This is a genomic window from Acinetobacter bereziniae, assembly GCF_016576965.1.
Taxonomy (GTDB): domain Bacteria; phylum Pseudomonadota; class Gammaproteobacteria; order Pseudomonadales; family Moraxellaceae; genus Acinetobacter; species Acinetobacter bereziniae.
Genome location: NZ_CP066119.1, coordinates 4,613,355 through 4,671,025 on the forward strand (window position 1 = coordinate 4,613,355; position 57,671 = coordinate 4,671,025).

The 57,671-nt window shown below is 39.3% G+C and carries 42 protein-coding genes, 2 tRNA genes and 3 rRNA genes (2 of these 47 cut by a window edge); 18 read left to right on the top strand and 29 right to left on the bottom strand.

Annotated features, from left to right (window positions below; translation table 11 throughout):
• The 3 genes from ilvD to I9192_RS21675 form a co-directional block, all read right to left on the bottom strand.
• Window positions 1-214: the 5' end (the start) of a dihydroxy-acid dehydratase gene (gene ilvD / locus I9192_RS21665; protein WP_005034938.1), read on the bottom strand. The gene continues 1,616 nt to the left of window position 1, outside the view; only the first 214 of its 1,830 coding nucleotides appear in the window; it begins with the start codon at window positions 212-214; its stop codon lies beyond the left edge, outside the window.
• A gap of 595 nt (window positions 215-809) precedes the next feature.
• Entirely contained in the window at window positions 810-1,604 is a 795-nt protein-coding gene (gene tpgA, locus I9192_RS21670) for a trimeric autotransporter adhesin/peptidogylcan-associated protein TpgA (RefSeq protein ID WP_005034935.1), read from the bottom strand.
• A gap of 64 nt (window positions 1,605-1,668) precedes the next feature.
• Window positions 1,669-12,405 carry an ESPR-type extended signal peptide-containing protein gene (locus I9192_RS21675; RefSeq protein ID WP_200150029.1) on the bottom strand — a complete coding sequence of 3,579 codons (10,737 nt, stop codon included), beginning with the start codon at window positions 12,403-12,405 and terminating at the stop codon, window positions 1,669-1,671.
• 789 nt (window positions 12,406-13,194) lie between these two features.
• Here I9192_RS21675 and fmt point away from each other — a divergent pair.
• Both fmt and rsmB read left to right on the top strand, forming a co-directional pair.
• Window positions 13,195-14,154, top strand: a complete 960-nt coding sequence (gene fmt / locus I9192_RS21680; RefSeq protein ID WP_005034927.1) for a methionyl-tRNA formyltransferase — start codon at window positions 13,195-13,197, stop codon at window positions 14,152-14,154.
• On the top strand, window positions 14,151-15,458 hold the full coding sequence (rsmB, locus tag I9192_RS21685) for a 16S rRNA (cytosine(967)-C(5))-methyltransferase RsmB (protein ID WP_005034925.1): 1,308 nt from the start codon (window positions 14,151-14,153) through the stop codon (window positions 15,456-15,458). Before fmt ends, rsmB begins: the two co-directional genes overlap by 4 nt.
• Before the next feature lie 57 nt (window positions 15,459-15,515).
• Here rsmB and I9192_RS21690 read toward each other — a convergent pair whose 3' ends face one another.
• From I9192_RS21690 to I9192_RS21705, 4 genes are all read right to left on the bottom strand, one after another.
• Complete coding sequence (locus tag I9192_RS21690; protein ID WP_004823942.1) at window positions 15,516-15,659, bottom strand: methionine/alanine import family NSS transporter small subunit; 144 nt, start codon at window positions 15,657-15,659, stop codon at window positions 15,516-15,518.
• Between the two features lie 10 nt (window positions 15,660-15,669).
• Entirely contained in the window at window positions 15,670-17,148 is a 1,479-nt protein-coding gene (locus I9192_RS21695; protein WP_004823944.1) for a sodium-dependent transporter, read from the bottom strand.
• A gap of 719 nt (window positions 17,149-17,867) precedes the next feature.
• Window positions 17,868-18,458, bottom strand: a complete 591-nt coding sequence (locus tag I9192_RS21700) for a DUF1287 domain-containing protein (protein WP_005034921.1) — start codon at window positions 18,456-18,458, stop codon at window positions 17,868-17,870.
• A gap of 57 nt (window positions 18,459-18,515) precedes the next feature.
• Window positions 18,516-19,964 carry an aldehyde dehydrogenase family protein gene (locus I9192_RS21705; protein WP_005034917.1) on the bottom strand — a complete coding sequence of 483 codons (1,449 nt, stop codon included), beginning with the start codon at window positions 19,962-19,964 and terminating at the stop codon, window positions 18,516-18,518.
• Window positions 19,965-20,102: 138 nt separating this feature from the next.
• Between I9192_RS21705 and I9192_RS21710 the strand changes: the two genes are divergently transcribed.
• A complete protein-coding gene (locus tag I9192_RS21710) occupies window positions 20,103-20,846 on the top strand; it encodes a TIGR04219 family outer membrane beta-barrel protein (protein ID WP_005034914.1) in 744 nt (247 codons plus the stop codon).
• Between the two features lie 173 nt (window positions 20,847-21,019).
• On the opposite strand, the gene I9192_RS21715 is transcribed toward I9192_RS21710, so the two are convergent.
• The 12 genes from I9192_RS21715 to tauA form a co-directional block, all read right to left on the bottom strand.
• Window positions 21,020-21,352 (bottom strand): hypothetical protein, encoded by a 333-nt coding sequence (locus tag I9192_RS21715; RefSeq protein WP_005034910.1) that lies wholly within the window; start codon window positions 21,350-21,352, stop codon window positions 21,020-21,022.
• A 233-nt stretch (window positions 21,353-21,585) separates the two neighbouring features.
• Window positions 21,586-21,700 (bottom strand): 5S ribosomal RNA (gene rrf / locus I9192_RS21720).
• A 170-nt stretch (window positions 21,701-21,870) separates the two neighbouring features.
• Window positions 21,871-24,761: ribosomal RNA gene (locus I9192_RS21725) — 23S ribosomal RNA — on the bottom strand.
• A gap of 357 nt (window positions 24,762-25,118) precedes the next feature.
• A tRNA-Ala gene (locus I9192_RS21730) sits at window positions 25,119-25,194 on the bottom strand.
• 44 nt (window positions 25,195-25,238) lie between these two features.
• Window positions 25,239-25,315: transfer RNA gene (locus I9192_RS21735), tRNA-Ile, on the bottom strand.
• Window positions 25,316-25,374: 59 nt separating this feature from the next.
• Window positions 25,375-26,913: ribosomal RNA gene (locus I9192_RS21740) — 16S ribosomal RNA — on the bottom strand.
• The 16S, 23S and 5S rRNA genes sit together here with 2 tRNA genes alongside, the layout of an rRNA operon.
• Window positions 26,914-27,474: 561 nt before the next feature.
• The gene (locus tag I9192_RS21745; protein WP_200150030.1) at window positions 27,475-29,598 is read right to left on the bottom strand and encodes an AAA family ATPase; all 2,124 of its coding nucleotides are present in this window, start codon (window positions 29,596-29,598) and stop codon (window positions 27,475-27,477) included.
• A gap of 613 nt (window positions 29,599-30,211) precedes the next feature.
• Window positions 30,212-32,113, bottom strand: a complete 1,902-nt coding sequence (locus tag I9192_RS21750) for a 5'-nucleotidase C-terminal domain-containing protein (RefSeq protein ID WP_200150031.1) — start codon at window positions 32,111-32,113, stop codon at window positions 30,212-30,214.
• Between the two features lie 305 nt (window positions 32,114-32,418).
• A complete protein-coding gene (tauD, locus tag I9192_RS21755) occupies window positions 32,419-33,282 on the bottom strand; it encodes a taurine dioxygenase (RefSeq protein ID WP_005034900.1) in 864 nt (287 codons plus the stop codon).
• Window positions 33,283-33,416: 134 nt separating this feature from the next.
• Window positions 33,417-34,256 (bottom strand): taurine ABC transporter permease TauC, encoded by an 840-nt coding sequence (gene tauC / locus I9192_RS21760; protein WP_005034898.1) that lies wholly within the window; start codon window positions 34,254-34,256, stop codon window positions 33,417-33,419.
• 2 nt (window positions 34,257-34,258) lie between these two features.
• Entirely contained in the window at window positions 34,259-35,080 is an 822-nt protein-coding gene (gene tauB / locus I9192_RS21765; RefSeq protein ID WP_005034895.1) for a taurine ABC transporter ATP-binding subunit, read from the bottom strand.
• An 18-nt stretch (window positions 35,081-35,098) separates the two neighbouring features.
• Window positions 35,099-36,088: a taurine ABC transporter substrate-binding protein gene (tauA, locus tag I9192_RS21770; protein WP_010590986.1), complete on the bottom strand. Its 990-nt coding sequence runs from the start codon at window positions 36,086-36,088 to the stop codon at window positions 35,099-35,101.
• 358 nt (window positions 36,089-36,446) lie between these two features.
• Here tauA and I9192_RS21775 point away from each other — a divergent pair, with 358 nt between their 5' ends.
• The gene (locus tag I9192_RS21775) at window positions 36,447-37,454 is read left to right on the top strand and encodes a putative solute-binding protein (RefSeq protein ID WP_005034890.1); all 1,008 of its coding nucleotides are present in this window, start codon (window positions 36,447-36,449) and stop codon (window positions 37,452-37,454) included.
• Window positions 37,455-37,534: 80 nt separating this feature from the next.
• Here the strand turns inward: I9192_RS21775 and I9192_RS21780 are convergent, their stop codons facing one another.
• Window positions 37,535-37,801, bottom strand: a complete 267-nt coding sequence (locus tag I9192_RS21780; RefSeq protein WP_005034888.1) for a hypothetical protein — start codon at window positions 37,799-37,801, stop codon at window positions 37,535-37,537.
• An 825-nt stretch (window positions 37,802-38,626) separates the two neighbouring features.
• Between I9192_RS21780 and grpE the strand changes: the two genes are divergently transcribed.
• From grpE to I9192_RS21810, 6 genes are all read left to right on the top strand, one after another.
• Entirely contained in the window at window positions 38,627-39,166 is a 540-nt protein-coding gene (gene grpE, locus I9192_RS21785; protein WP_005034886.1) for a nucleotide exchange factor GrpE, read from the top strand.
• A 166-nt stretch (window positions 39,167-39,332) separates the two neighbouring features.
• Complete coding sequence (gene dnaK, locus I9192_RS21790; RefSeq protein WP_005034883.1) at window positions 39,333-41,276, top strand: molecular chaperone DnaK; 1,944 nt, start codon at window positions 39,333-39,335, stop codon at window positions 41,274-41,276.
• A 209-nt stretch (window positions 41,277-41,485) separates the two neighbouring features.
• Complete coding sequence (locus I9192_RS21795) at window positions 41,486-41,857, top strand: MerR family transcriptional regulator (protein WP_228153649.1); 372 nt, start codon at window positions 41,486-41,488, stop codon at window positions 41,855-41,857.
• Window positions 41,858-41,907: 50 nt separating this feature from the next.
• Window positions 41,908-42,204 carry a putative quinol monooxygenase gene (locus I9192_RS21800; protein WP_100886222.1) on the top strand — a complete coding sequence of 99 codons (297 nt, stop codon included), beginning with the start codon at window positions 41,908-41,910 and terminating at the stop codon, window positions 42,202-42,204.
• Between the two features lie 103 nt (window positions 42,205-42,307).
• Window positions 42,308-42,724: a hypothetical protein gene (locus I9192_RS21805; RefSeq protein ID WP_009584741.1), complete on the top strand. Its 417-nt coding sequence runs from the start codon at window positions 42,308-42,310 to the stop codon at window positions 42,722-42,724.
• 2 nt (window positions 42,725-42,726) lie between these two features.
• Entirely contained in the window at window positions 42,727-43,239 is a 513-nt protein-coding gene (locus I9192_RS21810) for a hypothetical protein (RefSeq protein WP_100886223.1), read from the top strand.
• A gap of 10 nt (window positions 43,240-43,249) precedes the next feature.
• Here I9192_RS21810 and I9192_RS21815 read toward each other — a convergent pair whose 3' ends face one another.
• Entirely contained in the window at window positions 43,250-43,837 is a 588-nt protein-coding gene (locus I9192_RS21815; RefSeq protein ID WP_227567278.1) for a hypothetical protein, read from the bottom strand.
• Between the two features lie 75 nt (window positions 43,838-43,912).
• On the opposite strand from I9192_RS21815, the gene I9192_RS21820 reads away from it, so the two are divergent.
• Entirely contained in the window at window positions 43,913-44,833 is a 921-nt protein-coding gene (locus I9192_RS21820) for a matrixin family metalloprotease (protein ID WP_200150033.1), read from the top strand.
• Between the two features lie 111 nt (window positions 44,834-44,944).
• Complete coding sequence (locus I9192_RS21825; RefSeq protein WP_010590990.1) at window positions 44,945-45,328, top strand: hypothetical protein; 384 nt, start codon at window positions 44,945-44,947, stop codon at window positions 45,326-45,328.
• A 71-nt stretch (window positions 45,329-45,399) separates the two neighbouring features.
• Here the strand turns inward: I9192_RS21825 and I9192_RS21830 are convergent, their stop codons facing one another.
• The 5 genes from I9192_RS21830 to I9192_RS21850 form a co-directional block, all read right to left on the bottom strand.
• The gene (locus I9192_RS21830; RefSeq protein ID WP_200150034.1) at window positions 45,400-46,689 is read right to left on the bottom strand and encodes a lytic murein transglycosylase; all 1,290 of its coding nucleotides are present in this window, start codon (window positions 46,687-46,689) and stop codon (window positions 45,400-45,402) included.
• Between the two features lie 627 nt (window positions 46,690-47,316).
• On the bottom strand, window positions 47,317-48,438 hold the full coding sequence (locus I9192_RS21835) for a 5-(carboxyamino)imidazole ribonucleotide synthase (RefSeq protein WP_009584727.1): 1,122 nt from the start codon (window positions 48,436-48,438) through the stop codon (window positions 47,317-47,319).
• Window positions 48,439-48,453: 15 nt separating this feature from the next.
• On the bottom strand, window positions 48,454-48,966 hold the full coding sequence (gene purE, locus I9192_RS21840; protein WP_004718991.1) for a 5-(carboxyamino)imidazole ribonucleotide mutase: 513 nt from the start codon (window positions 48,964-48,966) through the stop codon (window positions 48,454-48,456).
• A gap of 293 nt (window positions 48,967-49,259) precedes the next feature.
• Window positions 49,260-49,604 (bottom strand): DMT family protein, encoded by a 345-nt coding sequence (locus tag I9192_RS21845; protein ID WP_004824031.1) that lies wholly within the window; start codon window positions 49,602-49,604, stop codon window positions 49,260-49,262.
• 65 nt (window positions 49,605-49,669) lie between these two features.
• Window positions 49,670-50,146, bottom strand: a complete 477-nt coding sequence (locus I9192_RS21850) for a hypothetical protein (protein WP_228289330.1) — start codon at window positions 50,144-50,146, stop codon at window positions 49,670-49,672.
• A 298-nt stretch (window positions 50,147-50,444) separates the two neighbouring features.
• Between I9192_RS21850 and mpl the strand changes: the two genes are divergently transcribed.
• The 3 genes from mpl (at window position 50,445) to I9192_RS21865 (ending at window position 53,241) form a co-directional block, all read left to right on the top strand.
• The gene (mpl, locus tag I9192_RS21855) at window positions 50,445-51,812 is read left to right on the top strand and encodes a UDP-N-acetylmuramate:L-alanyl-gamma-D-glutamyl-meso-diaminopimelate ligase (RefSeq protein ID WP_200150036.1); all 1,368 of its coding nucleotides are present in this window, start codon (window positions 50,445-50,447) and stop codon (window positions 51,810-51,812) included.
• Window positions 51,813-51,886: 74 nt separating this feature from the next.
• Window positions 51,887-52,399, top strand: a complete 513-nt coding sequence (locus tag I9192_RS21860) for a helix-turn-helix domain-containing protein (RefSeq protein ID WP_005029281.1) — start codon at window positions 51,887-51,889, stop codon at window positions 52,397-52,399.
• Window positions 52,396-53,241 (top strand): IS3 family transposase, encoded by an 846-nt coding sequence (locus I9192_RS21865; protein ID WP_010591792.1) that lies wholly within the window; start codon window positions 52,396-52,398, stop codon window positions 53,239-53,241. Before I9192_RS21860 ends, I9192_RS21865 begins: the two co-directional genes overlap by 4 nt.
• 44 nt (window positions 53,242-53,285) lie before the next feature.
• Here I9192_RS21865 and I9192_RS21870 read toward each other — a convergent pair whose 3' ends face one another.
• The 3 genes from I9192_RS21870 to I9192_RS21880 form a co-directional block, all read right to left on the bottom strand.
• Window positions 53,286-53,660 carry a hypothetical protein gene (locus tag I9192_RS21870; RefSeq protein WP_058971384.1) on the bottom strand — a complete coding sequence of 125 codons (375 nt, stop codon included), beginning with the start codon at window positions 53,658-53,660 and terminating at the stop codon, window positions 53,286-53,288.
• A gap of 66 nt (window positions 53,661-53,726) precedes the next feature.
• Window positions 53,727-54,011 (bottom strand): GNAT family N-acetyltransferase, encoded by a 285-nt coding sequence (locus I9192_RS21875; protein ID WP_004824026.1) that lies wholly within the window; start codon window positions 54,009-54,011, stop codon window positions 53,727-53,729.
• 53 nt (window positions 54,012-54,064) lie between these two features.
• On the bottom strand, window positions 54,065-54,352 hold the full coding sequence (locus tag I9192_RS21880; RefSeq protein ID WP_004824024.1) for a GNAT family N-acetyltransferase: 288 nt from the start codon (window positions 54,350-54,352) through the stop codon (window positions 54,065-54,067).
• 174 nt (window positions 54,353-54,526) lie between these two features.
• Between I9192_RS21880 and I9192_RS21885 the strand changes: the two genes are divergently transcribed.
• The 3 genes from I9192_RS21885 to I9192_RS21895 form a co-directional block, all read left to right on the top strand.
• Window positions 54,527-55,735, top strand: coding sequence for a sugar transporter (locus tag I9192_RS21885; protein ID WP_005034857.1), 1,209 nt, complete (start codon window positions 54,527-54,529; stop codon window positions 55,733-55,735).
• 230 nt (window positions 55,736-55,965) lie between these two features.
• A complete protein-coding gene (locus I9192_RS21890) occupies window positions 55,966-56,505 on the top strand; it encodes a cysteine hydrolase family protein (RefSeq protein WP_005034855.1) in 540 nt (179 codons plus the stop codon).
• Window positions 56,506-56,794: 289 nt separating this feature from the next.
• On the top strand, window positions 56,795-57,671 hold the 5' portion of the coding sequence (locus tag I9192_RS21895) for a TerC family protein (protein WP_004824018.1). Its footprint extends 89 nt past the window's final position; the window shows 877 of its 966 coding nt (coding positions 1-877); its start codon is at window positions 56,795-56,797; its stop codon lies beyond the right edge, outside the window.

Here is a 57,671-nt window from a genome sequence, read left to right on the forward strand (position 1 = left end):
TTGCCACACCACCAGCTGCTTGGATTTGTTCCGCAACCAGTTGACCTAAATCTTTAAGGTGGACATGACCAGGCACAAACTGGGTAAATGAGTTGACTACCGCAATAATCGGCTTACCGAAATCTTCATCTTTCATTCCTGTTGCACGCCATAAGCCACGTGCACCAGCCATATTTCTTCCATGTGTCGATGTTTTTGAACGATAGTCAGGCATTTGTATTTCCAACATTGTTTGAGCTTGAAATGAATCAGATTCACTCTGGCTAAATAAAACTGATATAGCAATAAATCAGTCGAAATATGTACACATCATACTATAAGTTAACGTAGAACCAATGACCTTGAGTATGATCTTTTTTTAAACAAGACATGTTTACTTATATTTCAACAGGGTTTAGAGATAAATGAATATTGATATTTAATATAACGCTAACACGCCAGATTAGACACAAAACTTCTATGAATAATTTTTTATTTTTTAATAAATAATATTTATCATTTAACAATAATCACTAAATTTAATTTTATAAAAGGTCTCTATTCATAGAAGCTCAAATATTGATAATCGAAATATCATTACTTTTTTATCAAATGCTTGTGCCAGAAAGGTAAACCCCAAGCCAATCATTAACACAACTGTTTTTTCATCATTTGCGTACTTTATTGTTTTAAATCAATTGGAAATTTTTGCAATCTCATCAGCTTCTTGATTTTTTAATCAACACCTGCTCAAAAAACAAAAAACGATAATGTGGAACACATATCGTTTCTTGCTTTCGTTACCGAAATTTATAGTGGAGCAGTACGACTTACCAAGTGATATTCACACGACGGTTAGGTGCTAGACATTCAACCAGCTGGATCTTTTTATTAATCCCTGTGCACTTTTGGTACACATCTGTTTTATTTTCTGCACTGTACTGAATTTGCTCGCCACGAATGCCTTGTTGTTTCAAGAGTTCAACGACTGTATTCGCTCTTTGGGCAGATAAACGTTGGTTATACTGAAATGATCCTAAACGATCAGTATATCCAGCCACAAAAACAGGGCTATTCGCACCAGATTGTTTAATCTGATCTGCGATTTTACGAATCACTTCAGCGTTCTTTACACCATTTTTATCCGCATGATCAAAATAAAACAAAACACTTGCAGACTGCCCACCAGGGGCTAGAGTCGTTTGCTCCGTCTCAGACTGATTGTTAATCCCCCAAGCCATTAAGCCTTGGCATTGTTCACCTTTCCAATATAGATTGTCTGAACGGTATTGCTTATCAAAATCTATGCGTAATTGGCAACGCTTATATTGGTTTGAGTTAGGCTCACGAATATCCAATACATAATTCCATGTCTTAACCGCAAAAAGACCTTCAGAGAATTGAGGATTTCCCAAAATATGGCGAATCTGATCTTTGGTTAATCCCTTGTCTAAACGTGCGACATCGTCATATTCATAACGGTTCACTTGTTTTAAATAGCTGTCTTTGATTTCAGGAAAATGGATTTCTTGCGTATTTGCACTTTCGACTTCAGCAGCATGGCTCAATGACATCACAAGACCGCTGAATACACCAAACATAATTTTTTTGTTAAATGCTTTCATTTTTTCTCTCTTAAAAAATTTTCGAAGAAAAAGGAAGACCCGAAGATCTTCCCTGTCGAGTGAATTAGTCAATCACACCACTGATACCGATACGCACACTTGCATCGCCTTGAGACGCTGCAGCTACACCGCCTGTAATCGACCAACGACCATTGTCTGCAGTTTTACGTAAAGTCACACCTACCGCATTTTCACCACCGTGGTAAGCTGCGCCTGCTGCATAGGTATATTTACCTGGTACATATGGTGCTGATTCCAGAGCCATCGCAGCGGCAATACCAGCATTGGCTTTTTTCTCTACATCATCAATACGGTTGTTGGTAATACGGAATGCGTTATCCAACTTGTTACTGACATTGTCAATTTTGCTATTCAATGCTTGATCTGCTTGGTTTAATGCATCAATTGCGCCACCAACATTGTTGTATTTCGAGTCACCTACCGTATAGCTTGGAGCTGTGAAGCTACCTGTAATGTTGTCATAACCTGCCCCACCACCAAGATAATTGACTACCGCTTGGTTGGTTGTATTCAATTGACTACCATTGACAGCATCTTTAGATGTTGCATTCACTGCACCTTCTTTAACACCTGTTACTACTCGGTTGCCATCTGTGCCAGCGACGTTCACCGTTGTACCGCCAGTATCTTTTGCAACCGTCACTGGTGCATCTTTACCTGCTTGTTGAACCAAACCAACAGTACCGTTGTTAATATCATTTTTGATATTGCTAATATCAGTTGTGTTCTGATCTACTTGTTGTTGAACATTCCACAATTGACCGCCATTCACAGCATCTTTAGAACCTTGCGCAACCGTACCATCTTTCACATTGGTGATCGTTGTACCAGTTGTCCCACCACCAAGTGTGATTTTATCTTTTGATGCATCGTCATATTTAACAGCGTTGTTGGCAAGCTCATTAACATTGTTATTCACATTGTTAATTGCGCTGTCCAATTGTCCTTTGTTGACTGCATCTGTTGCATTTACTGCATTCGCAACATTTTGAATGGTTTTATTACCTGCATTGATGCCTGCCAAAGTAACACTTGGTCCACCACTAATGGTTAATCCAGTGTTGTTCAATACAACTGCGTTATTGCCAATTGTAATACCTGCATTATTCAGAACCGTATCACCCGCTTTGACAGAATCAACTGTCAAGTCTTTTGCTGTTGATACTTCATAGTTGTCTGAACCATCTGCATTTTTGCTCTTGCTGACAACAATATTCTGACCATTAGAAACAGTCGATTTAGATGTTGTTGCCGCAGTATTAATTGCGTTATCAAGCGCAGTTAATGCATCACCAACATTGGTCTGATTACCTTGAGCAACATTATAAGTTGGTCCTGTAATCGTACCGTCTGCATTTACTTTAGCGTTACCACCCAAACTGTTCACCAATGTAGTTTGAGTCGTTACAACTTGGTTACCCACCGCTTTTAACTGTGCAACGTTCACAGCATCTGAATCTACGCTACCCGCAGCAACACCGGTAATTTGACGATAAATACCGCTCGACGCATCACCAACTGCAACAGCACCAGTGCTTGACGTAGTTTTATTGATCGCGGCTTTATCTGCATTTGTTGCTACAGATAAGGCATAGCCTGCCTCACCAGCACCTGTCGTTGCAGCTGAACCGTTACCCAATACTACTGAACCAGCAACAGTTTTGGTGACATTGTTTCCAAGTACGAAAGTGTCATCTGTAAGTACTTGGTTGTTATTACCCACAGAGTAGCTGTTTGCACCATTTACAATAGTTGGATCACCAATCGCACCCGAATGATCACCAGTGACTTTGTTACCTGTACCAATACTGATCGATTGATTGCCTAAAGCTTCTGCACCAGAACCAATTGCAATTGATTGTTTACCATTGACTTTGGTGTTATGACCTAAAGCAACTGAACTATCTGCACCATTCGCAACAATCGCATTTACACCAATTGCTGTAGAGTTTAAACCACCTGCACTTGAGTCATTTGTTGTACCCAAATCACCTTTTGATGTATCGGCATTGGTATGGAAGAATTTAATACCATCAGTATTCATCTTCTGTACCGTTTGACCAATCGTTAGGCGATCTGTGGTTTCTTGACCTTGTTTGTCATACGTTAAGAACAATGAATCTTGGTTCTTATTGTCAGGTTTAGTATTTACAACTTGGTCAATAATATTCACCTTGTTGCCATTACCATCCACGACTTCCGTGATATTACTGGTAATCACTGCTTTCAACTGTTCTTCAGTCGCAGCTCTACCTTTGGTCGCAAAATCACTTGAATTTAGATCTTTATTGCTCAAACCTTGGATCGTGTCATTTGCCTTATCAACAACAACATTACCCACAGTTACTTTGTCAAAGTTAACGTCTTTCGCTGTCGCAACTTCATAGTTTGTTGAGCCATCTGCATTGGTACCCGATGTAACGACAACATTATCCCCAGCACTTATCGTGGTTTTCGCTTTAGTCGCTGAATCTTTAATACTGCTGATTGCACCATCAATCGTGTTTGAACCTGTACCACCAATATTGGTCGTTGTGATTGCACCAGTCGTTACATCTCTGGTAGTTGAACCACCAATTGCATTCTTCACGCTGTTTGCAATATCGTATAATTGGCTACCATTGATGGCATCAGTAGATGTTGAGGTCACAGCACCCGCTTTAACATTTCTGATTATTGTGCCATTTGTACCTGCTAAAGTGACATTGTTATAGTTCACACTGCCATCAGCATTTTTATCGTACTTCACTGCAAACTTATCAGTTTCACCTTGCGCTGCATTTAACGTGTTGATCGCTTGGTTAATGCTGGTTTCTGTGTTGCCACTGCTATCTTTAACTGTCAACGCTGTGTTATCTACACCTGCAATGGTATTGCCTGAACCATCTTTAACCGAAATACCATCTTTACCAATCACAGTTGAACCATTGGTGCCATTGGTTCCATCGTTCACGGTAATGCCAGTTAAGTTGTTGAGGTTTTTATTTAACTCAATTGCAACCTGACCACCTGCAACTTTCGTGGTGATGTTACTGTCTGCACCAACAACTTCAACTGCTTCGCCTAGGTTCTTCTGAACTTTAGCGCCATCTGCTGCTTGTAATGCAAAGCCTTTGCTGGTTGCTGCATTGGTTGCATCAACAACTGCATTGTTTAAGTCACCTGCGTTTACACCTTTGCTTGCATTGGCAACATCTTTGTAGTCACCTGCACTTGCAACGTTGTTCAAGCTTGTTCCACCTGTTGTGGTGATCTTGCCTGTTGTTGCATCTTGCGTGCTACTTGCAGTCGTACCTGCCAATGTGATGTTGTTGTAGTTCGCACTGCCATCAGCATTTTTATCGTACTTCACTGCAAACTTATCAGTTTCACCTTGCGCTGCATTTAACGTGTTGATCGCTTGGTTAATGCTGGTTTCTGTGTTGCCACTGCTATCTTTAACTGTCAACGCTGTGTTATCTACACCTGCAATGGTATTGCCTGAACCATCTTTAACCGAAATACCATCTTTACCAATCACAGTTGAACCATTGGTGCCATTGGTTCCATCGTTCACGGTAATGCCAGTTAAGTTGTTGAGGTTTTTATTTAACTCAATCGCAACTTGTCCACCCACTACTTTTGTAGTGATGTTACTGTCTGCACCAACAACTTCAACTGCTTCGCCTAGGTTCTTCTGAACTTTAGCGCCATCTGCTGCTTGTAATGCAAAGCCTTTGCTGGTCGCTGCATTGGTTGCATCAACAACTGCATTGTTTAAGTCACCTGCGTTTACACCTTTGCTTGCATTGGCAACATCTTTGTAGTCACCTGCACTTGCAACATTGTTCAAGCTTGTTCCACCTGTTGTGGTGATCTTGCCTGTTGTTGCATCTTGTGTACTGCTTGCAGTCGTACCTGCCAATGTGATGTTGTTATAGTTCACACTGCCATCAGCATTTTTGTCGTACTTCACTGCAAACTTGTCAGTTTCACCTTGCGCTGCATTTAACGTGTTGATCGCTTGGTTAATGCTGGTTTCTGTGTTGCCACTGCTATCTTTAACTGTCAACGCTGTGTTATCTACACCTGCAATGGTATTGCCTGAACCATCTTTAACCGAAATACCATCTTTACCAATCACAGTTGAACCATTGGTGCCATTGGTTCCATCGTTCACGGTAATGCCAGTTAAGTTGTTGAGGTTTTTATTTAACTCAATCGCAACTTGTCCACCCACTACTTTTGTAGTGATGTTACTGTCTGCACCAACAACTTCAACTGCTTCGCCTAGGTTCTTCTGAACTTTAGCGCCATCTGCTGCTTGTAATGCAAAGCCTTTGCTGGTCGCTGCATTGGTTGCATCAACAACTGCATTGTTCAAGTCACCTGCGTTTACACCTTTGCTTGCATTGGCAACATCTTTGTAGTCACCTGCACTTGCAACATTGTTCAAGCTTGTTCCACCTGTTGTGGTGATCTTGCCTGTTGTTGCATCTTGTGTACTGCTTGCAGTCGTACCTGCCAATGTGATGTTGTTATAGTTCACACTGCCATCAGCATTTTTGTCGTACTTCACTGCAAACTTGTCAGTTTCACCTTGCGCTGCATTTAACGTGTTGATCGCTTGGTTAATGCTGGTTTCTGTGTTGCCACTGCTATCTTTAACTGTCAACGCTGTGTTATCTACACCTGCAATGGTATTGCCTGAACCATCTTTAACCGAAATACCATCTTTACCAATCACAGTTGAACCATTGGTGCCATTGGTTCCATCGTTCACGGTAATGCCAGTTAAGTTGTTGAGGTTTTTATTTAACTCAATCGCAACTTGTCCACCCACTACTTTTGTAGTGATGTTACTGTCTGCACCAACAACTTCAACTGCTTCGCCTAGGTTCTTCTGAACTTTAGCGCCATCTGCTGCTTGTAATGCAAAGCCTTTGCTGGTCGCTGCATTGGTTGCATCAACAACTGCATTGTTCAAGTCACCTGCGTTTACACCTTTGCTTGCATTGGCAACATCTTTGTAGTCACCTGCACTTGCAACATTGTTCAAGCTTGTTCCACCTGTTGTGGTGATCTTGCCTGTTGTTGCATCTTGTGTACTGCTTGCAGTCGTACCTGCCAATGTGATGTTGTTGTAGTTCGCACTGCCATCAGCATTTTTGTCGTACTTCACTGCAAACTTGTCAGTTTCACCTTGCGCTGCATTTAACGTGTTGATCGCTTGGTTAATGCTGGTTTCTGTGTTGCCACTGCTATCTTTAACTGTCAACGCTGTGTTATCTACACCTGCAATGGTATTGCCTGAACCATCTTTAACCGAAATACCATCTTTACCAATCACAGTTGAACCATTGGTGCCATTGGTTCCATCGTTCACGGTAATGCCAGTTAAGTTGTTGAGGTTTTTATTTAACTCAATCGCAACTTGTCCACCCACTACTTTTGTAGTGATGTTACTGTCTGCACCAACAACTTCAACTGCTTCGCCTAGGTTCTTCTGAACTTTAGCGCCATCTGCTGCTTGTAATGCAAAGCCTTTGCTGGTCGCTGCATTGGTTGCATCAACAACTGCATTGTTCAAGTCACCTGCGTTTACACCTTTGCTTGCATTGGCAACATCTTTGTAGTCACCTGCACTTGCAACATTGTTCAAGCTTGTTCCACCTGTTGTGGTGATCTTGCCTGTTGTTGCATCTTGTGTACTGCTTGCAGTCGTACCTGCCAATGTGATGTTGTTGTAGTTCGCACTGCCATCAGCATTTTTGTCGTACTTCACTGCAAACTTATCAGTTTCACCTTGCGCATCGCTGACCGTTTTTAACTGGTCTTCTGTCGCCGCTTGACCTGATACTGCTGTTCCGTTCCAAGTAGTATTACTTAAACCTTTGATTGTATTGCTTGATTTATCTACAACAACACTACCTACAGTCACTTTGTCAAAGTTAACGTCTTTCGCTGTCGCAACTTCATAGTTTGTTGAGCCATCTGCATTGGTACCCGATGTAACGACAACATTATCCCCAGCACTTACCGTGGTTTTCGCTTTAGTCGCTGAATCTTTAATACTGCTGATTGCACCATCAATCGTATTTGAACCTGTACCACCAATATTGGTCGTCGTGATTGCACCAGTCGTTGCATCAATTGTGGTTGAACCACCGATTGCATTCTTCACGCTGTTTGCAACACCATATAATTGGCTACCATTGATCGCATCAGTAGATGTTGAGGTCACAGCACCCGCTTTAACATTGCTGATTGTTGTGCCATTTGTACCTGCTAAAGTGACATTGTTATAGTTCACACTACCATCAGCATTTTTATCGTACTTCACTGCAAACTTATCAGTTTCACCTTGCGCTGCATTTAACGTGTTGATCGCTTGGTTAATGCTGGTTTCTGTGTTGCCACTGCCATCTTTAACTGTCAACGCTGTGTTATCTACACCTGCAATGGTATTGCCTGAACCGTCTTTAACTGAAATACCATCTTTACCAATCACAGTTGAACCATTGGTGCCATTGGTTCCATCGTTCACGGTAATGCCAGTTAAGTTGTTGAGGTTTTTATTTAACTCAATTGCAACCTGACCACCTGCAACTTTCGTGGTGATGTTGCTGTCAGCACCGACAACTTCAACTGCTTCGCCTAATTTCTTGTTCACAGTCGTACCATCTTGTGCTTTTAATCCAAAGCCCAAATTGGTTAATGCTGTACCTGCGTCATCTACATACTTCTTGTTAGCAGCATCTGTGTTATTTGTTGGTGCTGCTACATTGGTAATCGCTTTACCACCAGCATTAATACCTGATGTGTTGTTAATAACAACACCACCAACCGTAACTTGGTCAGCTGTTACACCTGCATTGTTAATCGTGGTATTACCCGTTTTAACGCTACCAGTTGCTCCTAAATCTAAGTTTGGATTTAACTTAACCTGTACACCATCTGTTGTCGCAACTGTACTAATGTTCGTATCACCCGTAATCGAAACGGTGTCACCTAATTTCTTGGTATTGCTTGTGGTTGCTGTATCACCTTTAAATTTTAGACCTGTGGTATCTACAGCTGTCTTCGCATCTACACCTTTTTGAATATCGGTTTTTGTAGTCGCTGATAAGTCTACTTTATAGTCAGTGACATTATTTGCATCTTTCGTGCCTGGTGTTACGGTAACTGCTGAAGAACCTGCTGAGGCTGTCGTACCATTGGCATTTACTGTATAAACGTCTTGACCGTTTGCACCTGTCGTTTTTACTACACCAGATACATTGCTTCCAGCTGCTACTTCTGTTCTTGATGCCGCTGCTTTTGAGTCTACATAAGTCTTGTTAGTCGCATCTGTACCTGCTGTTGGTGCATTGTTTATTGTGACTTTGTTTGCGGTAACACCAGCATTGTTAATTACAGTTGAACCCGTAGTAATGCTACCTGTAGTACCTAAGTCCAATGTATTGGATAGTGCAACTTCTACTTTACCTGCATTTACTTTTGTACTGATGTTGCTGTTTGAACCAACAATATCAACTGCTTCACCTAATTTCTTGTTCACAGTCGTACCGTCTTGTGCTTTTAATCCAAAGCCCAAATTGGTTAATGCTGCACCTGCATCATCTACATACTTCTTGTTAGCAGCATCTGTGTTATTTGTTGGTGCTGCTACATTGGTAATCGCTTTACCACCAGCATTAATACCTGATGTGTTGTTAATAACAACACCACCAACCGTAACTTGGTCAGCTGTTACACCTGCATTGTTAATCGTGGTATTACCCGTTTTAACGCTACCAGTTGCTCCTAAATCTAAGTTTGGATTTAACTTAACCTGTACACCATCTGTTGTCGCAACTGTACTAATGTTCGTATCACCCGTAATCGAAACGGTGTCACCTAATTTCTTGGTATTGCTTGTGGTTGCTGTATCACCTTTAAATTTTAGACCTGTGGTATCTACAGCTGTCTTCGCATCTACACCTTTTTGAATATCGGTTTTTGTAGTCGCTGATAAGTCTACTTTATAGTCAGTGACATTATTTGCATCTTTCGTGCCTGGTGTTACGGTAACTGCTGAAGAACCTGCTGAGGCTGTCGTACCATTGGCATTTACTGTATAAACGTCTTGACCGTTTGCACCTGTCGTTTTTACTACACCAGATACATTGCTTCCAGCTGCTACTTCTGTTCTTGATGCCGCTGCTTTTGAGTCTACATAAGTCTTGTTAGTCGCATCTGTACCTGCTGTTGGTGCAGCAACATTTGTGATCGCTAACCCGCCTGCATTAATACCTGTTGTTTTATTAATAACAACACCACCAACCGTAACTTGATCAGCTGTTACACCTGCATTGTTAATCGTGGTGTTACCCGTTTTAACGCTACCAGCTGTACCTAAGTCTAAGTTTGGATTTAACTTAACCTGTACACCATCAGTTGTCGCAACTGTGCTGATATTCGTGTCACCCGTGATCGAAACTGTATCGCCTAATTTCTTAGTCGCACTTGTCGTTGCGGTATCACCTTTGAATTTTAAACCTGTGCTATCTACAGCGGTCTTCGCATCTACACCCTTTTGAATATCTGTTTTTGTAGTCGCTGACAAGTCTACTTTATAGTCAGTGACATTATTTGCATCTTTCGTGCCTGGTGTTACGGTAACTGCTGAAGAACCTGCTGAGGCTGTCGTACCATTGGCATTTACTGTATAAACGTCTTGACCGTTTGCACCTGTCGTTTTTACTACACCAGATACATTGCTTCCAGCTGCGACTTCTGTTCTTGATGCCGCTGCTTTTGAGTCTACATAAGTCTTGTTAGTCGCATCTGTACCTGCTGTTGGTGCATTGTTTATTGTGACTTTGTTTGCCGTAATACCAGCATTATTAATCACAGTCGCACCTGTAGTCACACTACCTGTTGTACCTAGGTTTAAGTTTGGATTTAATTTAACCTGCACACCATCAGTCGTCGCAACTGTACTAATGTTCGTGTCACCCGTAATCGAAACTGTATCGCCTAATTTCTTAGTCGCACTTGTCGCTGTCGTATCACCTTTAAAGGTTAAACCTGTACTATCTACAGCTGTCTTTGCATCGACACCTTTTTGAATATCTGTTTTTGTAGCAGTTGATAAATCCACCTTATAGTCAGTGACATTACTTGCATTTTTGGTGCCTGCAGTGACTGTAACTGCTGATGAGCCTGCTGAGGCTGTCGTACCATTAGCATTAACTGTGTAAACATCTTGACCATTTGCGCCTGTCGTTTTTGCGACACCTGATACATTGGTTCCAGCTGTGACTTCTGTTTTTGATGCTGCAGCTTTTGAGTCTACATAAGTCTTGTTGGTCGCATCTGTACCTGCTGTTGGTGCATTGTTTACAGTTACACTTGTAAACGTCGGTGTTGCGCTTGTAGCAACCGAATACGATATTGAACCATCAGCAGCTGTCGTCGGGGTAATGACAATATTTGATCCAGCGACTACACTTCGTTGAGTTGCTTTAATCGCATCATCAATCGTAGTTTTACCTGTTCCCCCAATATTCGTTGGAGCGGTATATGTATTGTTTGTAGCATTATAGGCAGCACCACTACCTGCACCTAAAACAGTAGCTAAACGACCATTTGTATCATCATAAGCTTTGTCTAGTTGAGCAACTGTCACAGCATCTGAAGCTGCTGAACCATCTGCAACGTTTTGAATACGGCGGTTACCAGCCGCTGTACCATTACCAACTGACACAGCTCCAACAGTAGGAGCAGCTTGTGATGTTAGAAATCCTGTACCAGTAATAGCTGATGTTGTTGAGTTTGAACCTAATGCTACACTATTATCAATAGAAGCAACTGCATTTGAACCTATTGCAGTACCAGCAACAGTTGAGCCTGTTACTTTAGAATTTACACCAATAGCTGTACCTTTTGTGGTTCCAGCAGCTGTAACGGATTGAGCACCAACAGCAACACCACTATCATTTACATCAAATGTGAGTGAATCGGCTGAAGCACCTGTCCCTAATGCAAAACTTTGCCCCCAACTTTGTGCACCTTTACCAATTGCAATAGAATTAATATCAGTTGTACCACCAGTAGCCGTAGCTCCATCACCTATTGCAATACTACCACTAGCCGATGTTTGAGCATTTCGACCAATAGCAATTGAACCCTCGGCAGCAGCCCCAGTTGATGAGGTTTGACCAATTGCGATAGAGGAAATGGCATTCGCTTTAGAACCAGCCATCAAAGCTAAAGCTCCACTACCTGAAGCTCCTGAATCTGTGCCTATTGCAATAGATGATGTATTAGATGCGGCAGCTCCTGCACCTAAAGCAATACTAGACTCTCCAGTTGCCTTACTATCAACTCCTGCAGCTAGTGCCCATTGGGCAGCTTCATTATTATGACCAACAGCTGTTCCTCCCTTACCTGTAACCTTGGAATGGCTACCGTAGACAGTTGCAGCGAGAACACCACCACCAGAAGCATTACATCCAGCTACTGTAGAATATGTACCAGAGCCATCTGTTATTGGAGCAGTTGTTCCATTTGTTTGGGCTTTATAAACAGTTGTATTTCCAGCTGATACGCAATCTGTATCATTTCTAGTCCCCTGAGGTTGCATATCTATGGTATTTGCAATCACATCAGGACTAAACGTTACCATCAAGCTAACTGTCGCAGCGCCAATAATTCCCGTTACTTTAGAAGATTTGGTTTTCCCTTTTGCCAATTCAGATACTGCAACCCATGCCAACAAAGTCGCATTCCAAATCACTTTGTAGATTTTATTCATATCGCTTTTCCTTAGGAGATGCATTTTTGGCAGTAGGTTCTGCTTTAAAAATGCATATAAAATGTACAATTTTTTTTATTTAACAATTTACATACAATGAAAGCAATCAAAAAAATGAGATATATTTCACTTTTTTTAACTTTTAAACCAATTGGTTTAATTTTTTTGAAATTAAGCTATATTATTTTACATTTTTAATATTTTACATTTAAAAAACATATAGTTATATTTATCTTCGACATTGTAAAGTTTTACTAAAATCACATTATCTTTAATTAATTATGTGACAAATTTTGTCACATTTGTTAAAAATAAATGTGACTTATTTCTCAAAATGATATTTTATTAAGTTTACATTCTTTGTGTTTACAATTTTTCTTAATAGCTTTTTATTTTTATCTTTCACTATTTTGTGTTTTTCTGAGTAATACTTATTAATTTTGTTTAGAAAAACTTTACAAAACACAAAAAAACAGATCATTATTTCAATATGTAAGAAACCATACTCTGAAAAATGATTCTAATTTTTATAAAACACAGTCTATTAAATGTGACTTAAATCACATTATTTTTTAATATCACCCATACTGCGATCAAAATCGCATCAGATTCATTAATCAAAAGAAACATACAGATCTATAGATAGGTCAAAATCATAAATAAATAGCTTTGTGTCAAAATAATATAATTAATTTTCACATTTGGAGAAAATCAAATTTTCATTTGAAAATCCCACCATAGAACCATGTTTGCTATAATTGACTTTAAAATTTAATCTGAGCACAACCTTTGAAGATCATTTTTGCAGGCACACCCGAATTTGCAGCTTCAGCATTAGCAGCACTGATTCAAACTGACCACGAAATCGTCGCTGTGTATACTCAACCGGACCGTAAGTCAGGTCGTGGACAAAAATTGACAGCTTCAGCAGTAAAACAACTTGCGTTAACGCATGATTTACCTGTTTATCAACCCCTGCATTTCAAGGCATCCACTGAAGAAGGTTTAGCGGCTCAACAGGAGCTTGCAGCTTTAGGTGCTGATGTGATGGTGGTTGCTGCTTATGGTTTAATCTTGCCCCAAAGTATTTTAGACACACCTAAATACGGTTGTTTAAATATTCATGGCTCATTATTACCTCGTTGGCGTGGTGCTGCGCCCATTCAGCGTGCAATTGCCACAGGTGATACTGAAACTGGGGTGACAATTATGAAAATGGCAGCTGGATTAGATACAGGGGATATGTTGTATAAAACCCTTTGCCCAATTACAACAATGGATACTTCCGCAAGCTTGTATGAAAAACTTGCAACTCAAGGTGCTCAAGCAATCTGCACAGTGCTTGAATCAGAGCAAAAATTACTACAATACTTAGAAGCACGTGAAGTTCAAGACGAACAATTCACCGTTTACGCCCACAAACTGACTAAGGCAGAAGCCCAGATTGATTGGCGCAAATCTGCTATTGAAATTGACCGCACTATCCGCGCATTTAACCCTTGGCCTGTTGCCTTTACTCCAATTGATGAAAGCAATAATCTAAGAATCTGGAATGCAACAATTTCTAATGTAATTGCAAACGGCGAAGACGTCGGAACGATTATTGAAATGGACAAGCAAGGCGTACATGTGGTCTGTGGTAAAGGCGTAGTTTGTCTCACCAGTTTACAGTGGCCTGGAGGCAAAGCCGTTAATCCCGTTCAAATCATCCAAGGTCATAAACTATCTGTAGGACATCAATTCGCATGAGTCAAATTCAATCCTCTGCAAAAAATTTGAATTTGCGTGCCCAAGTGATTAAAACCCTTGTTGCTGTTCAAAATGGTCAATCTTTAGCATCTGTGTTGAACCAACATATCAACACCGTTTCTGAACGTGATCGTGGTTTATACCATGAACTAACATTGGGCTGCTTACGTCAATGGTATTCCTTAAAAGCCGTTACGCTTCCGCTATTAACAAAACCATTGGACAATGAAGCGCTTGAAAGTTGCTTATATCTTGGGCTCTACCAACTCTTATGTACGCGTATTCCTGCACATGCAGCGATTTCAGAAACAGTCAATGCAGCTAAACAACTAGGATTTGAGCCAATGAGTGGCTTGGTTAATGCTATCCTTCGTCGTGTTTCACGTGAAACATCAGAATTTGAAACTGTATTGAACCAAACTCATGGCTTACCGAGTTGGCTTTTCAAACGACTAAAAAAAGATTGGACAAACCAAGTTGATGAAATCTGTCAAAACTTAAAACAAGTTGCACCACTGACTTTGCGTATCAATGAACGTCAGATTAGTCGTGATGAATATCTAGATATCTTAGAGGAAGAACAGATTGATGCTCGACTTTGTATGCTTTCTGATGTTGGTATTGTACTTGAGCAAACTGGAAATATTACCCATTTGCCGGGCTTTGAAGAAGGCGGATTTTCCGTTCAAGATGAACACGCTCAACTCTGTGCCACGTTATTACCAAATTTAGATGATAAAATTATTATCGATGCATGTGCAGCGCCTGGTGGAAAGACAGCACATATTTTAGAGCGCTTTAATCCACAAAAATTAATTGCGCTTGATCATGATGCTAAACGCCTCTTACGTGTTTCTGAAAATTTGGAACGTCTAGAATTAAATGCCTATGCTGACGTAGAAATCATCACAGCTGATGCTACAACATGGACTTATACGCAACCTGTAGATTGCATTATCCTAGATGCGCCTTGTTCTGCAATCGGTGTAATGCGTCGTCATCCAGATATTCGCTTACTCAGACAGTCTACAGATATTCAACAAGTGGTCGATTTGCAAAAGCAAATTTTGAATCATATGTGGCAACAACTTAAAGTCGGTGGAACCCTGCTTTATATCACCTGTTCAATTCTTAAAGCTGAAAATGAACAACAAATGGTGGAATTCTTTGCAGAACATACAGATGCCGAAGAAATAAAAATTGATGCTGATTGGGGAATTGAACAAATTCATGGTCGTCAATTACTTCCGCAAACTGATCATGGTGATGGTTTTTATTATTGTCGAATCAAAAAACTCGCTTAACAGACTAAAAAAGCAGGCAATATAGCCTGCTTTTTTGACTTTAGATGAATAGTTAAATCAAAGTGTATGTTGATCTTTAACTTCTTCAAGAACCTCGTCTAATTCTTCAGGATTTTTCATGAGGTGTAAGATCGAGAGAATTAATCCTCCCCATAAAAACACCATTGAAATAATCATCATAATAATAGCTGATGTATTCATTTTGCTGCTCCTATCGATCTTTCATTTTGCTGAGTACTAAAGCCACCACAGCACAGAAAATCACACTGCCCCAACCAAAGAACATCAACATACTTGCACTATATGTATCGTATCCATTTTTAATCAAACTAAAAATGGTCATACATAAAGTTACCAGCAAAATCAAAGAAGTGATGACGGTTAATGTGAAATCCCAACCTTTACCTAATTGAACAGTTGAAATACGGTTCACATGATCACGCAACTCGATCAATGCAGAACGTTTAAACCATGCCACTGCAATAATTGACAATAGTGCACCACCAATAATACCAATATTGTTGATAAAATGATCGACAATATCAACCAGTTTAATTGCATTCACACTTGAAAATAAGAAGATCGAAACAATCGCACTACCACCACCAATGATAGTCACGGCTTTTTTACGTCCCCACTTTAACTTGTCTTGCATTGCCGCAATGGGTACTTCAAGGATACTCACCATTGAAGAAATACCAGCCACAAATAAAGAAGAGAAGAACAATAAACCAAATAAATCAGCACCAGCTCCTAAACTCGAAATGATTTTAGGGAACGCAATGAATGCCAAACCGATACCACCACTCACGACTTGATCAACAGGCTTCCCTGCTGCAAATGCCATAAAACCAAGCGCAGCAAAAATACCAATACCTGCCAAGATTTCAGTTGAAGCATTGGCAAAACCAACAATCAGACCAGAACCAGTCAAGTTGGTTTTCGGTTTAAGATAAGATGCATAGGTCACCATGATCCCGAAACCAACTGAAAGAGAAAAGAAAGTATGACCAAATGCCGCGAGCCAAACTTTATAGTCCCACATCGCTGCCCAGTTTGGGGTAAAGAATGCATTCAAACCTTGCACTGCACCTGGTAAGCGTAATGCCTGAATCACAAGAATAGTGAATAGAATAAACAACAATGGCATGAAAATTTTGTTCGAGAATTCAACACCTTTCTTGACACCACCAAATAAAATGATCAGAGTAAGTGCCCAAATTCCAACGATAGGCCAAAATAAATGACCTACAAATTGGAAATCAAAACCAGTTGCTTTAGATGTTTGTAGATAGGTATTAAAGAAGAAATTTTCAGGATCATTTCCCCATAACTGACCAATAGAGAAGTACACATAGCTGCCTGCCCAAGTCAGCACACTGGCATAATATAAACCAATAATGATACAGACACAGACTTGCCACCAACCTAAAGTTTCACCCCCTTTGAATAAAGCACGATACGCTTTAGGTGGTGAGTTATTGCTTTTATGCCCTGTTGCATAATCCAAAAATAATAGAGGTAAACCAGCAGTAATTAATGCTATTAAATAAGGAATTAAAAATGCACCACCACCATTTTCATAAGCAACATAAGGAAAACGCCAAATGTTGCCTAAACCCACAGCCGATCCAACAGCTGCAATAATAAAACCCGATCGTGATGTCCAGTTTTCACGAGATTCTGTCATAAAACACCTAATTCTGTAGATGTCCTCCAATGCCGCTTTTTGTCATTGTCATCTGCGAGCAAAAGAAGTACCAATTTTAAAATTTTGTTGTTCGAATAAAACAGCACCTTTTGAGCACTTTGTTGTTATTCCAAACCAGTCATTGCGTTGATTGCTTGGTTAAAGCGCTTCAATAGAAAACGACTGTTTAATGGACTAACAATACCTGTTTTATATCGATTTATCTGTAAATTGTGACAATTTTCTTGGTTTTTTTATACCATTTATCTCTTATGGCTATTTTTTATCTCACCCTGTCGAAATAATGATCTGATTTACTGTTAATTTTAGCTTTCTAGACGTGTTAATTAAAAAGATAAGCAATATATACGGATCTCTATGCTTTTATTTTTGATTGATCGAGCATAAATGAACTTTTAATCATGAGCTGAGACGATCACCAATTGCTTATCAACACTTGGAAAGATACACCTCATATTCCCTAGGGAGAATATTTTTAACAACTTTTTATTTGAGTAAAAAAAACTATTTTGCATGCCCTACAACAAAAAGAAATAAGTTAAGGCATTACAAAAAAGAGTCTATTTAAACCATAAAAGCCGTCTGCTCTAACAAACTTAAAAGCATAGATTTTTTTCTAAAGCATCCTAAGAATTTCAAGATGAATCGCTTTGCTTGATTTAAAAGTTGTCCAAAATCTTTTTATGATCAATGGTCTATTAGGGACTTGAGTTTTTAGGTAAACGATAATGCCCTATAATTTTATAGCTCAATAAAATATCGTTTTCACGTGTTCCATAACCAATGTTATGAATCACCAAAGGGGTTTTGGATAAAAGTGTTGTCTTATCTGAAATAATGCCAATGTGGGTGAGTCCTTTGCCTAAATCCCAAGTGACAATATCACCCGCTTGATATTTCTGATCATTGACTTGATAACCTTGTCGTTGAAAATAAGTCATGATGTTGGGTACCCGTCGATGATCAATATTTTTATCAGTCGATTTTAAACCCCACTTTTGCGGATATTTTTTAAAATTTCGTTGCATATCCTCATGAATCAACTTTTGTAAATCAATGTTTTGATGACGTAAAGCACGAATCACCACATCAGTACATACACCTTTGACCAAAGGTACATCGCCCATTGGATACTTGAGTTGGGTATAGCTCGGATCATAATAAAGTGTTTTCCAGATTTGTGATCGCGCGTCATTGACTAGTTTTTCAGCCTGAAATGCCCAAATTTGCACACTAACTAAGGACAGGAAAACCAATGAAATCCACTGAGGTAAAGTTTTTATTATCATTTTTCACTCTATTCAAAAAATTAACAAAACAAGGAGCCGAGGCTCCTTTAATATGGCTTATTGTTTAATCACAAGCAAGCGCTCTTCTTGCATGTCACGAATAGCGAATTGAATACCTTCACGTCCCAGCCCTGAATCTTTGACACCTCCATAAGGCATATTATCCACTCTAAAAGTCGGTATATCATTGATAATTACCCCACCCACTTCTAAATGATCCCATGCATAGAGCATTTTATTGAGATTTTGTGTATAGATCCCTGCCTGTAGACCAAAACGACTTGTGTTAATCATCTCAATCCCTTTTTCAAAGTTTTTATACTTTTCTAAAATTGCCACTGGACCAAACGCTTCATTTTGATAAATCTCAAGTGACTCGTCTACATTTTCTAGCAACGTTGGCTCAAATAAAACACCTGATAAAGCACCACCCAATAAAATTTTAGTGCCTTTTTTCTCTGCTTTATCGAGCCATTTTTTTAATCGGAGTGCTTCAGATGCTTTAATCATTGGACCAACAATTGTGGTTTCTAAACTTGGATCTGCTGCACGTATCTTTTTCAGTTTCGCTACCAACTTCTTCTTAAACTCTGTATAAATATCGGCATGAACAAGAATTCGTTGCACACTGATACAGACTTGACCAGCATGACTATATGCACCACTTATCACTCGATCAAACAGTGCATCATTGAGCTCTGTATCTGGCTCAATCAACACAGCAGCATTACCCCCTAACTCTAAGGTAACTTTTTTACGTCCTGCTCGCGCTTTCATATCCCAACCAACTTGATCCGAGCCAGTAAAACTTAATAATTTAAAACGATCATCAGTCACCAACACATCCGCATGTTCACGCGGACAGGGTAAAACTGAAAATGCACCTTTAGGCAAATCTGTTTCCGCTAAAATTTCTGCGATTTTTAATGCAGAAATGGGTGTCAAACTGGCTGGTTTGAGTACAAATGGACAACCTGCTGCTATCGCAGGTGCTATTTTATGTGCAGTTAAATTCAGCGGAAAATTAAAAGGACTAATTAAGGAAATTGCGCCAATTGGTACATGCTGCACCATTCCTCGGTACGCAGATGCAGCAGCTGTCACTGCTAAAGGCATCAAATGACCATTACTCATCGTGGATACGGCATCTGCGGCAATTTGAAAAGTATTAATCAATCTCTCAACTTCTGCTGCGGCAGCAAGTTTTGGCTTTCCACCTTCCACAATCAAAAGCTGAGTTAATTCTTCACGCAATTCTTTAAAACGACCAACACAGTGTAAAAGTATTTTTTGCTTTTGAAAGGGTTTCAGTGCTGCCATTTCCTTTTCAGCGTTTACTGCTGCACTGATCGATTTTTCTAAGGTTTTTGCATCAGCTAAAGCGACTTTTGCATATAGCTGACCAGAAAACTTGTCATAGACCTCGAGCCATTTCCCTGTTTTTACTGCCTTATTTGCGACATAAAGTGGTAGTTCAAACACTGTATCGTCAATAGTCTCACTCATGTTATATCCTCGATTTCATCTTTTTTAATAATGCAAAATTTAATAAACCTCTATATCATGCCCACAGTTTATGTTGTATTGAATCCTATTTAAGTAACAAAAATATCAGATGAAAAATTATTTCATCAAGAAGGAAGTATGAAAGCTATTCAATTACTATTATTTATTGCAGTGCTAGGTTTAAGCTCATTTGCCCAAGCTGATTTTATTGGTTTAAAAGGAGATATTAGTTATTGGAGTATTGATGGTACATCTCAAATCAATCACAAAACATCCAGTCTATCTAACCAAACAGGTTCAGATAATTTATTATTAGATCCTTATATTGACTTAAACTCAAAATATGATTTAGATCAGAAAGGTACAGTTCAAGCTTCACTTGCTTTTGAACACCCTATTCCAATTATTCCAAATGTAAAATTAAAGTATACAAAGTTAAATACTGAAACTGACACTAAGACTGAATTAGCCAAAACTAAAATTGATTTAGACCATACCGATTTAATTCTTTACTATGAAATCCTAGACAACATTGTAAAAGCAGATATTGGCTTAGGTGCAACTAAGCTCAACGGCTCAGTCAAACAATTCTCAGAAAATGTCAACGTAGATGAATATGCACCTATTATTTATGCAGAAGCTGGCGCAAAATTACCCTTTACTGGTCTAAGTGCTAAAGCTGAAGCAACTTATACCAATATTAATGATGTAAAAATCACAGATGCCCAAGCGGAAGTTCAATATGATTTTATCAAATCTATTGTTTTAGATCTTGGCGCTAAAGTAGGCTATCGCTATCTGAATATTGATGCTGATAAAGATGATCTAAAGTACAAATTAGATTTTAAAGGTCCATATATTGGCTTAAATGCACACTTTTAATGATTAAAACCGTTATCTTGAATGTCGATGATCTCAGCATTTTCTTAGATACGCTGAGGATTTTTTTAGATATCTAGTATATTACCAATATATAACCCTCAGGCAAGGATATCTGAGGGTTTTTATTTTTCTAGTTAAAACAATTGAACGAAATCGAATTACCCGTTAAAAATCTACCACTTCATGAAAGTCATGCCTTCAATTTCATCAAGTTGAATGTACTCTGTCTGTTTCTGTACAATCTTAATCGCTTCTTCTAAGCTTAACCTTTTTGTATAAGAGCCTTTTTGATCAGGTATAGGTATATCTGCATCTAATGAATGATCAGAGTTCACAATAAACTGTAAGGTTCGATCATTTTTATCAACAATTCCTAAAAAATTTTCTGGTCGAATTAAAACCGATTGCATAAGTTCTATGATTTCATCTATAGATGCATATTGAGTTTGAGCGGGTAAAACTTCATCACCATCATAATCGGTGAAGAAAAATTGGAAAATGAGCATATTGATTATTTTCTCATCATTAGTGATTCTTTTTTAACACAATGTACAGCGTGCCTCAATGGCGTAAAATGTATGTATTACATCCATTTCAATAAATACGACCCTATAATAATTATGCCATATAGCTTTTTTCTTCCTTTTCCACTTTGTATTCTTTTATGGGACTTTTTCACTTTTCTTCACGCATAAAAAAACACCCTCAACAGTTAGTTGAGGGTGTTTTAAGAATTAAAAGCTGGCGATGACTTACTCTCACATGGGTAACCCCACACTACCATCAGCGCTAAGAGGTTTCACTTCTGAGTTCGGGAAGGGATCAGGTGGTTCACTCTTGCTATTGTCGCCAGCAAACTGTTATGGACTTTTTCGGGTCTTATGGGTATGCCTTACTTTGTTCCAAATGAGTTTAACAGAAGAACATTTGAGTTGGTTATTGTAACTAGCTTTACAACTAAATCAAGTTTCTTTGATCTTTTATGAATCAAATGATGCTTCACATACAACTGCTTGGGTGTTGTATAGTCAAGCCTCACGAGCAATTAGTATTGGTCAGCTTCATGCGTCACCGCACTTCCACATCCAACCTATCAACGTCGTAGTCTTCAACGGCTCTTTAGAGGACATAAAGTCCTAGGGAAATCTTATCTTGAGGTAGGCTTCCCGCTTAGATGCTTTCAGCGGTTATCCCTTCCGAACATAGCTACCCGGCGATGCGACTGGCGTCACAACCGGTACACCAGAGGTTCGTCCACTCTGGTCCTCTCGTACTAGGAGCAGATCCTCTCAAATTTCCAACGCCCACGGTAGATAGGGACCGAACTGTCTCACGACGTTCTAAACCCAGCTCGCGTACCTCTTTAAATGGCGAACAGCCATACCCTTGGGACCTGCTTCAGCCCCAGGATGAGATGAGCCGACATCGAGGTGCCAAACACCGCCGTCGATATGAACTCTTGGGCGGTATCAGCCTGTTATCCCCAGAGTACCTTTTATCCGTTGAGCGATGGCCCTTCCATACAGAACCACCGGATCACTAAGACCTACTTTCGTACCTGCTCGACTTGTGGGTCTCGCAGTTAAGCGCGCTTTTGCCTTTATACTCTACGCGTGATTTCCGACCACGCTGAGCGCACCTTCGTACTCCTCCGTTACTCTTTAGGAGGAGACCGCCCCAGTCAAACTACCCACCAGACATGGTCCTCGTCCCGGATAACGGGACAGAGTTAGAACCTCAATATTACCAGGGTGGTATTTCAAGGATGGCTCCATAGCAACTGGCGTCGCTACTTCTAAGCCTCCCACCTATCCTACACAAGTAAGATCAAAGTTCAATGTCAAGCTGCAGTAAAGGTTCACGGGGTCTTTCCGTCTAGCCGCGGGTACACCGCATCTTCACGGCGATTTCGATTTCACTGAGCCTCTGCTGGAGACAGCGCCCCCATCATTATGCCATTCGTGCAGGTCGGAACTTACCCGACAAGGAATTTCGCTACCTTAGGACCGTTATAGTTACGGCCGCCGTTTACTGGGGCTTCGATCAAGAGCTTCGCTTACGCTAACCCCATCAATTAACCTTCCAGCACCGGGCAGGCATCACACCCTATACGTCCACTTTCGTGTTTGCAGAGTGCTATGTTTTTAATAAACAGTTGCAGGGGCCTGGTTTCTGTGGCTGCCAATAGCTCAAGGAGCAAGTCCTATCACCGTCAGCAGCGTACCTTCTCCCGAAGTTACGGTACCATTTTGCCTAGTTCCTTCAGCAGAGTTCTCTCAAGCGCTTTGGTCTACTCGACCTGACCACCTGTGTCGGTTTCGGGTACGATTCCTGTGTAACTGAAGCTTAGAGACTTTTCCTGGAAGCATAGTATCAGCCACTTCACGAGTAAACTCGCTTGCTATCAGTTCTCAGCATAGAGCACCCCGGATTTGCCTAAGATGCATGCCTACAACCTTCCACCTGGACAACCAACGCCAGGCTGACTTAACTTTCTCCGTCCTCTCATCGCATTACACAGAAGTATTGGAATATTAACCAATTTCCCATCGACTACGCCTCTCGGCCTCGCCTTAGGGGTCGACTCACCCAGCCCCGATTAACGTTGGACTGGAACCCTTGGTCTTTCAGCGAACGGGTTTTTCACCCGTTTTGTCGTTACTCACGTCAGCATTCGCACTTCTGATACCTCCAGCATGCTTCTCAACACACCTTCATCGGCTTACAGAACGCTCCCCTACCACGTATACAATGTATACATCCGCAGCTTCGGCATATAGTTTTAGCCCCGTTACATCTTCCGCGCAAGCCGACTCGACTAGTGAGCTATTACGCTTTCTTTAAAGGGTGGCTGCTTCTAAGCCAACCTCCTAGCTGTCTATGCCTTCCCACATCGTTTCCCACTTAACTATAATTTTGGGGCCTTAGCTGGCGGTCTGGATTGTTTTCCTCTTGACTACGGACGTTAGCACCCGCAGTCTGTCTCCCGGATAGTACTCATAGGTATTCGGAGTTTGCATCGGTTTGGTAAGTCGGGATGACCCCCTAGCCGAAACAGTGCTCTACCCCCTATGGTATTCGTCCGAGGCGCTACCTAAATAGCTTTCGGGGAGAACCAGCTATCACCGAGTTTGATTAGCCTTTCACCCCTATCCACAAGTCATCCCCTGGCTTTTCAACGACAGTGGGTTCGGTCCTCCAGTTAGTGTTACCCAACCTTCAACCTGCTCATGGATAGATCACCCGGTTTCGGGTCTATACCCAGCAACTAAACGCCCTATTAAGACTCGATTTCTCTACGGCTCCCCTATACGGTTAACCTTGCTACTGAATATAAGTCGCTGACCCATTATACAAAAGGTACGCAGTCACCGAACAAGTCGGCTCCCACTGCTTGTATGCATGCGGTTTCAGGATCTATTTCACTCCCCTCACAGGGGTTCTTTTCGCCTTTCCCTCACGGTACTGGTTCACTATCGGTCAGTCAGGAGTATTTAGCCTTGGAGGATGGTCCCCCCATATTCAGACAAGGTTTCACGTGCCTCGCCCTACTCGTCATCATTATATGTGCACTTTCGTGTACGGGACTATCACCCTCTACGGTAGCACTTCCCAGAGCTTTCCGCTAATACACATATAACTTAATGGGCTGATCCCCGTTCGCTCGCCGCTACTGAGGGAATCTCAATTGATTTCTTTTCCTAAGGGTACTGAGATGTTTCACTTCCCCTCGTTCGCCTCGCATGACTATGTATTCATCATGCGATACCTACCTTATGGTAAGTGGGTTTCCCCATTCAGAAATCTCCGGATCACAGGATATTTGCCGCCTCCCCGAAGCTTATCGCAGGCTATTACGTCTTTCATCGCCTCTGACTGCCAAGGCATCCACCACATGCACTTAATTACTTGACTATACAACCCCAAACAGTCGTTAATCCCTACAAGGAGGATCAACAATGTGGATTTAACCACTTCTATTTGTTGCTTGTGAACTTAATCACTGTACAGCTTCAATTTAATTCATATACCAAAACGCTTGATTCAGTTTTATCGCTAGTTCTCATTTCATTCCGCTTTAACAATTGCTTGTTAAGCTTCATAAAACGAGTTAAACAATTATTTCAACTCAAATATATTCTGTTAATGATTCACTACCGCCTCGTCAGCAAGTAGTTCACTGTGATAAATCACAGAAGTTAATAAACTCTATAAACTTCAGTTCATTAATTTCTATAATCAATCTTTTTTAATCAGGTAACTGCGTAGTAGTGGTGGAGACTAGGAGAGTCGAACTCCTGACCTCCTGCGTGCAAAGCAGGCGCTCTACCAACTAAGCTAAGTCCCCAGCTTAAGATCTTAATATATCTGCTCTTCTGTGTTCAGTAGACTTGGTGGGTCTGACAAGACTTGAACTTGTGACCCCACGCTTATCAAGCGTGTGCTCTAACCAACTGAGCTACAGACCCTCAGATACATCAATGAAGAACAACTTGTTGTGGATTCTTACCAATCGTCAATCTTTCGTTAAGGAGGTGATCCAGCCGCAGGTTCCCCTACGGCTACCTTGTTACGACTTCACCCCAGTCATCGGCCACACCGTGGTAAGCGTCCTCCTTACGGTTAGACTACCTACTTCTGGTGCAACAAACTCCCATGGTGTGACGGGCGGTGTGTACAAGGCCCGGGAACGTATTCACCGCGGCATTCTGATCCGCGATTACTAGCGATTCCGACTTCATGGAGTCGAGTTGCAGACTCCAATCCGGACTACGATCGGCTTTTTGAGATTAGCATCCTATCGCTAGGTAGCAACCCTTTGTACCGACCATTGTAGCACGTGTGTAGCCCTGGTCGTAAGGGCCATGATGACTTGACGTCGTCCCCGCCTTCCTCCAGTTTGTCACTGGCAGTATCCTTAAAGTTCCCATCCGAAATGCTGGCAAGTAAGGAAAAGGGTTGCGCTCGTTGCGGGACTTAACCCAACATCTCACGACACGAGCTGACGACAGCCATGCAGCACCTGTATGTAAGTTCCCGAAGGCACCAATCCATCTCTGGAAAGTTCTTACTATGTCAAGACCAGGTAAGGTTCTTCGCGTTGCATCGAATTAAACCACATGCTCCACCGCTTGTGCGGGCCCCCGTCAATTCATTTGAGTTTTAGTCTTGCGACCGTACTCCCCAGGCGGTCTACTTATCGCGTTAGCTGCGCCACTAAAGTCTCAAAGACCCCAACGGCTAGTAGACATCGTTTACGGCATGGACTACCAGGGTATCTAATCCTGTTTGCTCCCCATGCTTTCGTACCTCAGCGTCAGTATTAGGCCAGATGGCTGCCTTCGCCATCGGTATTCCTCCAGATCTCTACGCATTTCACCGCTACACCTGGAATTCTACCATCCTCTCCCATACTCTAGCTTCCCAGTATCGAATGCAATTCCCAAGTTAAGCTCGGGGATTTCACATCCGACTTAAAAAGCCGCCTACGCACGCTTTACGCCCAGTAAATCCGATTAACGCTCGCACCCTCTGTATTACCGCGGCTGCTGGCACAGAGTTAGCCGGTGCTTATTCTGCGAGTAACGTCCACTCATCTTGGGTATTAACCAAAAGAGCCTCCTCCTCGCTTAAAGTGCTTTACAACCATAAGGCCTTCTTCACACACGCGGCATGGCTGGATCAGGGTTCCCCCCATTGTCCAATATTCCCCACTGCTGCCTCCCGTAGGAGTCTGGGCCGTGTCTCAGTCCCAGTGTGGCGGATCATCCTCTCAGACCCGCTACAGATCGTCGCCTTGGTAGGCCTTTACCCCACCAACTAGCTAATCCGACTTAGGCTCATCTATTAACGCAAGGTCACAAGTGATCCCCTGCTTTCCCCCGTAGGGCGTATGCGGTATTAGCATCCCTTTCGAGATGTTGTCCCCCATTAATAGGCAGATTCCTAAGTATTACTCACCCGTCCGCCGCTAGGTCAATTACCGAAGCAATCTCCCCCGCTCGACTTGCATGTGTTAAGCCTGCCGCCAGCGTTCAATCTGAGCCATGATCAAACTCTTCAGTTAAAATCATTAGTGACTTAAGGTCACAATTCTGGCTCATCAATTACTGACAAATTCTCTCAAATAAACTTCGAGTAATTTAAACCAATCAATCAATGATAATATTTCGATCAATCAATCAGTAAAAATCCACACAAGTTGTTCTTCATATTCTCTTAATGATCTTCTTCATGCTTCGTCAGCATCAAGCTAGGTCGGCTATATTACTCTCTATCTCTAGAAAGTCAACTGTGATTTCAAATTATTTTTTAAACTTCCTTTCTAAAACCCAACTTAATCAATTCAACCAAGTCATTGTTTTATCAGAAGTTTTAATCTTCATCACCGCCGATGGATGTGCATTCTACAGCATTCCTAACCTAACACAACCCCCTTTTTTAATCTTTCTGTTCGGATGGATGTTTTTTCCTCAAATTCACCCTTTTTTTTGCTTTTTTATCTATTTTTTAAGCATTTTTCTGTATTTTTTTCATATTCAATCTATTTTAATGCTGTGTTTTGCATACGAAAGCCAGAAAATCGTGGCATTTGTCTTGTGATCGCACTTTAAAAAGAAAAACCGCATCAAGTCGATGCGGTAAATCCAATACTTTGTGAGCTTTTATATTTGGCAGCCATTTCATCGGCAAGATGCTGCACAACCGCATTCACACTTTCAAACGGATGAAAACAGGACTGTCGTACAATCACTGCAAAGTCTCCAGCACTTAAACGATCTAGAGCATATAACTTAGACTTTATCTCTGACTCATGCACAACAAGCTTCAGTTGGGTACAAACGTTTTCCAACAAAGCCAAGCGTTGAGCATAATTTAAAAAATCAAAATGCATCTTAAAGTCAAAACGGCGCATTGCTGCCTGATCCAACTCATCAAAACGATTGGTTGTTGCAACCATAACACCATTAAAGCTTTCCATTTGAACCAAAAACTCATTTACTTGAGAAACTTCCCAAGAACGTGTTGCTTGACGACGGTCTTGTAACAAACCATCTACTTCATCCAAGAGTAAAACAGCTTGCATCTCTTCCGCTTCCTGAAAAGCATTTGCAAGATTTTTTTCTGTTTCCCCCACCCAAGCTGAAATCAAATCTGAGCCACGCTTAATCAGTAATGGTCGATTGATACGTTCAGAAAGCCATCTTGCAAATGCGGTCTTACCCGTTCCAGATGCACCATATAGACATAAACGTCCGAAACCATGTTGCTGTATCCCTGTTGTGATTTCAGCAAGATTTGACTTACAGTTGATATAAGCCAAGTCATAGAATTTGGGTAATGCATTGCTATCTTGCAACCGAATCGCTTGATACCCTTGTGCTTTCAGTGTATTGGAAACCAATTGAGTCATGCTTTCCTGTACCACTAAACCTTCATTTTCCATCTGTGCCACTTTCGCAACACGATAACTGCGACGTAAAATTGCAGGGGAAAGTTGTTCAACATTGGCAAACGCTTGTTGATACAACATATTGAGATCTTCACCACAATGCTGTTGTATAAAGCTGCTCCGTTGCTGTTTAGGAGGGACTTTTATTTCTAACACCATGTCAAAACGGCGAATAAACGCAGGATCAAGCTGATCAGAGTTTGAAACCCAAATCGTAGGTGTTCGATTTTTTTCTAATATCCGGTTGACCCAAGCCTTACGACTTTGCGCTGTGCTTTTCATGCCGACACCATTTTCAGTGTCATTAAACACATCTTCCACTTCATCAAACATCAATAAAGCAGATTGGCTATCGAAAATACATTGTGCCGCACGATAAGCACATAAACGCCCTGTCGCTGAAATCGCATCACCATCTTCATCTTCACAGGAGATTTCAAAAAGCTGTACGCCCATTTCTTGTGCCAATGTTTTACAGAGTTGTGTTTTGCCTGTACCAGAACTGCCATACAGAAAAATATTCACACCTTCTTGCTTATTCTGTTTCACTTGCTTTAGATAAGCCATCAACAAGGTCAATTCAGAGGCTAAATGAGGATAGTCCCTAAGCGTCAATTCAGCAGGATGACTTTTATTGATCGTGCCAACAAAAAGATCCATAACATCATTGGTTTTCACCAATAATTTATCCGCCAATTGGTTAGAGACCAGATTCAGTTTTCCACGTAAATAGTTACGATAGTGCTGCTGCACACTGATCAAACCACTACGATGTAAACGCCCTTGTACAGACAGCGCTTGACGGATCTCGTCATAAGGTAAATCCAAAACCACAGCCAAAGCACGAATCGTTTTAGAAGCCGTGAGCTCACCAATCGTGTCAGCGACATCATCTAAAAGTTGCTCACTGTTGAGCATCACTACAAAACCTAAAATCGTTGTTTCGACAGCGTTTAAATCCAGCAATTGTTGGATTAATTTCAAGTTATATTGCAACTCATCATTAAATTGAAAAGCATTCAATAAATTTTGTTGCTGAATGCTTTTATGCAATTGATTGAGTTCTTGATAAGCTGCTTGCTCATTAAATTGATCCGCAAGTAATGCTTCTGAAAAACCAAGTTTCTTAGCAATCCATTGATGGCTAAAACAATGATCAGAAATAAATTCTTTTGCGCCTCCCAGCTCCAGCAAAAGTCGAAAAGCCCAGAGTTTTACAATCGGAGAAATTTCAGCAAAATCCGCAACCTCAACATGTTGCACCGTATATGCAAAAGGTTGATTTATATATTCGTTCATATATTCACTTTTTTCTTTTCATGTCCGAGTTTGGCTTTAGCTAATCTGTATTTTTTACAAGCAAAGCGATCCCGAAGAACATGTATATTCTTTAAAATAAGGTTTTTGTTCGTTTAATTTAAACGATTAAAATGTATGAGGGTCTATTGAAAGCCCAAAATAAGAAATACGCTAAACAACATGATTGTTCTCCCGAATATTGAATTTAAATGTAGATTCAAATTACATTTCAAACAGGTGTCTAAAATGTGCTGGGTTTAATCAAGATATTATGGTTATCCTGCAACCAGTCAGTGGTCGTCTACAATCTTGTCAAATGGCAACGTTACAAGATCAAATAAGGCAAGTGAAAGAAAAAAACGGTCATCATTGTGATTATTTAAGCCATCGTGGCTAAATTTTGGCTCATTTTAATGTGAAGCATCTATTTTTGCAATTCTTTCTTAGATTTTTAGCCTTCATTATTCTTTTAAAGCAATCCATTTTCTTCGTCTAAGGAAATTTAAACGTTTTGAAATTCCTATGCGCTATCAACCTCAAGACTATCAAGGTTTTACCCAAACAGAAAAAATAAAAAATCCCGCCTAAGCGAGATTTTTTATTGTCTTTCAGGTTATTTCGCTTTATCTATAAAAAGCTGAGTACTATATTCAGTCGTTGCTAATTTATTAATTTTCTTTTGCCCTTCTTGACCAGTCAAAGCTTGGGCATATTTAAGGAAAGCCTCGGCATAATCTAAGCCGACATCTAAACGACGCTCACCAGTGATGGTCTTTAAAGTCGTATAGTAATCCCCGCCATTGGCAAGAAAATCAATGGTGATCACTTTATAGGTTTTATTCAGATCAATATTTTCATATTGTCCTGCTGCATTACGTACTTGTATTTGACTGAGGCGCTGACCTTTATCTTTTGTGAAATCAACATTCCAACGTAAACCACCCGTGTATGGATAACTTCCCGTGTTATTCTGGGTAATCACTCCGTCGATCGCATCTTCGAGTGTTGCTTTAACTTCAGCACCGGTCAAATCTAAACGCAACAACGTATTTTTAAAAGGTAATACATTATAAATTTTACCGACCGTGACATCGCCCAAAGCAACATCTTCACGGACACCACCGCCATTTTGGAAGGAAATATCTGCACCAAAAAACACTTTACCTTGTTGTAAAAATGCTTCGGCAATAATTTGCTGAATATCACCACCATGTTGATCGACATGAGTATTTTTATTACACACATCTCCTAATGTAGAACGGTTTACATCACGTAATGTTCCTGGTACTCGGCGCGAGCATAGATTATCTGTCGCCTGCCCTACAATTTTTTGAGCAAAGCTTTTCTTTTGATCCTGATAGGGTTTTAAAACATCTAAAGTCTTTTGTAATGGTGTGACCACAGTAAACGGTGCATTGTCTGTTTTAAATTGAGCCAGAATAGCTTGTTTTTCTGTTTCGGTGACTGCTTTTGCATCTTTCGCTGTACGGGTAAAATTATTTCCAATTAAAACATGCGGCGTACCACTACAGCTTTCGACATTACCATTTTTGTCGAACTTAACATTGAGATCTCCCACGATATAACTATATTGCCAAGCTTGAGCCACACAGACCAATTGACCATCTTTATTGCGTAGCTGAGTCGGATAAGCACCTTCAGGCGTCATCCCATATTTTTTTAAGCCATCTGGACCCAGTAAAGTATGTGAATCGCCACCAATGATCACATCGACATCTGTAAGTGATTTTGCCAACTGTTGATCGAGGTCATATCCCACATGGGTTTGTAGAATAATATTTTTGATGCCTTGTGCTTTGTATTGATTAATTTCTTGTTGTGCGGTTTCGATTTCATCAGCAAATAATGTATCAGCATTCGGCTGAGAAGAGTTTTTGGTTTTTTTCGCCACAGTTAAACCAATAATTGCGAATTTAACACCATCTTTCTCAAAGACTTGTGACTTTAAAATACGGTTGGTTTTATACAATGGCGAAGATGCCCCGAAACTTACGTTGGCAGTCAGGACTTGAGTCTTTTCTTTACAAGTACCTTGGTCTAGGAAACCAATAAATTTCTTTAAACCATCATCCTTAGCATCGAATTCATGATTTCCAGGGGTAAATGTATCAAAACAAACGGTATTCATCGCATCAGCATCTGCTTTACCTTCCGTAAGGTTATAGTACAAATCACCAGTGGTCGCATCACCTGCATGGATTTTAAAAGCGTTTTTCTTTTCTGCTGCAAGTTGATTAATTAAGCTAGCTACACGCGCAAAACCACCACTTGTAACACTGAATTCTTCTTCCCCAGTCCCCACATTGGTTTTAAATTTGATACTTTCTTCATCTAAATGTGAATGGTGGTCATTTATATGTAGGATGTTTAACTCTAATGGTTTTGCTTCTACAGGCTGATCAACATTTGAATGATCATTATCATCATTACATGCCACCAGCAACGTAGAAAGCATACTCAGCAAAAATATTTGCTTTTTCTTATTAATCAACATGATATTTCCAACAAGCAATAAATTATTCTTGCTTAGTATGTTGATCGTTTATTTAATTTTGATGAATAATTAAACATTTTTCACATAAAAAACCTACATTGAAATCTTGAATTTCCAAATAGTTTAATGCTTTTAATCACAAAAACCTTGTACCAGTCTGAATGTACCGTCTTAGTTTTTAAATAGCTTTATTATATTTATTGCTAAAACAATTATGTAAATTTATGATTTTTATTGATTTTAAATTTAATACATTCAAACGTAAAAAAACCAATCGAATCTGATTGGTTTTTAACGGTGGAAACTTAATCTGCTTGATAAAATGGTCGATCACCCATCAATGTTGCTCGATTCATAACCCGGTGCTGTGGGCGATAATCATCAACTGCATAGTGGAAAGTACAACGATTGTCCCAAAATGCAACATCATTGGCTTGCCAAGACCAACGCACCACAAACTCAGGTTTTTGAATATGCTCAAACAACATTTTCAAAACTGCATCACTTTCTTTGGCTTCTAATTCATTGATTCGTGTTGTAAACCCCTCACTCACAAATAAGGCTTTACGACCTGTAATGGGATGAGTACGAATCACAGGATGGCTAATAGGTGGATGCTTTTTCTTGGCTGCTTCTAACTTTTCCAACTCTGCTGGGTCACCACCAAAGCGATCTATCGGAAATGAACGTGCAATATCATGTGTTGCGGTTAAACCCGATAACATCTCTTGCATTGGTTGAGACAATGCTTCAAACGCTGCCGTACCACTTGACCAGAGTGTATCGCCACCCCATGCTGGAACTTTCTTCGCACTCAAAATTGCACCCATTGCAGGTTCTTCAAGGAAAGTGACATCGGTATGCCACAGTGCATTATCACGCAAATCATTTAATTCGGTATCCAAAACCATAATTTCTGGTTGTTCTGGAATATTTGGATAAATGGGATGAATATGTAACTGTCCAAACTGTCGAGCGAAAGCAGCATGTTGCTGAGCTGTCATCGGCTGATTTCTAAAAAAAATAACCTGATGTTTTAGCAATGCTGTTTCGATCAATGTCTTTTCTTCAGGCGTCAAAGCTTGATTAAAATTAATCCCTTCAATCACAGCACCAATAGTAGGATTCAATGGTGTAATTTTAAAAGTATTTGATACAACAGCGTTCATTTCTTCCTCGATCATCTCACGATGTTTTAAAGGCAAATCATTATTAAAGCTTTAAAAATACAATAATCAATTTGAGGGCGATTGCGTTTTTATCAATCTTGCCAACATGCCCACAAAGATTTAAATCAAAGCGCTTAGTGAGCTTGTTTATCCCAAGGAACCAATTTCTTTTGCAAACGGCGTAATCCAATTTCCAGTGCAAAGGCAATCACAGCAATAATCAAAATACCCACAATCACAACATCTGTTGCCAAAAGTTGTGACGATGATTGCACCATAAAGCCTAAACCTTCTGAAGCACCAACCAACTCAGCAGCAACCAATGTTGACCACCCCACGCCAAGTCCAATACGAATACCTGTTAAAATGCCAGGTAAAGCACTCGGTAAAACCACATGTTGAATAATTTGCAATGGCGTTGCACCCAAAGACTGTGCAGCACGAATTTTTGCTTGGTCGACCGAACGTACGCCTGTTGCCGTTGCGATAACAATCGGGGCAAAAATCGCAAGATAAATCAATAAAACTTTAGATAACTCACCAATACCACACCAAATTACGATCAAAGGCAAATAAGCCAAAGGGGGAATTGGACGGTAAAATTCGATGATTGGATCGACAACACCACGTATTACTTTATTTCGACCTATTGCAATTCCCACAGGAATAGCCGTAATTACAGCAGCAACCAAAGCCGTGCCAATACGACCTAAGCTTGCGCCAATATGGCTCCATAAGCTGATACTCATATAGCCATTGGTCATCAAATCTTGCAAGCGGTCTAATACTGCAACTGGTGATGGCAAAAACAAAGCATCAATCCAACCTACAGCAGTGACAAACCACCAAATTGCAAGCAATACCACAATTGTCATGCTACTGATCAAGGTAATATTCACTTCACGTGGAACATTATTTTTTTGGGGCTGTGATTGCGCCGAGGTCATTAATTTAGGGTCTAATTGTGCTGTCATCATTACACCTTTTGCCCTTGAGCTGACGTTTGTTGAGATGAGTGAGATTGCTCTTGATGATTTTGAATAAATACACGACTCAACACATGCTCACGCATTTCAATAAATTTTGGATCTGATTTGATACTCCTTGCTGACTCACCACTGGCATATCTTTTTGCAAAGTCCAGTGTTAATCGCTCGACAATTCGTCCAGGATTAGGTGCTAAAATAATCAGATCTGTCGCAAGGAAAACTGCTTCTTCAATATCATGAGTGATTAAGAAAGTTGGTTTTGCCGTACTTTTCCATACATCTAACAACAAACACTGCATTTGTTCGCGTATAAAAGCATCTAAAGCACCGAACGGTTCATCCATCAGTAGAATTTTAGGATCTGAAGCCAAAGCGCGTGCTAATCCAACTCGTTGCCGTTGACCGCCTGAAAGCTCCCAAATATGACGCTGTCCAAACCCGTCTAAATTGACCAGTTTCAATAATTCATGCGCCCGCATTTGACGTGTTTTTTTATCAATACCTGCCAGTTCTAAACCAAAAGCAATATTATCCTCAACATTCTGCCAAGGCAGCAAAACATCATCTTGGAACACCACACCACGATCACGACTTGGTGCAACAATACTTTCTCCATCAAGCTTGATATTTCCTGCTTGGGGATGGGTAAAACCTGCAATCAAGTTTAATAATGTGGTCTTACCACTTCCCGACGCCCCCAAAGCAACCATGAGTTGTTCGGAGCCCAATTGAAATGACACATCTTGAAGTACCGGTTGCTCAGCACCTGGGTACTGTGCTTGTACGTGTTCTACAGTCAATACAGCCATGATGAATAGTCCCGATTTCTATTTTGACGCGTTGATAAAACGAGTGTTAATAAATTGTTGATAATTTGGTGAGACCTTTTTAACCAAGCCCTGTACTTTCAAAAAGTTAACCGCATTGGCAATATTTTGTGTAGTTCGCCCACCTAAATACTGTGGGCTTAGTTGTGCTTGACGATCAGGATATTCTGCCCCTGCAAGAAGCGTTGGAACATCTTGCGCATCAACTCCGGTAATTTTGGCAATTTTTTGTACTTCGGCTGAGTTTGCAGTCCAATGGCGCTTATTACGGTTGTAAGCATCATAGTAATTCAAAGTCACCGAGGAAAATTTGCTGAGTACTTCAGGATGCTTTTGCGCAAAATCCTTACGTGCGACCCAAACTTCAAATGTAGGCGAACCCCATTGCCCAACCTGCCCTGCATCCGTCATCACCTTGCCTGTTTTTTTGATATTGGCAAGTGCTGGAGACCATACAAAAGCGGCATCGATATCTCCTCGACGCCATGCCGCATTAATTTCAGCAGGCTTGAGGTTCAACAACCGAATCTGATTGGGTTTAATATTCCAGTGTTGCAATGCGCCCAATAAACTGTAGTGCGAAGTCGAAGCAAATGGCGTAGCCACTTTTTTCCCAATCAAATCTTGCGGATGATGGATACCAGAACCATTTCTGACCACCAAGGCTTCTGCACTTTTTAAATCTGTTGAAATCAAAAACACATCTATTGGCAAGTTATTGGCAACAGCAGCGCCTAAAGGACTAGATCCAATCAAAGCAATATCTACAGAGCCTGAAGCCAAAGCAGTTAAAACTTCAGCACCACTGTTAAATAAGCGCCAATCCAGTTTTTCTCCAATCACTTTGTCATATACACCATCAGCCTGTGCAACTTTGGCAGGCTCTATATTGGTTTGATAACCAATCACAATTGGACGTGCATTTACCCAACCACTATAGCTAAACATAGCTAAAGACGAGCAAAGTAAAATAAGCTGCTGAAATTTCATGATGAATATAAGCTGACAATCAATGGAAAAAGAAGAGAATCTGCCTTATGGTAAGGTTTTTGTATATTATTAAAAATATGTTTTTTAGATTTACTTATTCACTTTTTTCATTAATAAAATTGATCTTTTCACTGTGAATAGATATCTAGATCAAAACTAGAGAGTTTTTATTTAATCACAGCAACACATGAAAAATATAAAACACATCTCACTAAAATAATAAAGTGAAAATTAAATCACATTAAGTAACACTTTCAATGGTTTATTCATCGGAAATAGAGCAAAAGCTCTATTTTTATCTAAATAAAATTACTATATTGATTATAAATAAAGCACTTTTTAGCTATAAGGATATAACATGAAAAAGGGATTTATTGCTTTTACATCACTCGCATTATTAGGATTATCAAGCGCTTCTCAAGCTAAACAGGATGTCTGTGTATTTGACTTATTAGGAAAAGCTGGTGAATCTTATAAAATGATGGAGGAATGGGCACTCGCTGCAAAAGCGTGGAATACCGATATACAGCTGATTGCTTATCAAAATGAAGAAATGGCAGAACGAGACTTCCAAAGTGGTAAATGTGATGCTGTCTTTTTAACAGCAATGCGAGCACGCCAATTTAATAAATTTGCTGGTTCTATTGATGCGCTTGGTGGCGTTCCAAACAATGCCATCGCCTTAAAAGCCATTAATTTCGTTTTAGATAAAAGAAACACGCAACGACTGAAATCAACAATCAACGGTGTGGAGTATGAAGTGGGGGGTATCGCTCAAATCGGTCCTGCTTATATTTTTGTGAATGATAGATCGATTAACACCATTGAAAAAGGACGCGGAAAGAAATTCGCCGTATTGTCCTATGATAAAGCCCAGATCGCCGCAGTAAAACGTGTCGGCGCAATCCCTGTTTTATCAGATATTTCAGATTTTATTGTGAAGTTTAATCAGGGCAAAGTAGATATGGTGGGTGCGCCAGCTTATGCATTTAAACCTTTAGAACTTTCAAAAGGCTTAGGTAGCAATGGGGCAATGTTTAACTTCCCTGTACTCAATGTCACTGCCGATTTGATTTTTAATACCAGTAAATTTTCTCCAGGTTTTGGTAACCTATCTCGAGAATGGTTCCTTAAAAAAATGCCAAAGCAGTTTGAAATGGTCAGAAAACAAGAGGAAAGCATTCCAAATAAATATCGTCTGAATTTAAGTAAAGAGGACAAAGAGCGTTATCAAAAACTACTTCGGGATACACGCTTAGAATTGACCAAACAAGGAGTCTATGACCCAACCATGATGTCAGTGCTTAAGCGAGCACGTTGTACTGTGGATCGGACCAACTTTGAATGTTCACTCTCAGGTGAATAAATACTAATCCGATCCTATTGATCATTAGAAATCAGGCGATGGAGGCATCCAAAAAGTCGCCTGATTTTTAAATTCAGAACTTACTGAGCTGAAGGTTGTTCACCCAAAGTTGGATCTTGAGTGGCTTGAGCTGGTTGCGATTGTTGAATCGTAGCATCACCTTCTACCGCAGTGCCTTGCTGAGCAGGATCAACTGTTGCTGTTTGTGCAGATTGGTGCTGATCTGCTGAACTCATTGGCGCTGATTGTGTGGTTTCAGGTGCTTGTGTAGTTTCACTTGAAGTACATGCTGTACTCATCACCGCAACACCTGCCAATAACATAAAAATAAGACCTGATTTTTTCATCATCAATTCCTTTATCATCACTCGATTAAAAAACGACAATACAATCCGCATCATCGTGCTGACTATGATTGCCATTTTTTCAGCTAAGTTCGTTGCAGCTTGGTAAGACTTTTAACGTGTTGCCGTATAAGTTCTGCAAAGTTTATTAAATCAATTACTTATTTTGACTAAATAAAATATCAAGGTTAAATCATTCATTTGTCTGAGTTTTTAAATATGCGCTGAGTTGACACAAGAAGAAAGCTCATGTTGAAAAATATATTTTTACCGTAAAAGTCTCGTATTAGTTACATTGTTAAAATTTTTAATGAAGCAAAAAAAAAGCTTATCCAAGAAGATTGGATAAGCTATGAAAAACATATTCAAATAAAAAGAAACTACAGCCATAGAATCTTAGGAGCATCATAATGAAACTCTATGTTTTTCGCAAAGCCTTATTTTCAATAAGTTTAATCGGTTTTATATATTAATTTATAATTTTTATCTATTCATTCAATTTTAATTTATGAATTTAATGGTCATTTTTCACAATTTAAGAATAAGAAAAAAAACAATTTCTCATTTTATTTGTGGAAAAAAATCTATGTATTTGCTGAATATTCACACAATAAATTAAGATTTATATGTTATTCAGTTACGCTTCTGAGTTTTTTTGCTGAATTTCATTAAATAATATTCAATCTTGCTTGAATTTTAGTAGCTCGCCCACATTTCATATTCATTGACGAATTAAACGACCATGGCAGTTCAAAAATGAACACAGTGCAAAACTGCTGCCGATAAGGACTGTACATGTTTAAGAACCCATTTAAACGGAGTAAATCAATGGCAACTGAGCAAAATCAAGAAGCCCAAGATCTTCAAAACGAGCAAGCAGAACAGCAAACTCAGACTGAAAATGAACAGGTTGAAGTTACCGTTGAAGCTTTACAAGCTCAAATCAGCAATTTAGAAGAGAGTTTAAAACTGGAAAAAGCCCGTACGGCAAATGCAGTATATGAAGCACAAAAAAGCGTTGAGCGTATTCAACGCGATGCTGAAAAACATAAAGATACGGTATTGGAGAAGTTTGCAAAAGAATTATTAGATTCTGTAGACAATCTTGAACGTGCGATTCAGGCAGGTGGCGATGAAGAAACGCCTGTACTTGAAGGTGTAAAACTCACGTTAAAATCTCTTCTTACCACTTTAGAAAAATTTGGTGTTGTTGAAGCAGATACCACAAATGGCTTCAATGCTGACTTACACCAAGCCGTAGGGATCGACCCAAATGCAGCTGCCAACCAAATTGGTACCGTTTTGCAAAAAGGTTATACCTTAAATGGTCGACTACTTCGCCCTGCAATGGTCATGGTGGGTCAATAAGCTTAATAAATGAGGGCTTTTTGAAAATATTTTCATGAATTTTCTCAAATAATGACTTGAAAATTTTTGAATGGCTCTCATATCGGATAACAAGAAAATCCTTTTAACACTTCCTTTCTCAAGGGAGAAATAAAAGGGATTCAAAAGAATTTAGAGGAATAGATTTATGGCTAAAATTATTGGTATTGACTTAGGTACAACAAACTCATGTGTTGCTGTACTTGAAGGCGATAAAGTTAAAGTAATTGAAAATGCTGAAGGCGCGCGTACAACACCTTCTATCGTTGCATATAAAGATGGCGAAATTCTTGTAGGTCAGTCTGCTAAACGTCAAGCAGTGACTAACCCTAAAAATACATTATTCGCAATCAAACGTTTGATCGGTCGTAAATACGAAGATCAAGCTGTACAAAAAGATATCGGTATTGCACCATTCAAAATCATCAAAGCAGACAATGGCGATGCTTGGGTGGAAGTGAATGATAAAAAACTTGCACCTCAACAAATCTCAGCAGAAATTTTGAAAAAAATGAAAAAAACTGCGGAAGATTATTTAGGTGAAACAGTAACTGAAGCGGTTATTACTGTACCTGCTTACTTCAATGACGCTCAACGTCAAGCAACGAAAGATGCTGGTCGTATTGCAGGTCTAGAAGTTAAACGTATCATTAACGAACCGACTGCTGCTGCACTTGCGTTCGGTATGGATAAAAAAGAAGGCGACCGTAAAGTTGCGGTATATGACTTAGGTGGTGGTACATTTGACGTATCAATCATTGAAATCGCAGACTTAGATGGCGACCAACAAATCGAAGTATTGTCTACCAATGGTGATACATTCCTTGGTGGTGAAGACTTTGATAATGCATTGATCGACTATTTGGTTGAAGAGTTCAAAAAAGAACAAAACTTCAACTTGAAACAAGATCCTCTTGCATTGCAACGTTTAAAAGAAGCTGCTGAAAAAGCCAAAATTGAGCTTTCTTCATCAAATTCTACTGAAATTAATTTGCCATACATCACTGCGGATGCAACAGGTCCTAAACACTTAGTGATGAATGTAACACGTGCGAAATTAGAAGGTTTAGTTGCTGACTTAGTTGCTCGTACGATTGAGCCTTGTAAAATTGCGCTTAAAGATGCAGGTCTTTCGACTTCTGATATCTCTGACGTGATTTTGGTTGGTGGTCAATCACGTATGCCAATGGTTCAACAGAAAGTACAAGAGTTCTTCGGTAAAGAACCTCGTAAAGATGTGAACCCAGATGAAGCTGTTGCAATCGGTGCGGCAATTCAAGGTGCAGTATTGTCTGGTGACAAAACTGACGTACTTTTACTTGACGTAACACCGTTAACACTAGGTATTGAAACCATGGGTGGCGTGTTAACTGCAATTATTGAGAAAAACACGACGATTCCTGCGAAGAAATCTCAAGTATTCTCTACAGCAGCAGACAACCAACCAGCAGTAGACATTTCAGTTTACCAAGGTGAACGTAAAATGGCTCAACAAAACAAATTGTTGGGTAACTTCCAATTAGGCGATATCCCACCTGCTCCACGTGGTGTGCCACAAATTGAAGTATCATTTGACATTAATGCTGATGGTATCTTGAAAGTATCTGCTAAAGATAAGAGCACTGGTAAAGAGCAATCAATCCAGATTAAAGCAAACTCAGGTTTGTCTGATGCTGAAATCGAAGCAATGATCAAAGATGCTGAAGCAAATGCTGAAGAAGATCGTAAGTTTGAAGAACTTGCAAAAGCACGTAACGAAGCTGATGCTTTAGTTGCTTCTGCAAATAAAGCAGTTAAAGATCTTGGCGAGCAAGTCACTGCTGATGAAAAAACTGCAATTGAAACAGCAGTTTCTGAATTAGAAGTAACTGCGAAAGAAAATGATGTTGAAGCAATCAAAGCGAAAACTGAAGCTTTACAAAACATCATTATGCCGATCACTCAACGCGCTTATGAAGCTACTCAAGGTCAAGGTGGAGCACAAGGCTTTGACCCGAACCAATTCGGTGGTGATGCAGGTCAACAACAGCAAAAAGCTGATGATGGCGTAGTCGATGCTGAATTCACAGAAGTAAAAGATGACAAAAAATAATTTGTCGCTTTAATCGAAAACCGCTCAAGAGATTGAGCGGTTTTTTTATACTGGCAAATCATCTTTATACAAGTCTATTTAAACTTTAGATCTAAAGCTTGGCAATGAAAGTTTTATATCATTCAACACTATTTTCATCGCATTGATTTTATGGGTCCAGAGAAATTATATTTTACTGTTTGCATCTTTCAACAGATTGACTATATGGAGTGTGTGCTTTGCTAATCTCTGACATTTCTAAAAAAACAGGTTTATCCATCCATACACTACGTTACTATGAACAAATTGGGTTGCTGAAAAACATCCATCGTAACCTGTCAGGACAACGTGTATATACTTCACTTGATTTAGAATGGCTTGAATGGATCAAACGTTTAAAATCAACAGGAATGCCTTTAGAAAAAATTCAAAATTTTGCCGAATTTCGTTTACAGGGAGAACACACTTTAAAACAAAGACAACAGCTTCTGATTGAGCATTCTGCTCAATTAAAACTGGAAATTCAAAGACTTCAACAAGAGCAAACTATTGTTGACTATAAAATTAAAATTTATGCTGAAAAAATGCTTGAGCTAGAGTGAACTCGAGCAGTTAAGCTTTTTACTTCCTACTTTAAATCGGAGTAAAAAACATGTTTCATTCAGGCTTTTACATCACCGCAGAATTAAGAATACTAGATGAAAATAAAATCTTAGAAACCCGTGAAGCTTTACAATCATTATGCACAATGACCCTTCTACAAGAACCAGAATGTAGCATGTTCCAACTGCATCAATGTCAACAAGAGCCAAGACGTTTACTGCTCTGGGAACGCTTTGATTCAGAACAAGCGTATCAGGCTCATTTTAAGCAGGTTTATACTCAAGAATATTTGGCACGGAATTTAACTGAAGTGGTACAGCATTTCGTTAGCGATTGCGTGTTATAAGACCTCATGTATAGCTAAGCCCATTGTGATTTTTCAAGATGATGAATTGCTAATCCGCATTAAATCTTTTATCTTAATTATCACAATAATAATGGATCAAACGATGAAAAACTCCCCTGCTGTTTCACCCGCTGTTTATTATAGTTTGATCCTTGCTCAGTTTTTTTTGCCCGTTATTGCGGCAATCATAGACATATACTGCACTGAACCTGAGTTAATACTACTTGATAAAACCCTCTATCAAGACCCACAGACTTGGGAGTTGGCAGTGATGTCTGTTGCAGGCTTAATTATACTCATCATCACTTTTGGCTTATGCTTGAAAAAAGAATGGGCAAGAAAAGCCTATCTTTATAGTTTTTTTCCAACATTTTTACTTTATTTCATGCCGTATATGCACTGGATTTACATGACCAGTTATGCTGCGATTTTTAACGATCTTGCCTTTGTCTGTTCAGGTATTTTATTGATGATTTTAGTGACACCCTCACTGTATCAACCTATTTTTGAACACGATTAATCATGTATAAAGTCCTCAGCATAAGCCTTGCTTTATACGTCTTTCTAGAAATTCTATGTCATGTATTTGCTCTTGTTGCCCGCAAGATTGTCAGTCGCTCAGATACGCAAAAACTCAACCACCCTTTGCATCTTCAATTTATCCAACAAAGTTTTTATCGCACGATGTTACTGGTCAGCATCGTACTGATGAGCCATTTTTATACTGAATTAGCTTTTTTTGAGCAGAATGATTGGATTCGATTGGGGTTGAGTATCTTGATTATTTTAATGATTTTACTGGTATTTTGGTGGATAAATGCTTTTATTGTGCGGCAAGTTGTTCTAAAACAACAATACGCTGTCACCGCAGCGTTTAAACAGAAAATCAGTTATATCATGCGACATCCCTTACAATTTAAATCCCTGTATATCACTACTGAATACTTAAGCATATCCGTTTGGATGAACAGATTCCTAAGTGCACTGGCATTTATCCTGCTGTTTATTGATATTCATATCCTGTTTAGCCCCTAAATAAAATTGATCAGATCACGCCTTCCATCCTAATTCCTAAACTGAGCTGTAATAGGGTAAACAATCCTTTCATGAATAAAAATAATCCTGCAAATATACATATCAACATAATTAGTCGTTGTTTTTTGCTGAGGCTTTGTTTTATTTGTAGATTGTATTGCTGATCAAGGACTTTATTTATTGGTAAGTGATCAATCACTTTCTGGGAAATTTGTTTTTCTAACTGATTTAATGATGAGCCTTCAACAATCGTTAAGTTGTAATTTCCAACCTCCAACTCACAATAAAACATTAAATTTGAACCTCGTGTAAAACTATTTTTATGTGGTCGTCCTAGACTTGGGGTCAATTTAACCTCCTCTTGTGAATCGAGATTGACGATTTTAGGGTGAATAAAAGCCATAGGTGCGAGTTTAAATAATGGTCCTTCCTGCCAAATTGAATAGCCACCTTTATGAGTAACGCTAAAATTTTTAGACTTTTGCACCAAAGGCATTTCTAGCACTAACTTTGCTCGAAAGAGCTGTACCAAGCAATATATGACATTCACCCAACAGCAAATGCCCGCAATTAAAAAAATCCAGCCTAAAATCAACATTCCATTCATCAGTCTTTGCGATTGTGTAATTTTCAGATAAATTATCGATAACAAAAATTATTTTTTTAAGCAAGCATGCGTTTCTGGATTATTGTTAGCGTCATTATTTTTACGGCATATTTTGCGATTCAACGCATGATGTATCCGCAACTCGACCATAATTCAGCGATTGATCGTATTACACACCCTTTAGATACTCGATTGCGTTATCGCATTGGTGAAGTTGATCCTCGCTTCCATCTGAGCAAAGCACAGGTAAAAAATTTAGCGCAAGAAGCGGCTGACATATGGCACTTAGGTACAATGCAAAGTTTATTTGTTTATGACGATCAGGCAAAGCTGACGATTAATTTGATTTATGATGAGCGCCAAGCTGAGTCCAGTGCCAGAACTCAAGCCTTACGCACCTTAGAAAATACCCAACAATATTCTCAAAGTGAAAAGCAAAAAATTCAACAACTGCATCTTGAATTAAATCAAGCCAATCGAGAACTAGACTTTCAAAAGCATAGTTATCAACATAAAGTTGAACAATATAATCAACTGATCAATGCACTTAATCAATCAAGGCAAAATTTAGATGCATCTGCAAGATTTGAATTAGATCAACAAAAAAATCAATTGATCATTGAACAGAGTCAATTGAAACAACAATTAGATCTTTATAACCAAAAAGTAGATACATTAAATCGTCAAGTCGAGCAGCTTAATTCAGTAAACCATCAATATAATCAATCTGTTGATCAGTTTAATATGCGTTTTCAGCCACGCCAATTTGACAAAGGTGTATTTGACGGTAAAACCATTAATATTTATGAATTTGAGTCCGATGCAGATCTAAGAGTCACCATTGCACATGAACTAGGTCATACTTTAGGTCTTGCACATAATAATGACCCTAAAGCACTCATGTATCCGATGATGAAAGAACAAGATTTGAAAAATTTTAGATTAACTCAAGCTGATTTAGCCATGCTAAACTCAAGACAACGATAAGAAAATTTAATAATGAATCATCAGCATTTAAATCCATAATTTTCTTATGTATTTAAATTATTTTTTTCAAATTCATGTTATTGTGAACTGAATACGCAATGAATTGAGGAGATGACTGTGAGCTATTATCATATTATTCTGGAAGTAAATGATCATATCAGCACGATTGAGCAAACTCGTGATATTGAAATCTATGATATTACTGAACTTCAGCCATACCTTCATTCTATTTTATTGCCTTACTTCAATGAGCAAATTATTGAACTGGAAGATGAAAATATTGAGTTTACAGATATTTTACATCTTGAAATCAAACAAACGTTACTTCCAATCCAGCATTTGATCGAAGAAGAACAGAAGCAATTGCCTAGTGATACCGATGTGACTATTACTGCACATGAAATCTTTAATGATCGAGATCACACTCAGGATGTTACTGCGGTCATTTTAGATGTATTAGAAGCTGTCAAAATCGATCAATCTGCGATTGAATAAATCCAATCAATAAAAAGGTCTGCAATTGCAGACCTTTTTATTGTATTCGTTGCCCTGAATACAACATATCTTTACTGCATCATACTTTTTGCAGCCTCATTTCTAAATGCTTTTAAAATCTGCTGCCCTGCTCGACCTGTTGGACTTAATCCTAATTTGACCTGTTCTTGTTGAATAGCTTGGCGAGTTTTATCACCAATCAGACCATCAGCATCGCCAATCGCATAGCCTTTCTTCAATAAATAGTTTTGAATTTCACGGCGTTCTGCACGAGATGTTCCAGCATCTTCTGTTGGCCAAGCCGTTTGGAACCCTCCTTTACCCTGTAAACGATCTGATAAATGTGCAATTGCGAGTGCATAACTTTCAGCAGCATTATAGGAATAGATTGCATCAAAGTTTTTAAACACCAAAAATGCTGGACCATTTGCACCCGCAGGCATCATTAAACCAGCTTGAGAGCTTTCAGATAAGTTTCCTTGAATGATTGGTGTGCCATCGACACGTGTAAAACCACGATTGACCCAAGAACTGAGTGATTTTTTATTGCGGCGACTTTCTCCAGACACTGATGCACCTGCAGGAATTTTTACCTCAAAGCCCCAAGGCATTCCTGTTTGCCATCCACGCTTTTTCAAAAAATTAGCGGTTGAAGCTAAAGCATCAGAAGTACTTGAAACCAGATCACGACGTCCATCACCATCAAAGTCCACAGCCAATTCTTCATAGGTAGAAGGCATGAATTGAGTATGACCGAATGCACCAGCCCATGAGCCTTTCAGTTGATCTTCGCGTAAATCTCCACGTTGTAAAATACGCATCGTGGCAAAAAACTCACCTCTAAAATAGCTTTGGCGACGCCCTTCACAGCTTAATGTCCCTAAGGCTTGTAATAATGGATATTTTCCAGAAATATCTCCAAAATTACTTTCTACACCCCAAACGGCAACCACTGTTTCTGCAGGAACACCATAAGCAGCCGCAACACGGTTAAGAACATCCCGATGCTGGCTCAGCATTTGACGCCCTTTTTCAACACGTTCTTCATCGACTAAACCTGAAAGATAGTCCCAAATCGGAGTAGAAAACTCTGGTTGATAGTCTAATTTACTAATGACGGAATAATCAGGCGTTAAATTTTGTGTATAACGATCATAGGTTGAACCGCTTACACCAGAGCTCACAGCTTGTGAACGTAAATTTGCAATACAGCTTTGAAAATTAGAATTAGGTGTATAAGTTGTATCTTGAGTTGTTGTCACTGGTGAGCTAGACACCGCCTGACCATTAATAATTAATTCAGCATTGGCATGTGATGCCGCGAATAAAACAGATCCACAAATCAAAGTTAAATGGCGCATAATATCCACAAAAAATAGTTTTAAATTTAAATTATCTGAATACCATAACAGCCTGTGAATAAAATGACAGATGTAAAAACGTAAATTTTGAATTCATTTTCCAATTTTAAATTCAAAACTCTCAACATCGTAACTTTGAATTTAAAATAAAGTTATCCACACAAGCCCCCAACATACAGTTTTAAATTCATTTATGAATTCAAATTAATTCTTATTTTTCTGCACATTTTTAAATTCAAATTGTTCTAGTTTTTATCCACAACACACTCCCAAAATTTAACAATGCGAGTTATCCACAAGATTGATTTTAAATTCAAATCTCCATCAGCTTTAAATTTAAAGTTTTAAATTCAAAAATATTTAACTTTATGTCTTAGATTTTTTGTGGATAAGTCTAGAATGATACAATTGAGTTGGCAGCATGAATGGTTTTGAATTCAAAAAATTATCGATTTTTTGAGATTTAAAATACTTATTTTTAAAGCTCGTTGTTATTTTTATATGTCATTTTTCGATGTAAGTTGAGATCAAAATACCCAAAAAATAAAGGAATGCCATCATACAGAACATCGAAAAAGAAAAAAGCAGCCAACACCTTGACTGCTTTTTTTACACACAATATTGAGTTTAGATGCTCATATCTTCACTTAATGACAGTGGATTTGGCAGAATTTTTGCTAACTGACGGCATAGCGTCGTTAATTCCTTAGAATCATTTGGCATCAAAGTGATATGTCCAATTTTACGACCTTCACGCTCAGTCTTGTTATAAAGATGCACATGAGCACCTTCTAATGCCAAAACCTCTTCCAATGGTGGATATTGACCAATGATATTGACCATCACCGTTGGACGTACAACTTCTGTTGAACCTAAAGGTAACCCAGCAACCGCTCGGACATGATTTTCAAATTGCGAGCATACAGCACCTTCAATTGACCAGTGCCCCGAGTTATGCACACGTGGCGCCATCTCATTGGCATACAAGCCTTTTTCAGTGACAAACAGCTCCAAAGTCAACACACCCACATAATTCAAATGATTTAAAAGGCGAGTGATATAGTCTTGTGCAACAGGTTGCAAATCTGAACTATTTGGAGCAGGAACGATCGAATGTGAAAGGATACCATTGTGATGATGATTTTCAGCCAATGGCCAAGTTTTTACATCTCCATCAATACCACGTACTGCGATAATTGAAACTTCACGAGAGAAAATAACGAAGCTTTCAGCAATTAACGAACCTGCTGGACCAAGCTCTGTCCAAGCTTGGTCAATTTGATCTTCTGAACGTAATACAAACTGACCTTTACCATCATAACCACCAGTCGCGGTTTTCAGGACAATCGGCAGTCCTAATTCAGCAACTGCAAGCTTGAGACTATCCAGAGAATCTACCGCTTTATATGGCGCAACTGGAATCTCTAACGCATCAAACAACGCTTTTTCTGAAAGGCGATGTTGTGCAATGGCTAAAGCTTGGCGTGGTGGATGTAAGTCCTTATGTTTGGTCAATACATCTACATCAATCAATGGCGTATTTTCAAATTCCAAACTAAATACATCGGCACTTGCAATAAAGTCTTGCAAGCCATTTTCAGCTTTTGTTGAAAATACTTGCCCTAATATCGCAGATGGACAATCTGTATTGGCTTCAAGAAAAGTACATTGAATATTTAACGGTAGCGCAGCTTGCGCCATCATACGGCCGAGTTGACCACCACCAAAAATACCGATGGTTTTATTCATAACCTGTGTCCCGTTTTAAGCTTGACCCGGAATGTTTTTACTAGCCACTTTATCAGTTTGTGCCGCACGGAAATCTGCAACATTTTTTGCGATCTCTGGACGGGTTAAACCTAAAATCTGTGCTGCCATAATCGCGGCATTGGTTGCACCAGCAGGACCTATCGCCAATGTACCTACGGCAATACCAGCAGGCATCTGCACAATAGACAATAACGAATCAACACCATTTAAAATCGAAGACTTCACTGGCACACCAAGCACCGGTAGATCTGTTTTTGCTGCACACATCCCTGGTAGATGCGCTGCGCCACCTGCACCAGCAATAATCACTTGAATACCACGTTCACGTGCTGTTTCAGCATACTCAAATAAGCGATCTGGCGTACGATGCGCAGAAACAACTTCAGCTTCAAAAGGAACACCAAGCTGTTTAAGCATATTGGCAGTGTTTTCGAGAGTTGCCCAATCTGATTGAGAACCCATGATAATTCCAACTAGAGGAGCGTCTTGTACAGCGGCCGCATTCATTGCATATATTCCATAAACCAATGTAAGGAAGTTTAAATACTGGTGATCAGTGTTTAAATGAATATCAAGAAGCTCGCTATTATAGACTGATTTTTCATCTCACGAAAATTTAACAGACGTAGCAATGCAATATTTTTTTAATTTAACCACCTTAAACGCTTGGGTCGAAGGGTAATATCAGGCTTGAGTCCCTAAACAACATAAAAATAGAAAAAGCCAGCCAACCTTTCTCTGTTAAAAAATCATGATGGACGCTTCTAAAATCATCATTATTTTAACTTTGTCTATTGATCTTACTGACTTCTAAAGACAAAAAATACGCATCCCAACAAGCATAATCCTGCCCATAGATAGTCCAACTTAAAAGGCTGTTTAAATAAAAAAATCATAAAAGGAACAAATACCAAGAGTGTGACCACTTCTTGGGTAATTTTCATTTGTCCCAATGACCAACCATGTTGAGCCAAAAGGCGAGTTGCAGGAATCATAAAGCTGTATTCAAGCAGGGCAATCACCCAACCAAATAAGATGGCTTGCCACAAAGGTGCTTCATGGAGGAACTTTAAATGACCATACCAAGCCAAAGTCATAAAACAATTGGAGATAATCAGCAATAAAAGCGGTAGAGATAAAGCCATTTTTAGCTCAACAATGATGTATGCCTCAATAGATTACACTGCATTTTTTTAAAAGTGAAAAACCTTCAATCTCGATCATGCTGACGCGCGTACCAATACACATGATGAGCAAAGAATCTAGATTTGGCATGAAGGGGAGAAAACTCAAGCTCACTTTGAGCTGTTTTTAAAAATTTAAGTAATACTAGACGCTTTTCTTCATCAACGATATTTCTATAAGAAGAATCATTTAAAAATATTTTTTTACCCTGATCAAGATAAAAATGAATGGAAACTTTTGAATTGAATAATAAAGGTGATTTGGTTGAATAATCATAGCTGTAAAAACCTAAAATTTCCTGTTTGGCATATTTTTGTGGCGCTTTTTGATTGAATTGAAGATACATATACTGATCATCAAACCAAATGGTGACATCTTTAGAAAATAGTCGGATTATCCTTGTCGTTGTAGCAAAATAAAGCAAAAACGTTAAGCTTACTGGACCTAAATAAAAACCGTCACCCAACAAAGAATAATAGGCAATGCCATAAATCAACATCATTGGCAAAGCAATCAATAAACTACTGATCGAAGAATAAGGATAAACCTGATTTAAGACGAATTTTTTTGCTGTTCTTTTCCGAGATTTTGACATGTTTGGCAATAATAAAATTTATGCGAGCACCTATATTCAACTGCAAATATGCAGGATTTTATCCGCAAAAGCTATGCTTTAAAATCGTAACAAGAAAAACTATCTTTTCGCTTTAAGCCTTGCTATCGTTGCTCTCAAATCAAATGAATCGGCTACATCACAAGCACAAAGTGATGAGTCTATAAAAGCACTGGAGTTAAAACGAATGCATCTGCATATTTTGGGTATTTGCGGCACCTTTATGGGCTCATTGGCATTATTGGCACGTGATTTAGGTCATAAGGTTACGGGTTCAGATGCAAATGTTTATCCGCCGATGTCAACCCAGCTTGAAAATGCAGGTATCACCTTGATGCAAGGCTATGACCGTAGCCATTTACAGCCCCACCCAGACCTTGTGATTGTTGGTAATGCCATGAAACGTGGTATTGATGCTATTGAATATATGTTGAATGAAGGTTTGCCCTATATTTCAGGACCACAATTTCTTGCTGACCATGTATTACAAGGTAAACATGTCTTAGGTGTTGCAGGCACACATGGTAAAACCACCACCACAACCATGTTGGCATGGGTGTTGGATCAGGCAGGATTAAATCCAGGCTTTTTAATTGGTGGTGTACCTTTAGGTTTTAGTGAAAGTGCACGTTTAGGCGGAGGAAAATACTTCTGTGTAGAAGCAGATGAATACGATTCTGCGTTCTTCGATAAACGTTCTAAATTCGTACACTATCATCCAAAAACTGCAATTTTAAATAATCTTGAATTTGATCATGCCGATATTTTTGATGACTTGGCTGCGATTCAAAAACAATTCCATCATTTAGTCCGCACCATTCCCAGCGAAGGTCGCATTATTGCACCGATCACTGAAACCAATATTGATGAAGTTTTGCAAATGGGGTGTTGGACACCAGTGGTTCGGACTTCATTAGATGCCAACGACAGTGCTGAAGTCTATGCGGAGCAACTTTCTGCGGATGGTTCACATTTTAAAGTCTTACAACACGGCGTAGTCAAAGGCGAAGTTCAATGGAATATGACAGGGCAGCATAGTGTTGCCAATGCCTTAGCAACGATTGCTGCTGCGGAGCACGTAGGGGTCGACATTGCAACGGCTTGTAAAGCCTTATCGAATTTTGGCGGGGTGAAACGCCGTATGGAATTGCTCGATACTGTAAATGGTATTGAGGTATACGATGATTTTGCCCATCATCCAACAGCGATTGATACAACCTTAGAAGGTGCACGCAAACGCTTAGGCGAGCGTAAACTATGGGCAGTCATTGAACCACGTTCAAATACCATGCGTATGGGTAGCCATAAAGACGGGTTGGCGTATTCTGCACGTTTGGCAGATGAAGTCATTTGGTATCAACCTGAAGGCTTGGATTGGGATTTACAGCCCGTGATTGATGCAGCCACAAATAAAGCTGTTGTGGCTCGTACCTTAGATGAGATTATCAATACCATTCGCACTGAGGCAGGCGAGGGCGATGCCGTAGTGATCATGTCGAACGGCGGTTTTGGTGGATTACACCAAAAACTAATTACTGCATTAAAAGCAAAATAAGTTTTCTAGAAACGAAAAAAACCACAAAATTGAACTGAACCCTATAAGTTGGACACAACTTATAGGGTATTTTTATGAAATACAATTTAAAGTTTAAACAAGCAGTCATTGCTTATTATGCTCAAGGCCATTCTAGTTTATCAACAGCCAAGCATTTTTCGATTAGTGATAAGGATGTCTCTAAATGGTTGGCTCAATTCAACTTAGGTGGAATTGATGCAATAAAACCAAAACAGAATAAGACAATTTATACAGCTGAATTTAAATATAAAGTATTAACAACTATGCAGGATGAGCGATTAAGTTTATCTGATACAGCTCTTCGTTTTGGTATTTCTTCCCCGAGTTTGATCAGTGTATGGCGTAAAATCTATCAAACCGATGGTATGCTTGGACTAGAACCAAAGTCTAAAGGAAGAGCACCCATGTCTAAAAATAAACATAAATATATTGTTGATAAACCTGATCATGAAAAAACAACTGCTGAGCTTCAGCATGAACTACTCTATTTACGCGCTGAGAATGCTTACTTAAAAAAGCTCGACGCCTTGCTGAATCCACCCAAAAAGGACAACAAGCAAGGTTGATTGATCAGATGAGTACTGAGTTTGCTTTGCCATTGCTTTTAGATATTGCTGAGTTATCGAGGAGTAGTTTCTACTATCATAAAGCCAAGCTAAATGCCGTAGATAAATATGCAGAGCTCAAGCAACGAATTTGCCAAATTTATGATCAGCATAAAGGTAGATATGGTTATAGACGAATCACTTTAGCCTTGAAGCAACAAGGTCTTCATCATAACCATAAATTGATTGCTAGGTTGATGAGAGGCTTTGGTTTAATTTCATTGATTCGGCGTAAAAAGTACAATGCCTACAAAGGTACATCCAATAAAATAGTCAAAAATAAACTCAAACGTAACTTTGAAGCGAAGCGACCCAATAAGCGTTGGCTGACAGATATAACCGAATTTAAAGTTGCTGATACGAAGTTATATTTATCTCCGATTTTAGACTGCTATAACAATGAGATTGTGAGCTATACACTTTCAAGACGCCCAGTATTTCAACTTGTTAAAGATATGCTTGATCAAGCCATAAGTCATTTACCAAACTCACGAAAACACAAGCTTATGCTTCATTCAGATCAAGGCTGGCATTATCAAATGAGCCAATTTAGGAGTACGCTTAAAGCGAATAAGATTAAGCAAAGTATGAGTAGAAAAGGGAATTGTTGGGACAATGCTTTGATGGAGAGTTTCTTTGGTACATTAAAATCAGAGACGATTTATCTAGAGAAACCAGAAAGCATTGAAGTCTTAGAGCAACAAATTCATGACTACATCCATTACTATAATCATGAGAGAATACAAATTAAACTAAAAGGATTGAGCCCTGTTCAATTCAGAACTCAATCCAGCGTTAACTAAACTGTCCAAGATTTGGGGTTCAGTCCAAATGTGGTTTTTTTCGTTTAATCTGGGGTCGCTGTTTTCTGCAAAGCTTTAAAATCTTTAAGTTTGACCCATCCTTCAACCAAGTCATCTTCTATATGTTGATTTGGATCATTAAATACCACATAGACCCACGCTTGTTTTGCCCGATCTTTATACACTGAATATGCTGTAACATTATCATTTTGAATAACAAAAGTATCATTCATTTTACAAAAGTTTTTAGGCGCTGAATAAAAATATATACGATGTTTCGATTGAGCCACTAATTCCCAACGTGGGTTGATCTCTTGCTCTTTTTGATAAGCGCGTAAGTTTAATTCAAAACAACTTTCTGCATAACTCAGTATAGGGCTGATCAATAATGATAAAGCGATCAGAATTTTTTTTAACATGTTGAAGTATCTAACTCAATTTTAACAGTCCAATCCAGGTAGGACATTAAATGTATGTATATCTATCTATGCTTTGACATCTGCAAAGCTTTTTTCACGTTTAAACATCACGTCCACATATGAACATGTTGGCACAATTTTTAGTTGTTTTTCACGCGCAAATTCAACCAAAGTATCTAATAATTGGCGGGCGATACCCTGACCGCGTAGGGAATCATCAACCCAAGTGTGATTGGCAATAATCTGCTGTTCACCACTCCAAACATAGCTGATTTCAGCAATACGCTGTCCTTGAGGATTATCTAAGAAAAACTCACCCTTATGTTGATTATCGATATGTTGGAATTGCATCTATTATTTCTCATTAATGATTTATGACACAATTCCACTTTAACAAAGCAAACTTAAGATTTCAAAACATCATGTATCGATTGATCTTTATCAAATACAGATTTTGAAAAAGGGCATAGAGGGATAATTTTCACATTTTTTGAACGTGCCATATCCACCACTTGATCCAATAACTTACGTCCCACACTTTGACCACGCAACTCATCTTCTACAAGTGTGTGATCAATAATCAACATATTTTCACCTGCCCATGTATATGCCATTTCAGCCAAATGGTGACCGTCTTCACCAATATAAAACTCACCTTTTTTTCCATCATCTTTGTGTCTAATTTCTAACATTTTATTTACTCTTTATATACATACAAACTTAAAAGCACATTCAAAATGCCATAAGTTTATTGGGTTTATTGTTAAGTTTTGTCCGACAATCCTAATTTTTATGTATCAAAACTTAAGCTTAACTTTATGCAAAAATCAGCCTAAAATTTAGTGCTAATCTTTGAAAATATGATCATGTCCAGTTCCTCTTCCCAAACGCCCACACCCCAATCTGCCCCCAGTGAAACGCAGCAATGGGTCAGTGTAATCAGCCTTGCCTTTGCTGCTTTCATTTTTAATACCACAGAATTTGTACCCGTAGCTTTACTCAGCGATATTGGTAAAAGTTTTAGTATGCAAGCCACGGATGTCGGCATCATGATTACTCTATATGCATGGGTAGTTGCACCGATTTCTTTGCCTATTATGCTCCTCACCAAAAATATCGAAAGACGCTTTTTGCTGATTGGCTTATTTATGGTTTTCGTTGCCAGTCATGCCTTGTCTTATTTTGCATGGAGTTTTGATGTACTGCTTGCCAGCCGAATTGGTATCGCATTTTCGCATGCGCTGTTTTGGTCGATCACTGCCTCGCTAGCCGTTCGTGTCGCCCCCAAAGGTAAGGAGTTTCAAGCTTTAGGTCTATTGGCCACAGGCACAGCGCTGGCGATGGTCTTAGGTATTCCTTTTGGCAGAATGGTGGGAGAATCTTATGGTTGGCGTAATACTTTTGGCTTGATCGCCATTGGCGCAGCTGTTGTCTGTTTAATTTTAGCCAAAACATTACCACGCTTACCGAGTGTCAACTCTGGTTCTTTAAGCAGCTTAAAAGTATTTCTAAAACGCCCTAGTTTGATGATGGTCTTTGCACTCACTGTGATTGTGATTACAGCACAGTTTACGGCTTATAGTTATATCGAACCTTTTGCCTTAAATGTTGCACATTTTAGCTCAACACAAACCACAACCTTATTACTCATCTATGGCGCAGCAGGCTTTTTTGGCTCCTATTTATTTGGAAAATTTGCTAAAAAATATCCAAAATTGCCAATCCCACTCAGCAGTCTGATACTGGCGATTTCTATGCTGTTATTGACCACATTAAGCATCGATTTTGTCAGTTTCAGTGTGTTAAGTTTGTTCTGGGGAATGGCAATTATTTGCTTTAGTTTAGCTCAACAAGCCAAAGCATTAAATTTAGCTTCTGATGCAACAGATGTGGCGATGGCCATTTATTCTGGGCTTTACAATGTCGGTATCGGTGGCGGGGCACTACTCGGAGGTCTAGTTACTGCCAGTTATGGGCTCAATCATATTGGTGTGGTTGGCGGTATCATTGCTGTATTGGGTACGCTGCTCGCTTTAGTGCTGGTACAACGTAAAGATTTTATTCAAAAAGCTTAAATTTACAAATTTTAAAGTGACATCTCGACTCAATAACTTTAATTTAATCAAAGTTATCTAGTCATTATATGATGATCAATGCAAACTTTCTTTTTCATTAGATTATTCACCACCACACTGCATCGGCAGTGTGGTTTTTTGCATTTAAAATAAATTGTAAAACCAACCCTGCCAAATGTGCGGGGTTATTTTTTGGCTCCGTGATTAGGCACATTGTTACGGAGAAACTCATGTCAGACCCTCAAAACAAACAAGCCTTGATTGTAGTGGATATGCAAAATGGTTTGTTTCGCGCTCCACAGCCTCCATTTGAAGCTCATCAATTATTGCAAAATATCAATCAACTCATTGAATATGCTCATCTAAAGGACATTCCCGTGTTTGCAATCCGTCATGTGGGTGGTGCTGATACTGCTATGGCACCTCATAGTCTAATAACTCAATTAATTACAGAATTAAATATTGATCATGATGTTGATCATGTATTGGAAAAAACTCGCCCAAATTGTTTTTTTCAAACTGATTTAGAACAACGATTGAAGTCATTGAATATACAAGAGCTGATTGTTTGCGGTTTAAAAACTGAATTTTGTATAGATAGCACTTGTCGTGCAGGAAAAGATTTAGGATTTAAGGTGCAATTGATTTCCGATGCACACAGTACTGTAGATTCAGCCGTACTCAATGCGCAGCTGATTATTCAACACCATCATCAAACACTCAGTCAGGCTTTTGCGCAGTTAAAAACCTGCGCTGAATTTTGTACATAATTTAAGCTACATAAAAATACATTCAATATTTGCACATTTTAAATAAATGTGCGATTCTCTGCGCATATAAAGAAATTTTTATTTCTTACACAGTTTATTGAACAAGGGGAGTAGCCTCCTCCAATCAGAATATCGTCATTACGCTTTGAAAAGCCGGTATCTGAGCATTTTAGTCATGTTATAAACGCTAAAATGTAGGCAAGACCTTGATCATGTTGATACAGATGTTTAATCATCTGGCAACAGGTCAAGGTTTTTTTATGCCTGATTGCCAGATTCGGAGAATTTTATGGAATCTATAGGCAATCCATGGCTGTATTTAGCGTTCTTCGCTATCGTCATCGTGATGTTACTGATTGACTTTTTAGGCTTTAAGCAAAAAGAAGGTCAAGACGTTAAAATTAAAACTGCTGCCTACTGGAGTATTGCGTGGGTCAGTGTCGCTGCTTTATTTGGTGGCGGTTTATGGCTGTATTTACAGCAAACTGCGGGTGTTGCCATAGCCAATACGAAAACCATGGAATACTTTGCAGGCTATCTCTTAGAAAAATCCTTAGCAATTGACAACGTTTTTGTTTGGTTAATGATTTTTGCTGCATTTGCGATTCCACAAGGCTTACAGCGTAAAATTTTACTCTATGGTGTATTAGGCGCAATTATTTTACGTACTCTATTTATCTTTATTGGTGCTTGGTTCGTTCAAGAGTTCTCTTGGGTTCTCTATATCTTTGGTGCTTTCCTCGTTTATACAGGATTCAAATTCCTGAAAGGTCAAGATGAGGAAGAAACCAATATCGAAGATATGGCGATTCTAAAATGGCTACGTAAACACATGCGCATTACACCTAAACTGGAAGGCGCTAAATTCTTTGTCCGTCAAAATGGTGTACTTTGGGCAACGCCGTTATTTCTAGTATTAATTTTAGTTGAAGCATCTGATGTGATCTTTGCTGTCGATTCAATTCCAGCTATTTTTGCGGTCACCAGTGATCCTTTTATTGTACTCACGGCGAACTTAATGGCAATTTTAGGCTTGCGTGCGATGTTCTTTTTATTGTCTGGTGCTGCGTCAAAGATGCACTATTTACCTTACGGTTTAGGAATTATCTTACTGTTCATTGGTTTTAAAATGTTAATGTTGGATGTATTCCATATGCCAATTTGGA

What these genes read in the sequence shown, in the direction of transcription:
- I9192_RS21800 (WP_100886222.1), top strand. Translation starts at nt 41,908, where the DNA reads ATGTTTCATTCAGGCTTTTACATCACCGCAGAATTAAGAATACTAGAT.
- I9192_RS21820 (WP_200150033.1), top strand. Translation starts at nt 43,913, where the DNA reads ATGCGTTTCTGGATTATTGTTAGCGTCATTATTTTTACGGCATATTTT.
- I9192_RS21835 (WP_009584727.1), bottom strand. Translation starts at nt 48,438, where the DNA reads ATGAATAAAACCATCGGTATTTTTGGTGGTGGTCAACTCGGCCGTATG.
- grpE (WP_005034886.1), top strand. Translation starts at nt 38,627, where the DNA reads ATGGCAACTGAGCAAAATCAAGAAGCCCAAGATCTTCAAAACGAGCAA.
- tauA (WP_010590986.1), bottom strand. Translation starts at nt 36,088, where the DNA reads ATGAAATTTCAGCAGCTTATTTTACTTTGCTCGTCTTTAGCTATGTTT.
- I9192_RS21780 (WP_005034888.1), bottom strand. Translation starts at nt 37,801, where the DNA reads ATGAAAAAATCAGGTCTTATTTTTATGTTATTGGCAGGTGTTGCGGTG.
- I9192_RS21815 (WP_227567278.1), bottom strand. Translation starts at nt 43,837, where the DNA reads ATGTTGATTTTAGGCTGGATTTTTTTAATTGCGGGCATTTGCTGTTGG.
- I9192_RS21690 (WP_004823942.1), bottom strand. Translation starts at nt 15,659, where the DNA reads ATGAATACATCAGCTATTATTATGATGATTATTTCAATGGTGTTTTTA.
- I9192_RS21745 (WP_200150030.1), bottom strand. Translation starts at nt 29,598, where the DNA reads ATGAACGAATATATAAATCAACCTTTTGCATATACGGTGCAACATGTT.
- I9192_RS21715 (WP_005034910.1), bottom strand. Translation starts at nt 21,352, where the DNA reads ATGCTCATTTTCCAATTTTTCTTCACCGATTATGATGGTGATGAAGTT.
- I9192_RS21700 (WP_005034921.1), bottom strand. Translation starts at nt 18,458, where the DNA reads ATGATAATAAAAACTTTACCTCAGTGGATTTCATTGGTTTTCCTGTCC.
- tauD (WP_005034900.1), bottom strand. Translation starts at nt 33,282, where the DNA reads ATGAACGCTGTTGTATCAAATACTTTTAAAATTACACCATTGAATCCT.
- I9192_RS21710 (WP_005034914.1), top strand. Translation starts at nt 20,103, where the DNA reads ATGAAAGCTATTCAATTACTATTATTTATTGCAGTGCTAGGTTTAAGC.
- I9192_RS21705 (WP_005034917.1), bottom strand. Translation starts at nt 19,964, where the DNA reads ATGAGTGAGACTATTGACGATACAGTGTTTGAACTACCACTTTATGTC.
- I9192_RS21880 (WP_004824024.1), bottom strand. Translation starts at nt 54,352, where the DNA reads ATGTTAGAAATTAGACACAAAGATGATGGAAAAAAAGGTGAGTTTTAT.
- purE (WP_004718991.1), bottom strand. Translation starts at nt 48,966, where the DNA reads ATGAATGCGGCCGCTGTACAAGACGCTCCTCTAGTTGGAATTATCATG.
- mpl (WP_200150036.1), top strand. Translation starts at nt 50,445, where the DNA reads ATGCATCTGCATATTTTGGGTATTTGCGGCACCTTTATGGGCTCATTG.
- I9192_RS21805 (WP_009584741.1), top strand. Translation starts at nt 42,308, where the DNA reads ATGAAAAACTCCCCTGCTGTTTCACCCGCTGTTTATTATAGTTTGATC.
- I9192_RS21825 (WP_010590990.1), top strand. Translation starts at nt 44,945, where the DNA reads ATGACTGTGAGCTATTATCATATTATTCTGGAAGTAAATGATCATATC.
- I9192_RS21890 (WP_005034855.1), top strand. Translation starts at nt 55,966, where the DNA reads ATGTCAGACCCTCAAAACAAACAAGCCTTGATTGTAGTGGATATGCAA.
- I9192_RS21860 (WP_005029281.1), top strand. Translation starts at nt 51,887, where the DNA reads ATGAAATACAATTTAAAGTTTAAACAAGCAGTCATTGCTTATTATGCT.
- I9192_RS21810 (WP_100886223.1), top strand. Translation starts at nt 42,727, where the DNA reads ATGTATAAAGTCCTCAGCATAAGCCTTGCTTTATACGTCTTTCTAGAA.
- I9192_RS21775 (WP_005034890.1), top strand. Translation starts at nt 36,447, where the DNA reads ATGAAAAAGGGATTTATTGCTTTTACATCACTCGCATTATTAGGATTA.
- I9192_RS21850 (WP_228289330.1), bottom strand. Translation starts at nt 50,146, where the DNA reads ATGATGTTGATTTATGGCATTGCCTATTATTCTTTGTTGGGTGACGGT.
- dnaK (WP_005034883.1), top strand. Translation starts at nt 39,333, where the DNA reads ATGGCTAAAATTATTGGTATTGACTTAGGTACAACAAACTCATGTGTT.
- tpgA (WP_005034935.1), bottom strand. Translation starts at nt 1,604, where the DNA reads ATGAAAGCATTTAACAAAAAAATTATGTTTGGTGTATTCAGCGGTCTT.
- I9192_RS21750 (WP_200150031.1), bottom strand. Translation starts at nt 32,113, where the DNA reads ATGTTGATTAATAAGAAAAAGCAAATATTTTTGCTGAGTATGCTTTCT.
- I9192_RS21885 (WP_005034857.1), top strand. Translation starts at nt 54,527, where the DNA reads ATGTCCAGTTCCTCTTCCCAAACGCCCACACCCCAATCTGCCCCCAGT.
- I9192_RS21830 (WP_200150034.1), bottom strand. Translation starts at nt 46,689, where the DNA reads ATGCGCCATTTAACTTTGATTTGTGGATCTGTTTTATTCGCGGCATCA.
- tauB (WP_005034895.1), bottom strand. Translation starts at nt 35,080, where the DNA reads ATGGCTGTATTGACTGTAGAACACGTACAAGCACAGTACCCAGGTGCT.
- I9192_RS21870 (WP_058971384.1), bottom strand. Translation starts at nt 53,660, where the DNA reads ATGTTAAAAAAAATTCTGATCGCTTTATCATTATTGATCAGCCCTATA.
- I9192_RS21845 (WP_004824031.1), bottom strand. Translation starts at nt 49,604, where the DNA reads ATGGCTTTATCTCTACCGCTTTTATTGCTGATTATCTCCAATTGTTTT.
- I9192_RS21695 (WP_004823944.1), bottom strand. Translation starts at nt 17,148, where the DNA reads ATGACAGAATCTCGTGAAAACTGGACATCACGATCGGGTTTTATTATT.
- I9192_RS21875 (WP_004824026.1), bottom strand. Translation starts at nt 54,011, where the DNA reads ATGCAATTCCAACATATCGATAATCAACATAAGGGTGAGTTTTTCTTA.
- rsmB (WP_005034925.1), top strand. Translation starts at nt 14,151, where the DNA reads ATGAGTCAAATTCAATCCTCTGCAAAAAATTTGAATTTGCGTGCCCAA.
- I9192_RS21675 (WP_200150029.1), bottom strand. Translation starts at nt 12,405, where the DNA reads ATGAATAAAATCTACAAAGTGATTTGGAATGCGACTTTGTTGGCATGG.
- tauC (WP_005034898.1), bottom strand. Translation starts at nt 34,256, where the DNA reads ATGACAGCACAATTAGACCCTAAATTAATGACCTCGGCGCAATCACAG.